Source organism: Eoetvoesiella sp., assembly GCF_035555955.1.
GTDB lineage: Bacteria > Pseudomonadota > Gammaproteobacteria > Burkholderiales > Burkholderiaceae_B > Eoetvoesia.
The window spans coordinates 1-57671 of the sequence record NZ_DATMGA010000062.1 but is presented as its reverse complement, the minus strand read 5'-3'; the positions used below and the strand labels follow the sequence as shown (position 1 = coordinate 57671).

The 57671-nt window shown below is 62.8% G+C and carries 55 protein-coding genes; 43 read left to right on the top strand and 12 right to left on the bottom strand.

Annotated features, from left to right (window positions below; all coding sequences use genetic code 11):
• The first annotated feature begins 174 nt into the window (after positions 1-174).
• From aceE to VNT00_RS14425, 9 genes are all read left to right on the top strand, one after another.
• Positions 175-2898 carry a pyruvate dehydrogenase (acetyl-transferring), homodimeric type gene (gene aceE / locus VNT00_RS14465; protein WP_325588673.1) on the top strand — a complete coding sequence of 908 codons (2724 nt, stop codon included), beginning with the start codon at positions 175-177 and terminating at the stop codon, positions 2896-2898.
• A gap of 12 nt (positions 2899-2910) precedes the next feature.
• Positions 2911-4599 carry a dihydrolipoyllysine-residue acetyltransferase gene (gene aceF, locus VNT00_RS14460; protein WP_325588671.1) on the top strand — a complete coding sequence of 563 codons (1689 nt, stop codon included), beginning with the start codon at positions 2911-2913 and terminating at the stop codon, positions 4597-4599.
• Between the two features lie 9 nt (positions 4600-4608).
• Positions 4609-6393 (top strand): dihydrolipoyl dehydrogenase, encoded by a 1785-nt coding sequence (gene lpdA, locus VNT00_RS14455; protein WP_325588669.1) that lies wholly within the window; start codon positions 4609-4611, stop codon positions 6391-6393.
• A gap of 178 nt (positions 6394-6571) precedes the next feature.
• Entirely contained in the window at positions 6572-7873 is a 1302-nt protein-coding gene (folC, locus tag VNT00_RS14450; protein ID WP_325588667.1) for a bifunctional tetrahydrofolate synthase/dihydrofolate synthase, read from the top strand.
• Positions 7874-7927: 54 nt separating this feature from the next.
• On the top strand, positions 7928-8749 hold the full coding sequence (locus tag VNT00_RS14445) for an SPOR domain-containing protein (protein ID WP_325588665.1): 822 nt from the start codon (positions 7928-7930) through the stop codon (positions 8747-8749).
• Complete coding sequence (locus VNT00_RS14440) at positions 8746-9234, top strand: CvpA family protein (RefSeq protein WP_325588663.1); 489 nt, start codon at positions 8746-8748, stop codon at positions 9232-9234. The genes VNT00_RS14445 and VNT00_RS14440 overlap by 4 nt, the downstream gene beginning before the upstream one ends.
• A 21-nt stretch (positions 9235-9255) precedes the next feature.
• Positions 9256-10743 (top strand): amidophosphoribosyltransferase, encoded by a 1488-nt coding sequence (gene purF / locus VNT00_RS14435; protein WP_325588661.1) that lies wholly within the window; start codon positions 9256-9258, stop codon positions 10741-10743.
• Positions 10744-11458: 715 nt separating this feature from the next.
• Positions 11459-12592: an FAD-dependent monooxygenase gene (locus VNT00_RS14430; protein ID WP_325588659.1), complete on the top strand. Its 1134-nt coding sequence runs from the start codon at positions 11459-11461 to the stop codon at positions 12590-12592.
• Positions 12593-12792: 200 nt separating this feature from the next.
• Positions 12793-13599, top strand: a complete 807-nt coding sequence (locus tag VNT00_RS14425) for an IclR family transcriptional regulator (RefSeq protein WP_325588657.1) — start codon at positions 12793-12795, stop codon at positions 13597-13599.
• Between the two features lie 91 nt (positions 13600-13690).
• Here VNT00_RS14425 and VNT00_RS14420 read toward each other — a convergent pair whose 3' ends face one another.
• The 5 genes from VNT00_RS14420 to VNT00_RS14400 all read right to left on the bottom strand — a co-directional run bounded on the left by VNT00_RS14420 (position 13691) and on the right by VNT00_RS14400 (position 16616).
• Positions 13691-14485: an IclR family transcriptional regulator gene (locus VNT00_RS14420; protein ID WP_325588655.1), complete on the bottom strand. Its 795-nt coding sequence runs from the start codon at positions 14483-14485 to the stop codon at positions 13691-13693.
• A gap of 116 nt (positions 14486-14601) precedes the next feature.
• On the bottom strand, positions 14602-15018 hold the full coding sequence (locus tag VNT00_RS14415) for a RidA family protein (RefSeq protein WP_325588653.1): 417 nt from the start codon (positions 15016-15018) through the stop codon (positions 14602-14604).
• An 11-nt stretch (positions 15019-15029) separates the two neighbouring features.
• Entirely contained in the window at positions 15030-16043 is a 1014-nt protein-coding gene (locus tag VNT00_RS14410) for an aromatic ring-hydroxylating dioxygenase subunit alpha (RefSeq protein ID WP_325588651.1), read from the bottom strand.
• A gap of 21 nt (positions 16044-16064) precedes the next feature.
• Positions 16065-16289 (bottom strand): recombinase-like helix-turn-helix domain-containing protein, encoded by a 225-nt coding sequence (locus VNT00_RS14405; RefSeq protein ID WP_325588649.1) that lies wholly within the window; start codon positions 16287-16289, stop codon positions 16065-16067.
• Positions 16290-16616, bottom strand: a complete 327-nt coding sequence (locus VNT00_RS14400) for a hypothetical protein (protein WP_325588647.1) — start codon at positions 16614-16616, stop codon at positions 16290-16292.
• 445 nt (positions 16617-17061) lie between these two features.
• Between VNT00_RS14400 and VNT00_RS14395 the strand changes: the two genes are divergently transcribed.
• The 14 genes from VNT00_RS14395 (at position 17062) to mazF (ending at position 29727) form a co-directional block, all read left to right on the top strand.
• A complete protein-coding gene (locus VNT00_RS14395; protein ID WP_325588645.1) occupies positions 17062-17850 on the top strand; it encodes an ABC transporter ATP-binding protein in 789 nt (262 codons plus the stop codon).
• A 78-nt stretch (positions 17851-17928) separates the two neighbouring features.
• Positions 17929-18918 (top strand): ABC transporter substrate-binding protein, encoded by a 990-nt coding sequence (locus VNT00_RS14390; protein WP_325588643.1) that lies wholly within the window; start codon positions 17929-17931, stop codon positions 18916-18918.
• 108 nt (positions 18919-19026) lie between these two features.
• The gene (locus VNT00_RS14385) at positions 19027-19806 is read left to right on the top strand and encodes an ABC transporter permease (RefSeq protein WP_325588641.1); all 780 of its coding nucleotides are present in this window, start codon (positions 19027-19029) and stop codon (positions 19804-19806) included.
• 14 nt (positions 19807-19820) lie between these two features.
• The gene (locus tag VNT00_RS14380) at positions 19821-20600 is read left to right on the top strand and encodes an SDR family oxidoreductase (protein WP_325588639.1); all 780 of its coding nucleotides are present in this window, start codon (positions 19821-19823) and stop codon (positions 20598-20600) included.
• A gap of 18 nt (positions 20601-20618) precedes the next feature.
• Complete coding sequence (locus VNT00_RS14375; RefSeq protein WP_325588637.1) at positions 20619-21149, top strand: cupin domain-containing protein; 531 nt, start codon at positions 20619-20621, stop codon at positions 21147-21149.
• 1 nt (position 21150) lies between these two features.
• Complete coding sequence (locus VNT00_RS14370) at positions 21151-22020, top strand: alpha/beta fold hydrolase (RefSeq protein ID WP_325588635.1); 870 nt, start codon at positions 21151-21153, stop codon at positions 22018-22020.
• A gap of 4 nt (positions 22021-22024) precedes the next feature.
• On the top strand, positions 22025-22867 hold the full coding sequence (locus tag VNT00_RS14365; protein WP_325588633.1) for an IclR family transcriptional regulator: 843 nt from the start codon (positions 22025-22027) through the stop codon (positions 22865-22867).
• The gene (locus tag VNT00_RS14360; protein WP_325588631.1) at positions 22864-23655 is read left to right on the top strand and encodes an SDR family oxidoreductase; all 792 of its coding nucleotides are present in this window, start codon (positions 22864-22866) and stop codon (positions 23653-23655) included. The genes VNT00_RS14365 and VNT00_RS14360 overlap by 4 nt, the downstream gene beginning before the upstream one ends.
• Positions 23648-25336: a thiamine pyrophosphate-binding protein gene (locus VNT00_RS14355; RefSeq protein ID WP_325588629.1), complete on the top strand. Its 1689-nt coding sequence runs from the start codon at positions 23648-23650 to the stop codon at positions 25334-25336. The genes VNT00_RS14360 and VNT00_RS14355 overlap by 8 nt, the downstream gene beginning before the upstream one ends.
• Positions 25337-25346: 10 nt before the next feature.
• Positions 25347-26168 (top strand): aspartate dehydrogenase, encoded by an 822-nt coding sequence (locus VNT00_RS14350; RefSeq protein WP_325588628.1) that lies wholly within the window; start codon positions 25347-25349, stop codon positions 26166-26168.
• 17 nt (positions 26169-26185) lie between these two features.
• The gene (locus VNT00_RS14345; RefSeq protein ID WP_325588626.1) at positions 26186-27661 is read left to right on the top strand and encodes an aldehyde dehydrogenase; all 1476 of its coding nucleotides are present in this window, start codon (positions 26186-26188) and stop codon (positions 27659-27661) included.
• A gap of 237 nt (positions 27662-27898) precedes the next feature.
• Entirely contained in the window at positions 27899-28858 is a 960-nt protein-coding gene (locus tag VNT00_RS14340) for a VOC family protein (RefSeq protein WP_325588624.1), read from the top strand.
• A 276-nt stretch (positions 28859-29134) separates the two neighbouring features.
• The gene (locus VNT00_RS14335) at positions 29135-29377 is read left to right on the top strand and encodes an AbrB/MazE/SpoVT family DNA-binding domain-containing protein (protein WP_325588622.1); all 243 of its coding nucleotides are present in this window, start codon (positions 29135-29137) and stop codon (positions 29375-29377) included.
• Positions 29377-29727, top strand: a complete 351-nt coding sequence (mazF, locus tag VNT00_RS14330; RefSeq protein WP_325588620.1) for an endoribonuclease MazF — start codon at positions 29377-29379, stop codon at positions 29725-29727. Before VNT00_RS14335 ends, mazF begins: the two co-directional genes overlap by 1 nt.
• On the opposite strand, the gene VNT00_RS14325 is transcribed toward mazF, so the two are convergent.
• From VNT00_RS14325 to map, 6 genes are all read right to left on the bottom strand, one after another.
• Positions 29720-30079: a type II toxin-antitoxin system HicB family antitoxin gene (locus VNT00_RS14325; protein ID WP_325588618.1), complete on the bottom strand. Its 360-nt coding sequence runs from the start codon at positions 30077-30079 to the stop codon at positions 29720-29722. The two genes, mazF and VNT00_RS14325, sit on opposite strands and share 8 nt — an antisense overlap.
• Complete coding sequence (locus VNT00_RS14320; protein ID WP_325588616.1) at positions 30076-30330, bottom strand: type II toxin-antitoxin system HicA family toxin; 255 nt, start codon at positions 30328-30330, stop codon at positions 30076-30078. Before VNT00_RS14320 ends, VNT00_RS14325 begins: the two co-directional genes overlap by 4 nt.
• Before the next feature lie 472 nt (positions 30331-30802).
• Positions 30803-31942: a porin gene (locus tag VNT00_RS14315; protein ID WP_325588614.1), complete on the bottom strand. Its 1140-nt coding sequence runs from the start codon at positions 31940-31942 to the stop codon at positions 30803-30805.
• A gap of 532 nt (positions 31943-32474) precedes the next feature.
• Positions 32475-32954, bottom strand: coding sequence for a disulfide bond formation protein B (locus VNT00_RS14310; protein ID WP_325588612.1), 480 nt, complete (start codon positions 32952-32954; stop codon positions 32475-32477).
• A gap of 95 nt (positions 32955-33049) precedes the next feature.
• Entirely contained in the window at positions 33050-35659 is a 2610-nt protein-coding gene (locus VNT00_RS14305) for a [protein-PII] uridylyltransferase (RefSeq protein WP_325588610.1), read from the bottom strand.
• 30 nt (positions 35660-35689) lie between these two features.
• Positions 35690-36502, bottom strand: coding sequence for a type I methionyl aminopeptidase (map, locus tag VNT00_RS14300; protein WP_325588608.1), 813 nt, complete (start codon positions 36500-36502; stop codon positions 35690-35692).
• A gap of 235 nt (positions 36503-36737) precedes the next feature.
• Here map and rpsB point away from each other — a divergent pair, with 235 nt between their 5' ends.
• The 16 genes from rpsB to VNT00_RS14220 all read left to right on the top strand — a co-directional run bounded on the left by rpsB (position 36738) and on the right by VNT00_RS14220 (position 52241).
• Positions 36738-37490 carry a 30S ribosomal protein S2 gene (rpsB, locus tag VNT00_RS14295; protein WP_325588606.1) on the top strand — a complete coding sequence of 251 codons (753 nt, stop codon included), beginning with the start codon at positions 36738-36740 and terminating at the stop codon, positions 37488-37490.
• Between the two features lie 124 nt (positions 37491-37614).
• Complete coding sequence (tsf, locus tag VNT00_RS14290; protein ID WP_325588604.1) at positions 37615-38493, top strand: translation elongation factor Ts; 879 nt, start codon at positions 37615-37617, stop codon at positions 38491-38493.
• Between the two features lie 96 nt (positions 38494-38589).
• Positions 38590-39306, top strand: a complete 717-nt coding sequence (pyrH, locus tag VNT00_RS14285) for a UMP kinase (protein WP_325588602.1) — start codon at positions 38590-38592, stop codon at positions 39304-39306.
• Positions 39307-39319: 13 nt separating this feature from the next.
• A complete protein-coding gene (gene frr, locus VNT00_RS14280) occupies positions 39320-39880 on the top strand; it encodes a ribosome recycling factor (protein ID WP_325588600.1) in 561 nt (186 codons plus the stop codon).
• A 28-nt stretch (positions 39881-39908) separates the two neighbouring features.
• Positions 39909-40676: a polyprenyl diphosphate synthase gene (gene uppS / locus VNT00_RS14275; protein WP_325588598.1), complete on the top strand. Its 768-nt coding sequence runs from the start codon at positions 39909-39911 to the stop codon at positions 40674-40676.
• 18 nt (positions 40677-40694) lie between these two features.
• Positions 40695-41558 carry a phosphatidate cytidylyltransferase gene (locus tag VNT00_RS14270; protein WP_325588596.1) on the top strand — a complete coding sequence of 288 codons (864 nt, stop codon included), beginning with the start codon at positions 40695-40697 and terminating at the stop codon, positions 41556-41558.
• Positions 41555-42757: a 1-deoxy-D-xylulose-5-phosphate reductoisomerase gene (locus VNT00_RS14265; RefSeq protein WP_325588594.1), complete on the top strand. Its 1203-nt coding sequence runs from the start codon at positions 41555-41557 to the stop codon at positions 42755-42757. The genes VNT00_RS14270 and VNT00_RS14265 overlap by 4 nt, the downstream gene beginning before the upstream one ends.
• Before the next feature lie 192 nt (positions 42758-42949).
• Positions 42950-44281: an RIP metalloprotease RseP gene (rseP, locus tag VNT00_RS14260; protein WP_325588592.1), complete on the top strand. Its 1332-nt coding sequence runs from the start codon at positions 42950-42952 to the stop codon at positions 44279-44281.
• Between the two features lie 53 nt (positions 44282-44334).
• Complete coding sequence (gene bamA / locus VNT00_RS14255; RefSeq protein WP_325588590.1) at positions 44335-46671, top strand: outer membrane protein assembly factor BamA; 2337 nt, start codon at positions 44335-44337, stop codon at positions 46669-46671.
• Between the two features lie 63 nt (positions 46672-46734).
• Positions 46735-47292 (top strand): OmpH/Skp family outer membrane protein, encoded by a 558-nt coding sequence (locus tag VNT00_RS14250; RefSeq protein WP_325588588.1) that lies wholly within the window; start codon positions 46735-46737, stop codon positions 47290-47292.
• 6 nt (positions 47293-47298) lie between these two features.
• Positions 47299-48390 carry a UDP-3-O-(3-hydroxymyristoyl)glucosamine N-acyltransferase gene (gene lpxD, locus VNT00_RS14245; RefSeq protein WP_325588586.1) on the top strand — a complete coding sequence of 364 codons (1092 nt, stop codon included), beginning with the start codon at positions 47299-47301 and terminating at the stop codon, positions 48388-48390.
• Between the two features lie 46 nt (positions 48391-48436).
• Positions 48437-48889: a 3-hydroxyacyl-ACP dehydratase FabZ gene (gene fabZ / locus VNT00_RS14240; protein WP_325588584.1), complete on the top strand. Its 453-nt coding sequence runs from the start codon at positions 48437-48439 to the stop codon at positions 48887-48889.
• Complete coding sequence (gene lpxA / locus VNT00_RS14235) at positions 48889-49683, top strand: acyl-ACP--UDP-N-acetylglucosamine O-acyltransferase (protein WP_325588582.1); 795 nt, start codon at positions 48889-48891, stop codon at positions 49681-49683. Before fabZ ends, lpxA begins: the two co-directional genes overlap by 1 nt.
• On the top strand, positions 49680-50861 hold the full coding sequence (lpxB, locus tag VNT00_RS14230; protein ID WP_325588580.1) for a lipid-A-disaccharide synthase: 1182 nt from the start codon (positions 49680-49682) through the stop codon (positions 50859-50861). The genes lpxA and lpxB overlap by 4 nt, the downstream gene beginning before the upstream one ends.
• Entirely contained in the window at positions 50848-51465 is a 618-nt protein-coding gene (gene rnhB, locus VNT00_RS14225; RefSeq protein WP_325588578.1) for a ribonuclease HII, read from the top strand. Before lpxB ends, rnhB begins: the two co-directional genes overlap by 14 nt.
• Positions 51462-52241, top strand: coding sequence for a TrmH family RNA methyltransferase (locus VNT00_RS14220; RefSeq protein ID WP_325588576.1), 780 nt, complete (start codon positions 51462-51464; stop codon positions 52239-52241). Before rnhB ends, VNT00_RS14220 begins: the two co-directional genes overlap by 4 nt.
• Here VNT00_RS14220 and ppsR read toward each other — a convergent pair.
• Entirely contained in the window at positions 52222-53055 is an 834-nt protein-coding gene (ppsR, locus tag VNT00_RS14215) for a posphoenolpyruvate synthetase regulatory kinase/phosphorylase PpsR (protein ID WP_325588575.1), read from the bottom strand. The two genes, VNT00_RS14220 and ppsR, sit on opposite strands and share 20 nt — an antisense overlap.
• Before the next feature lie 203 nt (positions 53056-53258).
• Here ppsR and ppsA point away from each other — a divergent pair, with 203 nt between their 5' ends.
• The 4 genes from ppsA to VNT00_RS14195 form a co-directional block, all read left to right on the top strand.
• Positions 53259-55628: a phosphoenolpyruvate synthase gene (gene ppsA / locus VNT00_RS14210; protein ID WP_325588574.1), complete on the top strand. Its 2370-nt coding sequence runs from the start codon at positions 53259-53261 to the stop codon at positions 55626-55628.
• 523 nt (positions 55629-56151) lie between these two features.
• The gene (locus VNT00_RS14205) at positions 56152-56535 is read left to right on the top strand and encodes a type II toxin-antitoxin system RelE/ParE family toxin (protein WP_325588572.1); all 384 of its coding nucleotides are present in this window, start codon (positions 56152-56154) and stop codon (positions 56533-56535) included.
• Positions 56519-56821, top strand: coding sequence for a helix-turn-helix domain-containing protein (locus VNT00_RS14200; protein WP_325588570.1), 303 nt, complete (start codon positions 56519-56521; stop codon positions 56819-56821). The genes VNT00_RS14205 and VNT00_RS14200 overlap by 17 nt, the downstream gene beginning before the upstream one ends.
• A gap of 166 nt (positions 56822-56987) precedes the next feature.
• Positions 56988-57671 (top strand): NAD(P)/FAD-dependent oxidoreductase (locus VNT00_RS14195; RefSeq protein WP_325588568.1); only part of this gene is annotated, 684 nt, incomplete at its 3' end.

The following is a 57671-nucleotide window of genomic DNA, read 5'->3' as shown; positions in this document are numbered from 1 at the left end:
TTCGCTTGCCCAAATCTAGGGTCTTTCTTAGAATGGCCCTAACCACATCGGCTGGGAGGTAGGTTCTCGACCGGACGCCGCTGTCGTTGTGCGAGTGCGAGCCAGTTACGTGATACAACCTTCTTACAAAGGGGTTGGATCTGCTTCGATATATATCCTAAAAGGAGACAGCGAATGTCCTCTCTTGACCAACTACCAGTTACCGCAATGGCGAACGCGGCTGACGAAGATGCGCTCGAAACCCAGGAATGGCTCGAAGCGCTAGCCGCCGTCCTGGATCGAGAAGGGCCGGAACGCGCTCATTTCCTGCTGGAACGCCTCATCGACCTGGCGCGCCGTTCGGGCGCCCACATTCCGTTCTCGCCGAACACGGCCTACGTCAATACCATCCCTCCCGGCCTGGAGCCCGCGCATCCGGGCAACCTGGCGCTCGAAGAGCGCATCCGTTCGTACATCCGCTGGAACGCCATGGCCATGGTGGTCAAGGCCAACAGCCACCATCCCGAAGACGGCGGCGACCTGGGCGGGCACATTGCCTCGTTCGCTTCGCTGGCCACCATGATAGGCTGCGGCCAGAATCACTTCTGGCACGGCGAAACGCCCGAGCATGGCGGCGACCTCGTCTACTTCCAGGGCCATACCTCGCCCGGCATGTACGGCCGCGCCTTTCTCGAGGGCCGGCTCACCGAAGAGCAGCTCGACAATTTCCGCCAGGAGGTCGGCGGCAAGGGGCTTTCGTCGTATCCGCACCCCAAGCTCATGCCCGAGTTCTGGCAGTTTCCCACGGTTTCCATGGGCCTGGGGCCCATCATGGCCATCTACCAGGCCCGCTTCCTCAAGTACCTGCATGCCCGCGGCATCGCCGACACCAGCAAACGCAAGGTCTGGGTGTTCTGCGGCGACGGCGAAATGGACGAGCCCGAATCCCTGGGCGCCATCAGTCTTGCTGCGCGTGAAAAACTCGACAACCTCATCTTCGTCATCAACTGCAATCTGCAGCGGCTCGACGGCCCGGTGCGCGGCAACGGCAAAATCATCCAGGAACTCGAAGGCGATTTCCGCGGCAGCGGCTGGAACGTCATCAAGCTGATCTGGGGCGGCTACTGGGACCCTCTCCTGGCCCACGACAAAGAAGGCATTCTGCGCCGCATCATGGAAGAATCGGTCGACGGCGAATACCAGGCCTACAAGGCGCATGACGGCGCCTTCGTGCGCGAGCACTTCTTCGGCAAGCACCCCAAGCTGCTCGAAATGGTCAGCCGCATGAGCGACGAAGCCATCTGGCGCCTGAACCGCGGCGGCCACGACCCCAACAAGGTGTATGCGGCGTTCGACGCGGCCAGCAAGCACACCGGCCAGCCCACGGTCATCCTGGCCAAGACCATCAAGGGCTACGGCATGGGGCAGGTGGGCCAGGCCAAGAACCCCACCCACCAGCAGAAGAAACTCGACATGGATTCGGTGCGCGAATTCCGCGACCGCTTCAACATCCCCATTCCGGACGACAAGATCGACGAGCTGCCGTACTTCAAGCCGGCCGAAGACTCGCCCGAAATGAAGTACCTGCACGAACGCCGCAAGGCGCTGGGCGGCTACCTGCCCAAGCGCCGCACCAAGGCCGACGAGCATCTTCCCGTGCCGGATCTCGAGGTATTCAAGGCTGTGCTGGAACCCACCGCCGAAGGGCGCGAAATTTCCACCACGCAGGCTTTCGTGCGCATTCTCAATCAAATCCTGCGCGACAAGCAGCTCAGCCCGCGCGTGGTTCCCATCCTGGCCGACGAGTCGCGCACCTTCGGCATGGAAGGCCTGTTCCGCCAGATCGGCATCTATGCGCCCGAAGGCCAGAAGTACGTGCCGGTCGATAAAGACCAGGTCATGTATTACCGTGAATCGGCCGACGGCCAGTTGCTGCAAGAAGGCATCAACGAGGCTGGCGCGTTCAGTTCCTGGATCGCGGCGTCCACGTCCTATTCCAGCAACAACCGCATCATGATTCCGTTCTACATCTATTACTCGATGTTCGGATTCCAGCGCATCGGCGACCTAGCCTGGGCGGCCGGCGACATGCAGGCCCGCGGCTTCCTGCTGGGCGGCACGGCGGGGCGCACCACGCTCAACGGCGAAGGCCTGCAGCACGAAGACGGACACAGCCACATCCAGTCGGCGTTGATCCCCAACTGCGTGTCCTACGATCCCACGTTTGCGCACGAGCTGGCCGTCATCATCCAGAACGGCCTCAAGCGCATGATCGAAAACCAGGAAAACGTTTTCTACTACATCACCGTGATGAACGAAAACTATCCTCAGCCCGGCCTCACCAAGGGCGACGAAGAGGGCATCGTGCGCGGCATGTACAAGCTCAAGTCCACGGGCAAGCCCAAGGACAAGCTGCGCGTGCAGCTCATGGGTTCGGGCACCATTCTGTATCGCGAAGTGCTCGAGGCCCAGAAACTCCTGGAAGCCGACTGGGGCGTCAGTTCGGACGTCTGGAGCGTGACCAGCTTCACCGAATTGCGCCGCGACGGCCTGGATTGCGACCGCCACCGCCTTCTGCATCCCGAAGACACCAAGGCGCCGGTGCCCTACATTACGCAGAAGCTGGCCGAAACCACCGGCCCCATCGTGGTGTCCAGCGACTACGTCAAGCTGTTCGGCGACCAGATCCGCCCGTACGTGCCGCAGGGGCGCCGGCTGTCGGTGCTGGGCACCGACGGATTCGGCCGCTCGGATTTCCGCTACAAGCTGCGCGAGCACTTCGAGATCAACAAGCACTTCGTGGTGCTTGCTGCGCTGCGCGCCTTGGCCGACGATGGGCTGGTGCCTGCCTCCAAGGTGACTGAAGCCATTAAAAAGTACGATATCGACGTCAATAAAGCGAATCCGCATCACGCCTAAGAGGGGAGACACATGAGCAATACCGTCGAGATTAAAGTTCCCGATATTGGCGACTTTAGCGAAGTGGATGTCATTGAAATACTGGTCGCCGTGGGCGACGCCGTCAAGGCCGAGCAAAGCCTCATCACGGTCGAGTCCGACAAGGCATCCATGGAGATTCCTTCGTCGGCCGCTGGGGTGGTCAAGGCGCTGAAGGTCAAGGTGGGCGACAAGGTCAAAGAGGGTTCGGTCATCCTCGAGCTCGAGGCGGAATCCGCTTCGGCAGAGGCCCCCAAGGCGCCCGAGGCCCCGGCCGCCAAGCCGGAAGCCGCCTCCGCCGCGCCGGCTCCGGCCGCTGCGGCGCCGGCCCCGGCCCCGGCCCCGGCCGCGAGTTCGGGCCCGGTCACTGTCGAAGTGCCCGATATCGGCGACTTCAGCGAAGTGGACGTCATCGAGGTCCTGGTTGCCGTGGGCGACACCGTCAAGGCCGAGCAAAGCCTCATCACGGTCGAGTCCGACAAGGCCTCCATGGAAATCCCGTCCTCGGCCGCCGGCGTGGTCAAGGCTATCCGGGTCAAGGTGGGCGACAAGGTCAAGCAGGGTTCGCCGGTCGTCGACCTCGAAGCCACGGGGGCCGCCCAGGCCGCTCCGGCCTCCGCGCCTGCCAGCGCCCCGGCGCCGGCGCAAAGTGCGCCCGCTCAGGCCGCAGCGCAGGCTGCGCCCGCGGCGCCTGCCTCTACCAGTGCGCTGGCTTCCGAGCCGGTTTCCCATCCGTCGCCCACCGCTGAAATCGCCGAGGCGCCCAAGCGCAACCTGGCTCACGCTTCGCCTTCGGTGCGCAAGTTCGCGCGCGAGCTGGGCGTCGACCTGGCCCGTGTTACCGGCAGCGGCAAGAACGGCCGCATCTCCGCCGACGACGTGCGTGGTTTCGTCAAGCAGGTCGTGGCCGGCGGCGCCGCGCCCGCCGGCGCGGTTGCGTCGGGCGGCGGTTTGTCGGTGCTGGATTGGCCCAAGGTCGATTTCGCCAAGTTCGGCCCCATCGAGGAAAAGCCGCTGTCGCGCATCAAGAAAATATCGGGCGCCAATCTGCATCGCAACTGGGTCATGATTCCCCACGTCACCAATAACGATCAGGCCGACATCACCGACCTGGAAGCACTGCGCGTGACGCTCAACAAGGAAAACCAGAAATCCGGCATCAAGGTCACCATGCTGGCCTTCCTGATCAAGGCCGTGGTGGCCGCGCTCAAGAAATTCCCCGAGTTCAATGCCTCGCTCGACGGCGACAAGCTGGTGCTCAAGCAGTACTACCATATCGGATTTGCAGCCGATACGCCCACGGGCCTGGTGGTGCCGGTCATTCGCGATGCCGACAAAAAAGGCATTTTCGAGCTGGCCGCCGAAACCTCCGAACTGGCCAAGCAGGCGCGCGACGGCAAGCTGTCGCCGTCCCAGATGCAGGGCGGGTGCTTCTCCATTTCGTCGCTGGGCGGAATCGGCGGCACCTCGTTCACGCCCATCATCAATGCGCCTGAAGTCGCCATTCTCGGGGTTTCGCGTTCGGCCCACCAGCCGGTGTGGGATGGCCAGGCTTTCCAGCCGCGCCTCATGCTGCCGCTGTCGCTGTCGTACGACCACCGGGTCATCGACGGCGCTTCTGCTGCCCGCTTCAATGCCTATCTGTCGGCTCTGCTGGCCGATTTCCGGCGCATTGCGCTATAAGGAAGCCCTATGAGCACGATTGAATTGCAAGTCCCCGACATCGGCGATTTCGCCGAGGTCGAAGTCATTGAAATCCTGGTTGCCGTAGGCGACACCATCAAGGCCGAGCAAAGCCTCATCACGGTCGAATCCGACAAGGCCTCCATGGAAATTCCCGCCAAGCAGGGCGGGGTGGTCAAGGCCTTGCTGGTCAAGCTGGGCGACAAGGTCGCCGAAGGCAGCGCCATCGTCCAGATCGAGGCGGCCGAGCAGCCCGCCGCCAAGGCCGCCGCGCCCGCGGCAGGCGCCGCGGCGCCGGCAAGCTCCGCTCCGGCTTCCAAGCCGCAAAGCCCCGCCGCTCCGGCCGCGGCGCCCGCGCCCGCGCAGTTCTCGGGTTCGGCCGACGCCCAGTGCGACGTTCTGGTTCTGGGCGCCGGGCCCGGCGGCTATTCGGCCGCGTTCCGCGCCGCCGACCTGGGCTTGAGCGTGGTGCTGGTCGAACGCTATTCCACTCTGGGCGGAGTCTGCCTGAACGTCGGCTGCATTCCTTCCAAGGCGCTGCTGCACACGGCGGCCGTGGCCGAGGAAGCCCAGGCTCTTGCCGCCCACGGCATTTCGTTCGGGGCGCCCTCCATCAACCTGGATGCCTTGCGCGGCTACAAAGACAGCGTGGTCGGCAAGCTTACCGGCGGGCTGGCGGGCATGGCCAAGGCGCGCAAGGTCGCCGTCCTGCAGGGGGTCGGGCAGTTCGCCGACCCCCATCATTTATCGGTCCAGACGCCCGACGGCAAAACGCAGACCGTGCAGTTCAAGTCGGCCATCATCGCGGCCGGCAGCCAGTCGGTCAAGCTGCCGTTCCTGCCCGACGATCCCCGCATCGTCGATTCCACAGGCGCGCTGCAGCTGGCATCTGTTCCACAAAAAATGCTGATCGTGGGCGGCGGCATCATCGGCCTCGAAATGGGTACGGTGTATTCGGCGCTGGGCGCCAGGCTCGACGTGGTCGAAATGCTCAGCGGGCTGATGCAGGGTGCCGACCGCGACCTGGTCAAGGTCTGGCAAAAAATGAACGCGCGCCGTTTCGATCACATCATGCTCGAGACCAAGACGGTGGGCGCCGAAGCCCGCGACGACGGCATCTGGGTCAGCTTTGAGGGCCAGAACGCGCCCAAGGAAGCGCAGCGCTACGACCTGGTCCTGCAGGCCGTGGGCCGCAGCCCCAATGGCAAGAAACTGGCCGCCGAGAAAGCGGGGGTTGCCGTGAGCGACCGCGGCTTCATCGCCGTCGACAAGCAGATGCGCACCAATGTGCCGCATATCTTCGCCATCGGCGATATCGTCGGCCAGCCCATGCTGGCGCACAAAGCCGTGCACGAAGCGCACGTGGCCGCCGAGGTCATCGCCGGCCAGAAAAGCTATTTCGATGCGCGCGTCATTCCTTCGGTGGCCTACACCGATCCGGAAGTCGCGTGGGTGGGCCTGACCGAAGACGATGCCAAGAAAGAGGGCATCGCCGTCGAGAAGGGGCTGTTCCCGTGGGCGGCTTCGGGCCGCGCCATTGCCAACGGCCGTGACGAGGGCTTCACCAAGCTGCTGTTCGACGCCCAGACCCATCGCATCGTCGGCGGCGGCATCGTCGGCACCCATGCGGGCGACCTCATCAGCGAAGTCGCGCTGGCCATCGAAATGGGCGCCGACGCGGTGGACATCGGCAAGACCATCCATCCGCATCCCACCCTGGGCGAGTCGGTGGGCATGGCGGCCGAAGTGGCCGAAGGCAGTTGCACCGACATTCCTCCGGCGCGGCGCAAATAACCCCAAACCGCCAGAGGTGTCTGGCGGCGGCGGGGCGGATAGGGTCTAAAATAACGCCCGGAAGCCGGCGCGGAATGCGCCGGCTCATGACTCCCGTTCGGTCGGCGGCGGCCCGGTTCGCTTCCTCCGAAGCCTGCGCGGCATGCTTTTGACGCCGCGCTTTTTTCTGCCGCTTACTATGCCTCTTTCAAAACTCGATCAATCCTGCAGCCTGGATCAGTGGCTGAGCCATCTTGAAACCCTGCATCCCAAGGCCATCGACCTGGGGCTCGATCGAATACGGACCGTTGCCGGCAAGCTGGGCCTGGCATTTCCCTTCATTGCCATCACGGTCGGCGGCACCAACGGCAAGGGTTCGACCTGCGCCATGCTCGAGGCCATACTGCTGGCGGCGGGCTATCGCGTGGGCATGTACACATCGCCGCATCTCATCGACTACAACGAGCGCATCCGCCTCAATGGCGAGATCGCCGGCGATGCGCAGATCGTCGAACAATTCCACGCCATCGACCAGGCGCGCGGCGATGTATCGCTCAGCTATTTCGAATTCTCGACCCTGGCGGCGCTGCGCATGTTCGAGCAGCAAAAGGTGGACATCGCCATCCTCGAGGTCGGGCTGGGCGGCCGGCTGGACGCCGTCAATATCGTTGACGCCGATTGCGCCGTGGTAACCAGCATCGATATCGACCACGCCGAATGGCTGGGCGATACACGCGAAAAAATCGCCTTCGAGAAAGCGCACATCTATCGCCCGGGGCGTCCGGCCATATGCGCCGATCCGTTGCCGCCTCAAACCCTGATCGACTACGCCCACGAGATCGGCGCCGATTTATGGCTGGCCGGCAAGGACTTCAATTTTTCCGGCGACCGCCAGCAATGGGGCTACGGCGGGCGCAACAGGCGCCGCGCAGGGCTGGCGTATCCGGCGCTCAGGGGAGCCAACCAACTGCTCAACGCCAGCGCGGTGCTCGCGGCGCTGGAAGCCCTGGAAGATCGCCTGGTCGTGCCACAGCAAGCCATTCGCATCGGCCTGTCCCACGTGACCTTGCCGGGCCGCCTGCAAATCGTGCCCGGCCAGCCCGCGCTGGTGCTCGACGTGGCGCATAATCCGCATGCCAGCGCCGCCCTGGCGCAAAACCTGGACGGCATGGGGTTTTATCCCTACACCTATGCCGTGCTGGGCATGCTGAGCGACAAAGACGTCAAGGGCGTGGTGTCCAAGCTGCTTACCCGAGTCGATCATTGGTATTGCGCGGGAACCCAGGGGCCGCGCGGCCTCAGCGGCGAGGCCCTGGCCGAGATCGTCCGCGGCCTGCTTCCGCCGCAAGGCAAAGACCCCATAACTGTTGCAAGTTTTGAGAATCCGGTTCAAGCCTTTACCGAGGCGCAAAAAGACGCGGCCGACAATGATAGAATTCTCGTATTCGGCTCGTTTTCCACGGTGGGTCCCATTTTGAAGGAAATCGGGCGCAAAGGCTGATGGATATTTCTCAAGACGGCTTTGGCCGTCCTTCAGGCAAGCAAGGGTTACCGCATGGGGTTATTTTCTCGTAAAGAGTCCGCAAACGGGGCTGGTCAATCGCGCTCCCGCGCACGCACCTCCAGCGAAGCGCAGGCCGAAGACATGCGCAGCCGCGCACGCCGCCGGCTCATCGGCGCCCTGGTGCTGGTTGTTGCCGCGGTCATCATCGTGCCCATGCTCGTCAACACGTCGCAGCCCGAAAACCAGGCCACCCCGGTCGTGGTTCCCGCCGTTCCCCCGGTGCCCGCGCCCAACGTGGCTGCCGCGCCCGACAGCTCCGCGGCTCCTCCGGTAAGCACCGATTCCCAGCTGCCCGTGCCCGAATCCGCAGCGCCTGCCAACCCCACGCCCGAAGCCCCCGTGCTCAACATGCCGCAGCCCGAGGCCGAGCCGCCGCGCACCAAGCCCGCCGCGCCGCCCGAGGCTGCCCATCCGAAAAACACGGCCGAGCACAAAGAGCCCGAACGCAAGGAAGCCGAACGCAAAGAGCCCCGTAAAACCACCGAGCGCACCGACGACGGTTCGGTGGCCATTGCCTTGCTCGAAGGCCGCAAGCCCGCCAAGGCCGCTGCGAATTCAAATTCGGCCAGTACGGCCCATGGCAATTTCGTGCTGCAGATCGCCGCCTACACCACCGACAAAGACGCACAGGCCCGCCGCGAAAAACTGCTGGCAGCCGGCGTCACCAACGCCTACGTCGAAACCGCTACCTCGGGCGGCAAGCCGACCTACCGCCTGCGGGTCGGCCCATTCCCCACGCGCGACGCCGCCCAGGCGGCCCAAACACGCTTGCGCGCCCTGGGCTATGAAAACGGCTTCATCTCCAGCAAGTGACCAGCTTCGACTACATTGTGCTGGCCATTCTGGGTGTGTCGGCATTCCTGGGCCTGCTGCGCGGGCTGGTCAAAGAGCTTCTGTCCCTTGTCGCCTATATGGCGGCCTTCGTGGCCGCCATATGGTGGGGGCCAAGAGTTTCCATCTGGCTTGCCGCCTTCATTGAAAATGGTTTGCTCCGCACCGCCGCCGCTTATGCGGCGGTATTCATTGTGGTGCTGCTTTTGGTCGGACTCGTCAACATCACCCTGGCGACCCTCATCCAGAAAACCGGGCTGACGCCGGCAGATCACGGCCTGGGCGCGCTGTTCGGTTTGCTGAGGGGCTTGCTGATAGTATTGGTTCTCGTGGCCCTGGCCGGCTACACCGAATTACCCAAGGAGCCCTGGTGGTCCGACGCCCGTTTGTCGCCCGCCGCCGTCAAGGGAGTGCAGCAGATAAAGCAACTGCTGCCGCCGTCCCTGGCATCCTGGCTGCCGTACTGATTGCTTTAACAGGAAAATAGAATGTGTGGAATCGTTGGGGTCGCCGCGCGCAGCCCCGCCAACCAGGTAATTTACGATAGCCTGCTGCTGCTTCAGCACCGTGGACAAGATGCCGCCGGCATCGCCACCTCGCACGAACAGCGTTTCAATATGTACAAGGCCCACGGCCTGGTGCGCGACGTCTTCCGCACCCGCAACATGCGGGCCTTGCCCGGCAACAGCGGCCTGGGGCAGGTGCGCTATCCCACGGCCGGCTCCAGCGATAGCGTCGACGAGGCTCAGCCTTTTTACGTCAACGCGCCTTTCGGCATCACCTTCGTGCACAACGGCAACCTGACGAACTGGCGCGAACTGCGCGAAGAGCTGTTCCGCATCGATCGCCGCCATATCAATACCAATTCCGATTCCGAAGTCCTGCTCAACGTCTTCGCCCACGAACTGCAACTGGCCTCCAGCGGCGTGTCCCTGGACGAGAACGCCGTGTTCGCCGCCGTCTCGGCCGTGCACCGCCGCACCAAGGGCGCGTACGCCGTCATCGCCCAGATAGCCGGCTTCGGCATGGTGGCCTTCCGTGATCCCTACGGCATCCGGCCACTGTGCCTGGGCTCCCTGGCCACCGACAACGGCACCGAATGGATGGTCGCCTCCGAATCCGTCGCGCTTACCGGCTGCGGCTTCACCTTCGTGCGCGATATCGCGCCCGGCGAGGCCCTGCTCATCGACCTGGACGGCAACGTCTCCAGCCGCCAATGCGCCGAAAGCTCCGTGTTCACGCCCTGCGTATTCGAATACGTGTATTTCGCCCGCCCTGATTCCCTCATGGACGGCGTCTCCATCTACGACGCCCGCCTCAACATGGGTGAATACCTGGCCGACAACGTCGCCAAGACCCTGCGCCTGGGCGATATCGACGTCGTCATGCCCATCCCCGATTCCTCACGGCCCTCCGCCATGCAGTTGGCCTCGCACCTGGGCCTCAACTACCGCGAAGGCTTCATCAAGAACCGCTACATCGGCCGCACCTTCATCATGCCTGGCCAGGCCGTGCGCAAGAAATCCGTGCGCCAGAAACTCAGCGCCATCGACATGGAATTCCGCGGCAAGAACGTCCTGCTCGTGGACGACTCCATCGTGCGCGGCACCACCAGCCGCCAAATCGTAGACATGGCCCGCGAAGCCGGCGCCAACAAAGTCTTCTTCGCCTCCGCCGCCCCGGCCGTGCGCTTCCCCAACGTCTACGGCATCGACATGCCCACCCAGGCCGAACTCATCGCCACCGGACGCGACACCGCCGAAGTCGCCCGCGAAATCGGCGCAGACGGTCTGGTCTACCAGGACCTGGGCGACCTCGAAAAATCCATCCGCGACCTCAACCCCTCCATCACCCAGTTCGAGTCCTCCTGCTTCAACGGCCGCTACGTCACCGGCGACATCGACGACGCCTACCTCGAACGCCTCAGCAACAGCCGCGGTAAACAGGCCGTCGCCACGGTCGACGACGATGCTTGAGCCGGGGTAGGGTGGGGCGGGTAGGACACGGCCTGGCCCCGCTGCGAAACGAGCTATTCGCGGCGGCTTTTCCGTGGTTGATGGCAGGGCAACGTCCTGCAGGCAAGGTGCAATGCCCGAGCAGACGCCCACCCGAGCAAACCCAAAGGCAAGGCAGGCCCGCAGGGGCCGGCCGGCGCCCAGGCGCGGCGATGCGTCATCCAACAGCCGAAAAACGCACAGCGCGATCCCTGTGCCATAAACAAAAACGCAAAACTGCGTTGACTTCCCAATAACCAGCATCCGTACATCAATCCCCACCGCAGGGGAGCGGGGCCGGACAGGCTGGCGTCCGACTTTCGGGGCCGAGCGAGGCGCCCGCGAATGGAGCGCGAAGGCGCGGAAGAGCGGGACGATGCGGTGTTCGGCGCGGGGGCGCCGAACCGGCACCGAGGAGGGCGCCAACCTGTCCGGCCCCGTTCCCCGTGTCAAGAAGGACACCCTCACTATGCGAGATAACTCTTTCCGAATCCGAGCGCTTCGCCTCGTCTCGAATCACGGTTGCAGATATTTTGCACTCCGGCCAGCCGGGAAAACAGGGAATCTCTCCCAAAAGACAATCTGCCAAGCTTAAAAAACTCCTTGACGCTCAAACCACCATAAGTTAAATTATTAACACTACGTTCAAAAATGAACTAATAAGCAACCCACCAAACCAGGCCACGGAGGCACCACCATGAAAGAGAAAACCATCGGCATATCCGGTGCCGGCATCGGCGGCCTGGCCGCCGCCATCGCCTTGCGCAAGCTTGGCCGCCAAGTCCTCGTCTTCGAACAGGCCAAACAATTCGCCCGAGTCGGCGCCGACATCAATCTCACCCCCAACGCCGTGCGCGCCCTCGACGGCCTTGGCGTCGGCGACGCCCTGCGCGAAACCGCCGCACGCCCCGGCTACCGCATCAGCCGCGACGGCTTCACCGGCGAAGAAACCTCCCGCCTCGAACTCTCCGCCGCCGCCGAAAGACGCTACGGCGCTCCCCAGCTCACCATGCACCGCGCCGACCTCATGACCGCCCTCGAGGCTGCCGTGCCCGCCGAATCCATCCGGCTCGGCAAACGCACTATCCAGGTCGAAGACCAGGGCGACGGCGTCACCGTGCATTTCGAAGACGGCAGCCAGGAAAAAGTCGACGTCCTCGTCGGCGCCGACGGCATCCACTCCATGGTGCGCACCGCCATGCTCGGTAAAGAACAGCCCCAGTTCACTGGCGTCGTCGCCTACCGGGCCGTGGTGCCCGTCGAAAGACTGGCCGGCCTGCCAAATATGGACAACTTCACCAAATGGTGGGGCCCCAATCCCGACGTCCAGATCGTCAGCTTCCCGCTCAATCGCGGCAAGGACCTCTTTATTTTCGCCACCACCCCCCAGGAAGGCTGGGAACTCGAGTCCTGGACCGCACCCGGCGAAGTCAGCGAACTGCGCGACATCTATAAAGACTTCCACCCCGAGGCCCGGGCACTGCTCGACGCCTGCGACTCCGTCCTGAAATCCGCCCTGTACATCCGCGACCCGCTGCCCACCTGGCACAAAGGCCGCATGGTGTTGCTGGGCGACGCCTGCCACCCCATGATGCCCTTCATGGCCCAGGGCGCCGGCCAAGCCATCGAAGACGCCGTGGTTCTGGCACGCTGCCTGGCCGATCCTCGCCTGGAAGACGAACCCTCCGCCTTCGCGGTCTACCAAAACGCCAGGCTCGAGCGCGCCAGCCGCATCCAGATCGGTTCGCGCGGCAACGCCTGGCTCAAGGACGGCAACAATGGCGACTGGGTTTACGAATACGACGCCTGGAACGTGCCCCTGGCCCAATAGCGCGTCACGCAGTCCGTGCATCGCGCATCGGTGCGCCCCGGGGCAGCCGGACTGTGCGAGGCCCGGGCGCCCGCCAAGGCCTTGTCCGCCCGGAAGGAAGGGCGCAAGCTGGCGGGTCGGCTGCGTTTGAGGCTATCATGCATGGCGCGGGCCCGATCGCCCCGATCCCCGGCGCCGATAATCCCCGTCTTTGAATACCCATGACCGAATCGTCCTCCGCTGAATCCGCCGCCGAGTCCTCCGCCCAACTGGTTTCTCCCGTGGTGCGGGGCCTGCGGCTGCTGCGCTATATCGCCGAGGGCGGCAGCACCGCCAATCTCTCCGAGGTAGGTAGGCTGATCGACGTCAATCGGGTCACCGTGATGCGCTTGCTGGCAACGCTGGAACACGAAGGCGTCATAGAGCGGCTGCCTCAGGGCGGCCATCGGATCGGGTTGGGCTTCCTGACCATGGCCGCGGCGGGCCTGGGGGCTTGCGACCTGGTGGAAACCGGCCGCCGTTTCCTGGAGCGCTTGTGCGGCGAGCTGGGCCTGTCGGCCTATCTGGTCCTGATGGACGGCAACGACGTTGTCTATGTGGCGCGCGAAATGCCGGCATCCGGCCTGGTCAGCAACATCCGCGTCGGCAGCCGCGTTCCCGCCTACCTGACGGCGCCGGGAAGAGCCATGCTGGCGGCTTTGCCGCCCGACGATCTGCAGCAGCAGTTCGGCGCGGTCGAGCTGGTTCGGCACGTCGATAAAACCCCCGCCACGCTGGCACAATTGCAGGCCGTCCTGGAGCAGGACCGCCAGGCGGGATGCGCCTGGAGTTTTTCAGGCTACGAGGAGGGCATCAATGCCTGCGCCGCGGCCGTCCTGGGCCGCTCGGGCGAGCCGCTGGCCGCCCTGAGCGTGGTGGGCGCCGACCACGTATTCAGCCGCGACGAGGCGTTTGCCGAAAAAGTGCAGACGGCCGTCAAGCAGGCGGCCGGCGAACTGGCTTGCATTGCGGGCCGCCAGCCCGGCTAGCCGAATTCATGGGTGGACAGGCCGGTGCCGATGGCGCGGCCAGGCAAGGCAGGCTGTTGAATCCGCCCGGCCAGCAAGGCCCAGGCGCTCGTCAGCCCGCCCTGGTTTGCGGAGCGTGATTCAGGCACAGCGAAAGATCGTGAGCCGTGGCGCGCACCTTGTCGATCAGCGCCTGCTTGTCGCCGGGCGGAATGTGTATATGCGGCACGGTCAGCCCGAGCGCGGCGGCCACGCGGCCGCTTTCATCATAGACGGGAGCGGCTATCGTGGAAATATTGTTCTCGAAGAATCCTTCTTCCAGCACGTAGCCGTGTTCCTTGTCGGTGCGCAACAGCTTGTACAGTTCTTTGACCGTGGGCGGTGTATGCGGCCCGTAGGACTGAAGCTGCTCTTCGGGATAGAGGTCCTCGAGTTCCTGGAAGCTATGGTTGCTTAGCAGCACGCGGCCCAGCACGGTGGCGTGCGCGGGCAGGCGCGTGCCGATGTGCACCGAGCTGGTGAACAGCGAACTGGATGCGACTTTTTGTATGTAGACGATGTCGCGTCCGTCGCGGATGACCAGGTTGGAGGAATAGCTGGTTTCATCGCGCAGGCGTTCGAGCAGCGGGCGGCTCAGTTCGGTAAGGCTCAGCGAAGCCAGGTATTCGAACCCCAGCTTCAGCACGGCGGTGCCCAGCGAGTAGTCGCGCCCGTTCCGGGCGCGTTCGACGAAGCCCAGGTTCTCAAGAGTGACCAGCAGGCGAAATACCGTGGTGCGGGGGACGTCCAGCCGCTTGGCCAGTTCGGGTGCCGTAAGGGTGGGGGTGTGGCGCGAAAATTCGGAAAGTATCCGCAAACCGCGCTCCAGCCCTGGTACGGAATACTTTTCGGTATCCCTGGTGCTCATGCCTGCTTTTCCTGTTTCGATGATCAAAGGGCCCGCAAGCGGGCCATCACGTAAAAAGCGGTATTGCCCAAGTCAGTGCCGGACAATACCGCCGCCATTGTAGTAGCAATTGCCGCCTACTGATATAAATCGCAATCGAGCCGCGCGAAGGCGTCGATCTCGATGGTCAGCGCCGGAAAGGCAAGGGCCCGGATCTCCACCAGGGTGGAGCATGGATAGGGCTCTTTGAAGAACTCCCGCCGGATTTCCGAGACCACGCCTTTGTCGTTGATGTCGGTGAGGTAGACGACAAGCTTGTAGATGCCGCCGACCGTTCCCCCCGCGGCTTCCACCATGCTGACGATGCGTCCCAGTATGCGCTGCGCCTGGGCCCGCGTGGTCAGGGGGTAGCCGTTTTCATCGGGCTCGAGGCCGGCCGTCACGCCCGACATGACGATGTCGTTGCCCACCACCAGGCAGTTGGACCAGGTGGCGTTGGGCGGCTCGGCCATGCCGGGCGCGCAGATACGGCGCGCGGTGGCGGAAGATGCCATGGGCGTCCGCCTTACTTGCCCGCGAGCTGATCGATGGCCAGCTTGCGCAGCTGGCGGCGGGCCCGCATGACGCCGACGTCATGCTGGTACAGGTGCTCGCGCTGGTTGGCGTCGGGTTCCATGACTTCCAGCACGGCGCGATCCTGTTCCAGCACGGCCCAGTGGCGGGCTTCCAGGCGGTTCTTGTACAGGAAGCGCCAGACGTCGCGCTGCCAGCCCGAGACCTTGCGGGTGCGCCAGAAAAATACGGCGGAGGCATTAGGCGAGATGGGGGTGCAACTGCCTGCAATGCCGAAGCTGCCGCCAGGCCCGCCGCTTTTCGGGTAGGGGATGTCCAGGCGCTGCCACTGATAATTGGTATCGGCGAACTCACTCCAGTCGAAGTTGACGTCGCGCTGGCCGGCCTTGGCGAACAGGAAGCCGTGCTCGGTGTCTTCGAGCTTGAATTCCGCCGAGCGGGCGCCGGCCGACATGGCGTGCGACTGCTTGTGCAGGAAAGTGCCGTGCATGGGATCCATGACGTTGTCGATGACGTAGCGGTAGTCGGCGCCCCATTCGACGTAGCACAGGAAGCTTTCGTATTCGTCGGAGGTAAGCTGCTCGGGCAGAATGAGGGGAGGCGGCTCGTCGATATTGACCTGCGACTTATACATGAAGATGGCGCCGCGCGCTTCCTTTAGGTGAAAGGATAACGTGGGGCGCGAACCTTCGAGCTTGCAGCCGGGGCTGCCGGGTACGGAAAGCACTGTGCCGTCGCAGCGGATCTGCACACCGTGGTAGCCGCAGGCGATTTTATCGCCAAGCGGGATGCCCACGGACAGGGGAGCGCCGCGGTGCGGGCAGTGGTCTTCCAGCGCGTAGGGCGTGCCGTCGCTGTCGCGCCACAGCGCGAGCTTGAAGCCCAGGCGGCGCAAGGAGATGGGAGTGTCTTTAAGAAAGCTGGAAGGACAGATCGCGTACCAGCGGTTGTCCAGGCCGTTGACCAGAACCTGTTCGATTTCGGCATCGGTGGGGTTTGTGCTCATGAGTATTTCCTCTTTGATCCGTTAGTCGTTGCCCAGGCGCTTGAGTTCGGCGCCCAGCGATTCCACAGTCCACTCGGTCTTGGCATCCTGGGGCTGGGGGCCGTGCTCGTTCAGATACTCGACAAGCCCTTCAAGCGTGACGATATCGGAACTGAAGGCACGTTCGATGGTGTCTCCGAGCAGGTTTTCATAAACAGTCGGCTCGGTTTTCCGCGCCTGATGAGGTTGCAGGTAAAGATCTGGCATTTATTGGCCTCCGTTTTTGACGCGCTCCTTGATGCGTTCGCGTACAGGGATGAAATCGTAAGTGGGAAAACATTCGGTGGTGAAGACGCCCCAGGCGGAACGCTCGAGTTCGACATTGACGAGCGGGATCAGGTGAGGGGCGAGACGCAATGTGACGATTTGCCCAAAACCCATGGCCACGGTCCACGACACGAGCTCCACGCCTTCCGGAGGAAAGCGGTCCCACCATTCGCTGGCCTTGAGCCGCGACTGGATGGCGTCCAGGTTGTTGGACTGATCGTGCTTCAGAAAAATGGTCAACAAGACCTTGTCTGCTTGTGACGTCATGGATGCATGGGCTCTGGAAAAATTTCACCGGCTCGAAGCATATCCGGCGAGGGAACATTTACTAGAGCGTCATGATGAATTATCATTTGACCCCATAAGTTTTGTTCCATATATTAAACAACGTTTTATTTTTTGCAAGTTTAGACGTATCGTTTCGCATGATCTATCCGTAAAAACCCGTAATTTTTTTCTCCTCGGAATTTACCTTATATTTAACAACAGGTTAGAGCTTTCGTATTCGCTTTGGCACGGCTTGTGAATCTAATTCTACAAAGAGAGAGGGGGAATGTCCGATGCCGGGCACAGGGATATCCCTAATTCTCTTATCGCCGGTGTGGATATAAAGTTTGTTTAATTCACAAAACATCAGTTCATATATAAAACATTCTGCTTGTGTTTTGTGCCGACAGAATCGACACACATAGTCTCAAGGAGCCAGGCCATTATGGTTGAGATCGAATTCAGGGATGTAGGCAAGTCCTTTATCGACAAACAGACTGGTGAGCCGCGGGCCGCGGTTACCAATATATCCCTGTCCATCGCCAAGGGCGAGGTCGTCTCGTTGATCGGCCCTTCGGGCTGTGGCAAGAGCACGCTGCTCAACATGGGCTCTGGTCTGTATGCGCCGACCTCGGGAAAAGTGTTCGTGGCCGGGCAGGAAGTTACCAAACCGGTGCGCGAAGTCGCCTTCATGCTGCAAAAAGATTTGCTCATGCAATGGCGCACCATCGAAGACAACGTGGCGCTGGGCCTGGAAATCGCCGGCGTCGATAAAAGCGAGCGCAAGCGCATCGCCAACGAGCTGCTTATCAAGTGCCATTTGCGCGGGTTCGAAAAACACTATCCCTACCAGTTGTCCGGCGGCATGCGCCAGCGCGCCGCGCTGGCCCGCACCCTGGCGGTCGACCCGCAGGTCATGCTGCTCGACGAGCCTTTCTCGGCCCTGGATGCACAGACAAAAATGATTCTTCAACAGGATCTGGCCAAGATGCTGTACGAAAAAAAGAAGACTGCGCTTTTCATTACCCATGATCTGGTGGAAGGCATTGCGTTGTCCGATCGTCTGCTTGTCATGAGCGAGCGGCCCGGCACCATCATCGAGGAAATCGTGATCGATCTGCCTCTGCGCGAGAACCCTCTCGAACGCCGCAAGCTGCCGGAAATCGGCCCCTTGCAAGGGCGTTTGATGGACTTGCTGAAAATCGGCAAAGAAGAAGACGCCGTACTGCATTAACCAGCAACAACACAGCAACAAAGCAACAAGAAGAACTCCTGTCAACGAACTGCGAATCCCCTAACTTTGGAGAGCACAATGAAAAAACTGATTACCGCCCTGATGCTCGGAGCGTGCGTATCGATGGCTTCGGCCTCGGCTCTGGCCGCGGATGCCAAGCTCGAGCCCATCACCTACCTGCTGCCGGCGCCCAAGACGCTGCCCGCCTTCGCGCCGTGGCTCATCGCCCAGGAAGAAGGCTACTTCAAGGATGCCGGCCTGGACGTCACCTTCGTGACCGGCAAGGGCGGTGTGGATGTGGCCAAGCAGGTTGGCGCGGGCAATGCGCCGATCGGCGGCGCCATCGGTGACACTCCCGTCATCGTTCGCGCCAACGGCATTCCCGTGAAATCGGTCGCGCTGCTGGGCGCGGGCTCGCTGACGCTTATCGCCTCCCACGATAAAGACCCCATCGACAAGCCTGCGCAGCTCAAGGGCAAGACCATTACCGTCATGGCGTATACCGATACGACGTATTATTCCTTGCTGGGCACTATGAAGAAAGCCGGATTGACGCGCAATGACGCCGACATCCAGGCAGCGGGCCCGGCAGGTGTATGGCAGTTGTTTGCCGCGGGCAAGGCTCAAGCCATGGCCGGCGTACCGGAATGGGTGGTCAGTGCCCGTAATGGCGGCGCCAAGGTGCACATCATGGATCCGGCCCAGGGCTTCGACAGCATGGCGCAGGCCATTCTGGCTTCGGACGAGCTCATCAAGCAGAATCCTCAGCTCATCCAGAAAATCGTCTCTGCAACGCTCAAAGGCATGGCTTTGATCATGAAGGATCCCGATGCCGCCGTCGCCGCCTACGTCAAGGCCGTGCCGTCGCACAAAGGACAGGAAGCCACCATCAGGCAGGTCTTCGATCTGTACAACAAGTACGTGTATGCCAACCAGAAGGTATTGGGCGAGATGAACGCCGATCGCCTTTCCAAGGTTCAGGATTTCTACGTGTCGGAAGGCATCGTCAGCAAGGCGGCTCCGCTTGACGAACTGTACACGAACCAATTCGTCGGAACTGGAAAATAAATGAGTGTGGATTCGTCCACTGTTGAGCTTGGCCTTGCCGACGGAGCGTCTTCCGCCGGCAAGGCGGCGCAACAAAAATCAAGCTCGACCCAAGCAGGAGAACCCAGCGTGTCTAAACATCAATTCGTTACCGCGGTAAGCAGCGTTGCCGTCCTAATCGTGTTTCTGGCGGCATGGCAGTGGCTGCCGGGCTGGTTCGGCACGCCGGAATTCATACTGCCCAAATTCACGACCACCGTGCACGAGGCCGTGCATATGTGGCAAAACGGCGGCTTCATGGAGCACTTCTGGATCACCGCCCTGGAGGTCATCGTCGGTTTCGCGCTGGGCGCACTGATGGGCCTGTTCGTGGGCGTGCTGCTGGGCCTGTCGCCCACCGCCGAGTCCGTGCTTTCGCCCTACATCCTGGCTTTGCAGATCGCGCCCAAGGTGGCGTTCGCACCTCTGTTCGTCATGTGGCTGGGCTACACGGTCTATCCCAAGATCCTGGTCGCCATCCTCATCGTGTTCTTCCCCATCATGATCAACGTGCTGTCCGCGATCCGCACCGTGGATCCCGACATGGTCAACCTGGTGCGCACGCTCAATGCCTCGCGCTGGCAAATCTTCAGGCTGGTCGAGTTCCCCTCGTCGCTGCCTGCGCTGTTTTCGGGATTGCGCATCGGCGCGACCCTGGCGGTGGTCGGCGTGACCGTCGGCGAATTGGTCGGCGGCAACATGGGCCTGGGCTTCCTGCTGGTCGATGCCGAAGGGCAGGGCAATACAGCGGGCGTGTTCGTCGCCATCATCGGCCTGACCGTCATCGGCATCGTGGCTTATGCAGCCGTAGTCTGGGCCGAGCGCCGCTGCCTGCATTACATCCCCCGCGCCACGACCACAACCATTTAACGAGAAGGTAGTTCATGAGCTCAACGGCTACATCGTCCACGTCCGGGATCCTGCAGGGTCGCAAGGTGCTGGTTACCGGCGCATCGCGCGGGCTGGGCCTGGAATTCGCAACCCGCATCGTGCAGGCAGGCGGCCAGGTCGTCCTGGCGGACATCCTCGAAGATCAGGTCGAGCAGGCGGCGGCGCAGTTGGCCGGGCAGGGCTTTGTCGCCCATGCCCTGGCGTTCGACCAGGGCGATCCCGATTCCGTCGTCCGGTGCGCCGAGCGCGCGGCCTCCTTGCTGGGCGGGCTCGACGGCCTGGTCAACAACGCGGCCATGACTCACTCGGGCGGCAAATCGATGGAGCAGCTCGATATCGATGTCTGGGACCAGGTCATGCGCATCAATGTGCGTGGCAACTGGCTCATGAGCCGGGCCTGCCTGGCCGCGCTGCGGGCGTCGGGCCGCGGCAGCATCGTCAACCTGGCTTCCGACACGCCCATGTGGGGCGCGCCCAACCTGCTGGCCTACGTGGCCAGCAAGGGAGCCATCATGTCCATGACCCGATCCATGGCGCGCGAGCTGGGCGGCGACAACATCACCGTCAATGCGGTTGCGCCGGGCCTTACCCTGGTCGAGGCCACCGAATACGTGCCGAAAGAAAGGCACGACCTGTACGAAAACCAGCGCGCCCTCAAGCGGGCCCAGCATCCCGACGATGTCAGCGGCGCCGTCACGTTTTTATTGTCCGGTCTTTCACGTTTCGTGACAGGCCAAGTGTTGGCCGTCAACGGCGGCTTTGTCATGCATTAATCTTTATAGGTGATTCTAATGAGCGAGCAAGCAGTCAGCGAAAAACCTTCCTGGGAACAACCAGAAGGCGCAAGCTTCAACGAGTGGATGGAAACCCGTGTCGCGCGCTATTCCACGCGCAAGTACGATTGGGACGCGCTCAAATTCCAGGCCGATTTCGACCCTAAATACCGCCGCGCGCAAATGCGCTACATCGGCACGGGCGCGACCGGCGTGGCCAGCGACGTCAACACGGTGCCCTCCGAGCATTTCACGTTCTCGACCATGGTCATCCCGGCCGGCGGCGTAGGTCCTTCGCACATCCACTACGACGTCGAGGAAGTCTTCTTCGTCATCCGCGGCAAGATGAAGCTGATCCTCGAAAAAGACGGTCAGCGCTACGAAACCATCCTGTCCGATCGCGACCTGGTTTCCGTGCCTCCCGGCGTCTACCGCGAAGAAATCAACATCGGCGAGGAAGACGCCCTGATGTGTGTGCTTCTGGGCGCCAAAAAGCCGCAGATCCCCACGTATCCGCCCGAGCACCCCTTGTCCAAGATCAAGCGCTGACATGAACCGAGCCGCAACAGCAGCCTCTGAAAATGCCTGCGCCGGCGAAGGGCCTGTGTTCGAAGAGCACAGGCTCGAAGCCGGGCACGGCATCATCAGCTACCGCGAGTGCGGCCACGGCCCGCAAACGGTGGTGCTGCTGCACGGCATCAGCTCGGGCGCGGCATCCTGGTCGCAGTGCGCCGGCATACTGGGCCGGCATGCGCGCGTCATAGCCTGGAATGCGCCGGGCTACGCCGATTCTTCGCCTCTGCCGATGCCGGTACCCTCGGCCCTGGATTACGCCAGGCAACTGGCGGCCTTGCTGGCCGGCCTGAACGTCGAAAGCTGCCTGCTGGTGGGGCATTCGCTGGGCGCCCTGATGGCCGCCGCCTACGGCAGCGCCACGGGGCATCTGGCGTCACGCATTGTGCTGATGAGCCCGGCGCTGGGCTATCAGTCCGAAGAAAAAAAACCGCTTGCCGATTCGGTTCGCGCCAAGCGGTTTCAAGCGCTGGAACAAGACGGCCTGGAAGCCATCGCGAAGCGGCTGCCCGACAGGCTGCTGACCGCTTCCGCCAGCCCCGCCCAGCGCGCAAGCGTCACGCAGAACGCCTTGCGCCTGAATCCTGCCGGTTATCGGCAGGCCGTTGAAATGCTGTGCTCCGAGGACATCGAACGCTATGTTCTGGATGCCGGGAGCGCACAGGTGTTTTGCGGCGACCGCGATGTCGTGACGACTCCTGAGCAATCGGCGGCGTTCGCGCAGCGCGCCGGGCTGCCGTTCGCGCTTATCGAAAATGCCGGCCATGCTTGCTATGTGGAGCAGCCGGCCGTAGTCGCCAATCTATTAAGCGGCCTGCTGGCCCGCCTGGGCAGCGAGGCGGGCTAACGCCATGGATAACGTCCTTAAAATCGATACGTCGGATAAATACATCGTGCCGGGCCTGGATCGGGGCCTGCGCATTCTGTGTGAATTCAGCCGGCGCGAGCCGGTGCTGTCTTCGCCCGAGCTGGCACGGCGCCTGGGGATTCCGCGCTCCACCGTGTTCCGGCTTCTGACCACGCTCGAGCGGCTGGGTTTTGTCGAGCGCGATGCAGGCGGGCGCGACTATTGCCTGGGCCTGGGCGTTCTGCGCCTGGGGTTCGAGTGTCTGGCTTCCAAAGAGCTTGCCGAGCTCGGCAAGCCCATACTCGAGAAACTGCGCGACGAAATCAACTACACCTGCAACCTGGTGGTGCGCGACGGCCGTTCCGTGGTGTACGTGGTGCGTTCCGTGGTGTCGTCGCCTTATTCCAATACCGTGCAGTTGGGCACACGCCTGCCCGCCCACGCCACGCTGCTGGGTCGGGTGTTGCTGAGCGACCTGTCGTTTGCCCAGCTGCAAGAGCTTTACCCCGAAGAACAATTGCAGGCCGCCACGGCCAAGACTCCCGCCACCGTCGCCGAATTGTACCGGCGCATCCAGGCCGACAAGGCCTCGGAGTGCGTGTGGGAATCGGCCTATTTCGAGCCCAGCATCGCAACCCTGGCCGTGCCGGTCAGGGGCGGCGAGAGCGGGGCGGTGGTCAGCGCGCTGGGCATCACTTTGCCCAGTTCGCACGCCGGCGACAGCAGCCTGGTCGCCAGGCTTTCGAAAATCGCCTGCGCGGCGGCCGGCGAGCTGTCCCAGCTGCTGGATCACGTCGTGGCGCTGCCCAGTCCGGATATTTCACGAATGCACGAGAGGAAACAATGATAGACCTTAATGGAAAGGTAGCCGTGGTCACGGGGGGATCCTCCGGCATCGGCCTGGCTACGGTGCGGCTGTTGCTGCAGCAGGGCGCCGCCGTGGCGTTCTGCGGGCGCGACGCCGCCAAGCTGCAGGCCGCCCAGGCGCAATTGCAGGGCGAATTTCCGCAAGCCAGCCTGTATGCGCAGGTTTGCGACGTGCTGCGCGCCGAAGACGTGCAGAGGTTCGCGCTGGCGGTGCGCCAGGAGCTGGGCGTGGTTTCCATGCTCATCAACAACGCGGGGCAAGGCCGGGTTTCCACGTTCGCTGACACCACCGACGCCGAATGGGAAGCCGAGCTCAAGCTCAAGTTCTTTTCGATCATCAATCCTACGCGCGCCTTTTTGCCCGATCTGGAGCAAAGCCCCGACGCGGCCATCGTCTGTGTCAATTCCCTGCTGGCCGCCCAGCCCGAGCCGCATATGGTGGCTACGTCGGCCGCGCGCGCCGGCATCAAGAACCTGGTGAGGTCGATGGCTACCGAATTCAGCGCCAAAGGCGTGCGCGTCAACGGAATTCTCATCGGCCTGGTCGATTCCGGCCAATGGCGCCGCCGCTACGAGGCGCGCGAAGAGCGCCACCAGAGCTGGGAAGAATGGTCGTCCAATCTGGCGCAGCGTAAAAAGATTCAGCTGGGGCGCCTCGGCCGCCCCGAAGAGGCCGCTACGGCCATCGTATTTCTAGCATCCCCGTTGTCGTCCTATACCACGGGCAGCCATATTGATGTTTCCGGAGGAGTATCCCGCCATGCATGACAAGAACGTTGAAGTAACAGTTGGCGCGGCCATAGCCGCATTCCTGGAAAATTGCGGCGTGCGTACTGCGTTCGGCGTGATTTCCATCCATAACATGCCCATACTCGACGCGTTCGGCGAACGCGGCGTGGTGCGCTTCGTGCCCGCGCGGGGCGAAGCAGGCGGCGCCAATATGGCCGATTCCTATGCGCGCACCACCGGCAAGCTGGGCGTTTGCCTGACCAGCACCGGAACCGCGGCGGGCAACGCCTCCGGCGCCATGGTCGAGGCCTTGACGGCCGGCACGCCCTTGCTGCACATCACCGGCCAGATCGAAAGCCAGTATCTCGACCAAGGCATGTCCTACATTCACGAAGCCCCCGACCAACTGACGATGCTGCACGCCGTTTCCAAGGCGGCCTTCCGCGTGCGCAGCGCCGAAACCGCCATCAGCACCATCAAGCATGCCGTGCAGATCGCGCTGACGGCGCCCACCGGCCCGGTCAGCGTGGAGATCCCCATCGACATCCAGGCCGCGCTTATCGCCATGCCCGACGACCTGGCTCCCCTGGAAGTGCCTGTCTATCAACCGTCGGCCGCGGCGCTGGACCGCCTGGCAGAGCGCCTGTCCAAGGCCCGCCGCCCCATGCTGTGGCTGGGCGGCGGCGCCCGCCATGCCGGCGATGCCGTGCGCCGCCTCATGAAAATGGGCTTTGGCGTGGTCACCAGCACCCAGGGGCGCGGCATTGTGCCCGAAACCGATCCCCAAACCCTGGGTGCCTTCAATCTGCACAAGCCGGTCGAAGCCTTCTACCAGACTTGCGACGCCATGCTGGTGGTCGGTTCCCGCCTACGCGGCAACGAAACACTCAAGTACCAGCTCAAACTGCCCCGTCCGCTGTATCGCGTCGATGTCGATCCAGGCAATGAAGGGCGTTGCTACGAAACCCAAAGCTTCGTCCAGGGCGATTCGCGCCTGGTGCTGGAAGGCCTGGCCGACAGGCTGGAAGGCAAGATGTCGGTGGACGGCAAGTTCCTGGGCGATCTGCAGGCGGCGCGCAAGGCGGCCGTGGACAGCCTGGTCGACGGGCTTGGCCCTTACTCGGCCCTGGTCAGCGCACTGCAGGCCGCGGTGGGCGAGAACTTCAACTGGGTGCGCGACGTCACCGTGTCCAACAGCACCTGGGGCAATCGCTACCTCTACCTGTCCCAGCCCCTTTCGGGCGTGCATGCCCTGGGCGGCGGCATCGGCCAGGGTTTGGCCATGGGCATCGGCGCGGCCGTGGGCGCCGCCCAGAACGCGCCCGGCAAGAAAACCTTCTGCCTGGCCGGCGACGGCGGCTTCATTCTGAACCTGGGCGAAATGGCCACGGCGGTTCAGGAAGAGGCCGATATGGTCATCGTGCTGATGAACGACAAAGGCTACGGCGTAATCAAGAACATCCAGGATGCCCAGTACGGCGGCCGCCGCCACTATGTCGAACTGCATACGCCGGACTACGCGCAACTGTGCCAGTCGCTGGGCATGCGCCACACCCGGGTATCCAGCCTGGATCAGATCGAAGACGCCCTGAAGCAGGCCGTGGCGCAGAAAGGGCCGTTCATGCTCGAGGTCGACATGCTGTCCATCGGCAAGTTCAAGACGGCTTTCGCCGGCCCTCCGGTCAACAAGCCCGAACCCGCAACGCTCGAATCGTCATAAGGGGCTGTTCATGCTGCAACAACGTATTGCCCTGGTCGGTTTCGGCGCGATAGGGCACGCCATCTTCGATATGCTCAAGCACGAACCGCGGCTGAGCATCGGGCAGATCATCGTTTCCGAGGAAAACCGCGACGCGGTGCAGGCCGAGCTCGAGGGCCTGGCCGCCGGAGCCCCGGTGGCGGCGCTGTCGGCCGTTCCCACCGAAGGCGCCGGCAGGCCCGACCTGCTTGTCGAGTGCGCAGGGCATAGCGCCATCCAGGAGCATGTATTGCCGGCCCTGGCGGCGGGCATTCCCTGCCTGGTCGTGTCGATAGGCGCGCTGTCGGCGCCGGGACTGGCCGAACAGCTCGAAGCCGCTGCCGACAAGGGGCGCACCCAGGTGCACCTGCTGTCGGGCGCCATAGGCGGCATCGACGCGCTGGCCGCCGCCAAGGTGGCGGGGCTGTCGTCGGTAGTCTACACGGGCCGCAAGCCGCCCCTGGGCTGGCTGGGCACGCCCGCCGAAGAAACCCTGGACTTGAAGAACCTCAAGGAAAGCACCATGTTCTTCTCGGGCTCGGCCCGTGAAGCGGCGCGGCTGTTTCCCAAGAACGCCAATGTGGCGGCCACGCTGTCGCTGGCCGGCATCGGCCTGGACAACACACGGGTCGAGCTTTATGCCGATCCGGGCGTCACCGAAAACATTCACTACTACGAGGCGCGGGGCGCTTTCGGCTTCATGGCGGTCACCGTCAAGAACCAGCCTTTGCCCAGCAACCCCAAAACGTCGGCACTGACGGTATACAGCGTGGTACGCGCGCTGCAGAACCGTGTTCTGCCGGTCGCCATCTAAGGCGTAAAGGACACATCATGAACACCACACAACCCTGGCCGATTTGCATTGCGGGCGACTGGCGCCTGGGCGGCGGCGCGCAATACACCACCTGCTATCCTGCCACCGGCGAGGTCGTGGGCACGCTCAACGCCGCCAGCGCCGAAGACGTCGAAGAAGCCATCCAGGGCGCGCACAAGGCCTTCCTGGAAAGCGGCTGGGCGCAGCGCAAGCCGCAGGATCGCGCCTCGGTGCTGTACCGCATTGCCCACCTCATTCGTGAACAAGCCGAAGAGCTCGCTCAGCTGCAGCGCCGCGACAACGGCAAGCCCATTGCCGAAACGCGGGCGCTGGTGGCCAGCGCCGCCGGTACGTTCCAGTTCTTCGCCTCGGCCTGCGAAACCCTGGAAGAAACCATTACGCCGCCGCGCGGCGATTACATGTCCATGAGCGTCTACGAGGCCATGGGCGTGGTGGCCGCCATCACGCCCTGGAATTCCCCGATTGCCAGCGAAGCACAAAAAATCGCGCCGGCGTTGGCCGGCGGCAATGCCGTGGTGGTCAAGCCGGCCGAGATCACGCCTCTATTGGCCCTGGAACTGGCCCGCATCTGCGAGGCAGCCGGTCTGCCCAAGGGCCTGATCAGCGTGCTGCCCGGCAAGGGCTCGGTCATTGGCGACCTCATCACCCGCCATCCCCTGGTGCGGCGCGTATCGTTCACCGGCGGCACCTCGGTGGGCAAGCACATCGCCCAGATCGCGGCCGACAAGCTCATGCCGGTATCGCTGGAGCTGGGCGGCAAGTCGCCTACCATCGTCCTGGAAGACGCCGATCTGGACCATGCCGTGGCCGGCGTGTTGTACGGTATATTCAGTTCCTCGGGCGAATCGTGCATCGCGGGCTCGCGCCTGTTCGTGGCGCGTCCCTTGTACGAAGAGTTCATGAATCGCCTGGTCAAGGGCGCCGAGAAGCTGCGCGTGGGGGACCCCTCCGATCCGGCCACGCAAATGGGCCCGCTCATCAGCGAAAGCCATCGCGCCTCGGTCGAGCGCTACGTTAAAATAGGCCTGGACGAAGGCGGCGTATTGCGCACCGGCGGCGTGCGTCCCACCGGGCCGCTCTACGACAAAGGCAGCTATTTCCTGCCTACCATCATAGAAGGCCTCAAGAACACCGACACCATCTGCCAGGAAGAGATTTTCGGGCCGGTGCTGGTGGCCATGCCTTTCGACGACATCGACGACCTCATCGCCCAGGCCAACGACAGCGTGTATGCTCTGGCCGCCGGCATCTGGACGCGCGACTACAAGAAGGCCTGGCACTTGGCCAAGGTGCTCAAGGCCGGCAACGTGTGGATAAACACCTACAAGCAGTTTTCCATTTCCACGCCTTTCGGCGGCTGGCGCGACAGCGGGCTAGGCCGCGAGAAGGGCCGGCAGGGCATCTTGCAGTACATGGAACAGAAAGCCGTTTACTGGGGCATGAACGAAGCGCCTTTGCCCTGGGCCTCATAGGCGGCCTTGTGCCGAACCCGCCGCAACGGCCATGCCGTTGCGGTTTTCTTTCAATCACAAATTCAATCAAATCCATATTTCATCCGGTTTCTATCGGCTGATCATCTCTCAGGTTTGCGTGGCCATTTGCGGTATCGTGCTTACGGTACGCCTGTCCTCGCGGCGAGAGCAACTATTGCGTCCGCAGCCATCCGCCGCGGCATCCGAGTTTCAAAATACGGCTACAAGGGGAACACAATGAGCGTATTGGGTATCGACGAAATCACATACGGCGCCGACGATTTCGAGCAATGCAAGAAGTTTTTCCTGGATTGGGGCCTGGAACTCCGCTCCGAAAGCGACGGCAAGCAGGTTTATGCCACGCTTAATGGCTGTCTAGTCAACCTGGTCAAGCAGGATGCGCCCGGCCTGCCGGCTCCTATCGAACAGGGGCCCACGTTGCGCGAAGTCGTGTGGGGCGTTGACAGCCAGCAAGCGCTGGACGCGCTGGCCGAAGGCGCGCAGGACCTGCCCGGCTACCGCTATGCCGACGGTCGTCTGCACTGTGTGGATCCCATCGGGCTTTCCGTGGTCTTCCAGGTTACGCGCAAGAAGCCGCTGGATCTGGAATGCGGCCAAATGAACACCTGGGCCGAAAAGCCGCGCATCAACGCGCGCAGTCCCATTTACGAACGCGCCCAGCCCATCGAGGTGGGCCATGTGGTGTTCTTCGTCAAGGACGTCAAGACCACCGAGGCTTTCTACGTGGATAACTTCGGCTTCGTGCCGTCCGACCGCTATCCGGGCCGGGGCGTGTTCCTGCGCTGCGACGCCGACGGCGGCCATCACGATCTGTTCCTGCTGCAAACGCCCGATGCCAAGCTTGGCCTGAACCACGTGGCCTTTGCCGTGCGCGACATCCACGAAGTGTTCGGCGGCGGCCTGCACATCGACCGCTGCGGCTGGAAAACCCAGCTCGGCCCAGGCCGGCACCCGATCTCCTCCGCGTATTTCTGGTACTTCCAGAATCCAGCCGGCGGCCTCATCGAGTACTACGCCGACGAAGACCAGCTCAACGAGGAATGGGTGGCACGCGAATTCGAACCCGCTCCTACGCGCTTTGCGGAATGGGCGGTGGACGGCGGCCTGGATGGCAACACTCGCCGCCAGAAAAACGCCAAGGCCCCCGAAGGCAAGTTCCTGACCGACCGCAAGTAAACCATTCCGGCGCCGCCCCGCGCCCCAAAACCCGAAAAGCCGCGCTTTACCTCCGTAAAGTGCGGCTTTTTCGCATGGTTGTTTGCATTCACCAGGTAGCCTCAGTGAATCCTATTTCGGTCAATATCCCTGGATGAAATGCCGCTAAATGGAGTCTCAGGGGCAGCGTGTGCCGAAATAGCGCTTTTCCGGCGCAGGCGTATATACATAGTTGATACATCTAATCGGGCATGTTAATGTATCTACATTGTAGATACGCCAACTGTGGAGGGCAGTATGCAAACGGTTATCAAAAAATGGGGTAACAGCGCGTCGGTTCGTATTCCGGCTGTTGTGCTGGAGGCTGCCAGGTTGCAAGTGGATGTGGCGGTGGATGTGCGCGAAGAGGACGGACGGATCATCATCGAAGCAGTGAGTCCGGAAAAATACAATCTGGATGCCTTGATCGCGGGCATTACGTCCACCAATTTGCACGAGGAAACGGATTTTGGCCATGCCGTCGGCAATGAGGCCTTCTGATGGCTCGACCCGAAAAGCCCTATGTACCCGATGCTGGACATATTGTCTGGTTGCAGTTCAATCCGCAAGCCGGGCATGAGCAGGCCGGCCATAGGCCAGCCGTCGTGCTGAGTCCGGCCAGCTATAACGGACGCACAAGCTTGATGTTGTGCTGCCCGATGACAACTCAGATCAAAGGTTATCCCTTCGAGGTACAGATATCAGGCAAGCTACCCAGCGCGGTTCTGGCTGATCAGATCAAAAGTCTGGACTGGCAAGTTCGCCAGGCAATCTATAAAGGAACCATCACTCAGGCCGAACTGAAAGAAATACGCCGCAAAGCCGTCGCGCTTGTGGGCGAGGCTATTTAGCATGCGATAAGCCTGCCGCGTCTCGGGCCTGCTTCATGATAGCGTCTGAGACCCATTGATTCAGGCTTTCGCCGCAGGCTGCCGCTGCAATGGCTGCCGTCTCGTGGATTTCGGGTGCAACGCGCAGCAGGAATTTGCCTGAAAAATTCTTGCGGGGCTCGATACCCCGTCTCGTGCATTCTTGAAGATATACGCTCAAGGACAATTGTCCTTCCCGCTGCAATCCAGCAACATCCGCTGCATAAAAATCAGCACCGCCATTCAAATCAAGAAATTCTCCGCGGAACATGCCAATATCGGGATCATAAGAAATAACGGCTTGATGACCATTGATGAGCATGATGTTTTTCATGGGTGTATCCCGTTTGCTTCCAGCCATTTGCGAATTGAGGTTATCGCGCCTTTATCCAGATCGGGGGACGGATGCGGCCTATGCATGACTTTGACCTGATCGAACAGGAAAACAGCCGTGCGTGAACCTTCGCGTTCGGTGATTTGCGCGCCAAGCTCTACGAAAAGAGCGATGACGTCGACCCATTTCACCCCCGCCGGTGTTGGATGAGAGAAGATGTGCCGTAATGTCTTTTCGTGCCTGGCTTTCATATTATTTTAGTATCATTTATTGGTATCGTAAAGAGGGTGTATAGCGCAAGAATTACGAGTAAAAGGCGGCAAACCAGCCGTTCCAAGATTATGGGGATGGGAGGAGCAATAAGGAGGGTAGTGGCTATACCTGATCTATCTCATGGTATAGATTCTGGCTGGAAGCAAAAGCTCGTGTGGCAACGAATGGCACAGAGTAATAATACGCACGAGTAGTAGTGCTTCAGATGTTGGCTGCTTCGCTGATTGTGGCGGGGTGGCGTGGATGGCGTGGATGGCGTGTGGATGGACTTGATGTCTGGCAGGGTTTTCCGAGGCCCCAAAATAAAAAAATCGGGTTAGGCACAAAGGCCAACCCGATAAACTCAAATCTACGGAAAAGAACGAATACTACGGTACTGCCTGCCCTTGCCGGGGGGAGGCCATGTTTATGGCATGGCTCCCGATCCGGTTAGAGCATTTCTAAGCTAGCTTAGAAGTTGTGGCGCAGGCCGACCATGACGGCGGTCTGGTTGCCGCCAGCGGTGGTGGGAGGAACAGTGGTGCCACCAGCAGCCGAGATGTTGCTGTCGCCCTTGTTCTTGATGTAACCGGCCGAAGCGTACATCGAAGTGCGCTTGGACAGGCTGTAGCGAACGCGAGCCACGTAGTACCAGGCGTTGGAGCTGTTGGCGGCGTTGTTGAACTTGAGGTAGTTCACGCTGCCGTCCAGGGTAACGGCCGGGGTGATGTTGTAGGCGCCGTTCAAGGACCACAGATCGCTGCGATCGCCAAGTGCCGCTCTGTAGCCACCCAGGTTGGTAGCGTCGGTCTTGCGGTTGATGTAGATCAAGCTGACCTTCAGGTCATTGAACTTGGCCCAGCCGTTCAGCATCCAGCGGCGATCTTTTTGGCCATCGGTCAAGCCTTGGTAGTTGGTACCGGCTTGATTGCCCGTGATGACGTCATAAGCACCGGCAACACCCCAGTTGGCGGCGTCGTAGCCCAGCATGGCGGAATAGGCCTTGCAAGCGTTTTGGTCGGTGTAGTCCACGCCGCAGTTGCCGGCAGCGGGGCCGCCAGATGTTTGGTTGTCGCGGCCCATGGCGTAAGCCAGACCAACCTTGATACCCGAGAAGTTGCCCATGTATGTAACGGCATTGTCCATACGGGTGTTGGGGATGTAGTTATCCAGCGTGCCCAGACCATAGGCGTTGGGGCCCATGAAGTCGGCGCGGAGCGAAGCGCGCATCAGCATGTTGTATTGACGGCCGAAAGCCACTTGGCCCCAGTCGCCATTCAGGCCGACGAAGGCTTGGCGACCGAACAGGCGGCCGCCCTGGCCCGAGGTGCCGGTACCGGGGTTGAAGCCGGATTCCAGAGTGAAGACAGCGCTGAGGTTGTCGCTGATTTTTTCAGTTCCGCGCAGACCCCAGTAGGAAGGCCAGGAGGAAGTGAGGTTGGTGAAGTGCACGGAGCTGTGCTTGCCGCCGGTGGAGTCGGGAATATTGTTGACGTATTCGATGGCGGTATCGACAACACCGTACAGGGTGACGCTGGTGTCGCTAGGAGCAGCGCTGGCCAGCAACGGGAAAGACATGGCTAGCCCGAGGGTTAGTGCTTTTAATTTCATTGGTTTCTTCTCCAACGTTGATGAAAAAAATCAGTTTTATATATTTGCTTGCAACCTGGCAGCACCGTGATGCATGCGCTGCCATTATTACAAGGGCACTACAAAATGTATATATTTGAGATTATTTACAACAAGGCGGTTTGACACTGTTGTGTGCGATACCGAAACGTTGCTAGATAAATCCCCAACCAGTTACTTGTGGCTACCGCTGATTCTTTGCGTAACTGCCCGTACTTAGTTAGAAATGAGTTTATAGACGGCAGTTATAGGGGACGATAAGGGTTATCCCGTTTTGGCGGGGTATGCGGCAAAAAAACAACAGCGCGTGTGTTTAAAAACAACATATCAAGCGTCCGGAGATACAAACTTGCCGTAATCAAGTGCCGATTGGCCCTTTGTCGGCTCAGGTTTTCACGCTAGTGTCACACAAGCGGGTTCTCGGGCGGCCTGACGCGGACCCGTCGGCGCGGTTGTGGTTTTCGTGCCACATGGCAGCCCGGCCGAAGGGGACGGGCATGCCGTATGGCCAGCGTCAGCGCCGCTTGGCCAGGGCGATCAGGCTCATGAGGGCCAGCACTGCGAACAGCATCAGACTCCATATGGAATACTCCACGCCCAGCACATGCACCCGGGCATCCATGCAGCTGGCGAAAATGCCGAACAGCCAGGGCAGATGGGCGTCCAGCCCGGAATGAACCATGAAGCGGTCGGCAAAGGTCTGGTCGCAAGAGAACATCTTGGCCGCTACGTTGTATTGGTACCAGGCGGCCATCATGCCGCCGATGCCCAGCGCGGCCGCGACCGCGCTGGCCAACTGGCGCAGGGCGGAAAAGCGCGCCAGCAGTACGCCCAGCCAGCACACCACGGCGATTGCCAGGTAAATCAGGCGCTGCAGCACGCACCAGGCGCAGGGCCGCAGGCCGAATACATGCTGCGAGACGAGCGCGACGGCGACGGCGGCGACGCAGAGCAGGGCGATGAGGTTCAGGAGGCGGGTAGAGGCGAGAGGCATATGGCGGCTTAGCGATGAAGGTGGCTGTTGCGGGTGATGGTCGATTGGTCTGTGCGGTCTGTGCGTTCACTCAATATGGATACCGCCATGCTGTTCTAAATACCGGTTTCGTCCAGCTTGGCCAGGACGGCGCGTTCGAACTGCAATTGGGTGCGGGGGTGTTCCAGCGCTTCGCCTTCCACGATGAAGACATCTTCGACCCGGTCGCCCAGGGTCATGATCTTGGCCATTTTGAGGTTGATGGCGTGCTGCTCGAAAACCTGGGCCAGACTATACAGCAATCCCGGGCGGTCGGACGCGGCGATGGCCAGGCGCCAGGAGCGGCCGTTTTCGTCCGGCTGCAGCTCGACGTTGGGCACGACGGGAAAAACGCGCGAGCGGCGCGACGCCTGGCTGCGTATATTGGCATAGCGGGGAGGCGAGGCTTCGGGCGGGGCGGGGCGGGCCAGATACTGGACCAGGTCGTGCTCGAGCAGCGAGGCCTGCGTACGGTAGTCCTTGTCGTGCGCCGGCAGCAGCACGATGAAGCTGTCCAGCGCCCAGCCGTGGCGGGTGGTATGGATACGCGCGTCCTGGATGCTTAACGAGCGCTGTCCCAGATAGCGGCAGATGGTCACGAACAGATCGTTGCGGTCGGGAACGTAGACCATGATCTGCAGGCCTTCGTTCTGGCCCAGGACGCGCGCCTTGACGACCGGCTCGGTGGTATTGACCCGGTAGTACAGGTGGCGGGTGTGCCAGGCGATTTCGGACGCCTCGTGGCGCAGGAAATACGCCACGTCCAGTTGCGACCAGAATGCATCCCGGCTTTCGTCGCGCAGGCCCAGGCGGCGTATTTCGGCGGCGGCCGCCGCCTTGCGCTGCGCCAGCACCGTGCCGGTGTCGGGCCTGGAGCCGCCCAGCGCCTCCAGGGCCAGGCGGTACAGATCTTCCAGCAGCTTGCCCTTCCAGGAGTTCCACACCTTGGGGCTGGTGCCGCGAATGTCGGCCACGGTCAGCAGGTATAGCGCGGTCAGCCTGCGCTCGCTCTGCACGATCTGGGCGAATTCGTGGATGACGGCCGGGTCGCTGAGATCGCGCTTCTGGGCGTATTGCGACATGGTCAGATGCTGGCGCACCAGGAACTCGACCAGGTCGGCGTCGGCGGGATCCATGTTGTGGTTCTTGCAGAAGCGGCGGGCGTCGCGCGCGCCAAGCTCCGAATGGTCGCCGCCGCGGCCTTTGGCAATATCATGGTAAAGCGCGGCGACATAAAGCACCCAGTGCCGGTCCATGTCGGCGACGAGCTGGCTGGCCAGGGGGAATTCCTGGGCGTGTTCGGGCATGGTGAAGCGGCGCAGATTGCGTATGACGCGCAATGTGTGCTGGTCTACCGTGTAGGCATGGAACAGATCGTGCTGCATTTGGCCCACGATCTTGCGGAACTCGGGCAGATAGCGCGGCAGGATGTTCAGCATGGTCATGCGCCGCAGGGCGTGGACGATGCCGCGCGGCTGCTGCAGTATCTGCATGAACAGATAGCGGTTGACCGGGTTCCGGCGGAACTGCGCGTCGATGAGCTTGCGGGCGTGCCACATGGCCCGCATGACGCGCGCCGACATGCCGGTCAGCGAGGGCCTTTCCTGCATGACCAGGAAGGCGCGCAGCAGCAGGGTAGGCTTGCGCTCGAAGGCGTCGTCGCGGGTGATGTCCAGGCGTCCGTGCACGACGCAGAAGTCGTCGTCGATGTTTTCGGCTTCGTCGTCGGGCCGCGGAAACAGCTTTTCCTCGACCGCCTGCATCAATATGGTATTGAGCTGGCTGACCACGCGCGCGGCCCAGTAGTAGCGCTGCATCAGCAGCTCGCTGGGCCGGCGGGTCCTGGTGGCTTCGAAGCCGTACAGCGCGGCCAGCGCGGGTTGCAGGTCGAACAGCAGGCGATCCTCGCGCCGCCCGGTAAGCAGGTGCAGCTCGATGCGCAGGCGCTTGAAGGCCAGCTCGGCGCGCCGCAGGGCACGGTATTCGGTGGCGGTCAGCAATTGCGTCTTGCCGATTTCACTCCAGGACCGGCCTATGCCGGCCGCCTGGCAAACCCACAGCAGCACCATCAGGTCGCGCAGCCCGCCCGGGGATTCCTTGCAGTTGGGTTCCAGCGCGTAGGGGGTTTCTCCCTGGCGGGTATGGCGCTGCTGCATCTCTGCGCGCTTGGCCTGGAAGAAGGTCTGGGCATCCTGCTGGGTATGCATGATGTCCGCCAGTTCCTGCAGTTGGAGCTTGTCGCCCGCCAGCCAGCGCACTTCCATCAGGGCGGTTTCAACCGTGATGTCGTTGGCGGCTTCGCGCCGGCAGTCGGCGATGGTGCGCACGCTGTGGCCCAGATCCAGCCCCAGGTCCCATAGTGCGGCAACCAGGGTTTCCAGCTTCTCGGCGTCGGCGGGAGAGGGTTCGTGCGGCAGCAGGATCAGGACGTCGATGTCCGAATAGGGATAGAGCTCGCCCCGGCCATAGCCGCCCACCGCCGCCAGGGTGGCGCCTTCGGGTAAAGGGTGGAGCCGGATGGCGTCGCGCAGCGCCTGGTCGGCGGCGCGCCGCAGCGCGGCCAGCAGGGCTTCGGGCCGCAGCTGCCGGCGATAGCTGTCTATGGCTTCCTGACGCCGCTGCTGGAATCGGGCTTTGAGCTCGGTTGCGGCGAGGGGCGCCTTGCGTTCAGCCAGTTCCAGCCCCAACGCGATCTCCTTGGCAGTGTGTTGGCGGCCCTAGGCTGCTGCGGCCTGGATGAATGCCGGAGCGGCAGGCATGCCCGGGGAAATGGTCAGCACTTCGTAGCCGGTGTCGGTAACCAGGATGCTGTGCTCCCACTGCGCCGACAGGCTGTGGTCGCGGGTGACGATGGTCCAGCCGTCGGCCAGTTGGCGGATTTCCTTGCGGCCGGCGTTGAGCATGGGTTCGATGGTAAAGATCATGCCGGGCTGCAGCTTGACGCCGGTGCCGGGCTTGCCGTAGTGCAGCACCTGGGGATCCTGGTGGAACTTGCGGCCCACGCCGTGGCCGCAGTATTCGCGCACGACGGAAAAGCCCTGGCCTTCGGCGTGCTTCTGGATGACGTGGCCGATGTCGCCCAGGGTTGCGCCCGGCCGTACCTTTTCGATGCCCATCCACATGCAGTCGTAGGTGGTCTGCACCAGGCGCTTGGCCAGGATGGAGGGTTCGCCGATGCAGTACATGCGGCTGGTGTCGCCGAACCAGCCGTCCTTGATGACGGTGACGTCGATGTTCATGATGTCGCCGTTCTTGAGGACCTTGTCGCCCGGGATGCCGTGGCAGATGACGTGGTTGATGGAGGTGCAGATGGAGGCCGGGAAAGGCGGGTAGCCTGGAGGGGCGTAGCCCACGGTGGCGGACTTGACGTTGAGCTCGTTGGTGATGAAGTCCATGCACAGCCGGTCGAGTTCGCCGGTGGTAATGCCGGCCTTGACGTGCGGTTCGAGGAAGTCCAGGGTTTGGGCCGCGGCCTGGCAGGCGGCGCGCATTTTGTCCAGGTCTGCGGGATCGGTGACGAGGTTGCTCATTTCGACTTGAATAGTATGGGATAAAGATAGTAGAATTATAGGCTTTCCTGAATTTCGGCAAGAAAATTTCGGCAAGAAACAAGAAAAGCCAAAAAACAGGAAAAGCCAAATCGCGCGCCAGCCACCTATAGGGTGTTCGGGGCGGGGCGTCACGTTGCTGGGTTCATTGTAAGCCCATCGTGCCGCCTTTTCCCGGATGCAGGCCTGGCGCAAGACCCAACCCTTGGAGAATACTATGTCTTTAATGCGTGAAATGCTGGAAGCCGGTGTGCACTTTGGCCACCAAACCCGTTACTGGAACCCCAAGATGTCGCAATACATCTTCGGCCAGCGCAACAAGATTCACATCGTCAACCTCGAGCAAACCGTTGCCAAATACCAGGAAGCCGCCAAGTTCGTGCGCCAGGTTGCCGCGCGCGGAGGCTCGGTCCTGTTCGTCGGCACCAAGCGCGCGGCGCGCGAGCTGGTCGCCCAGGAAGCCGCACGCTGCGGCATGCCTTACGTCGACAGCCGCTGGCTGGGCGGCATGATGACCAACTTCAAGACGGTCAAGAGCTCGGTCAAGCGCCTCAAGGAAATGGAAGCCCAGCAAGCCGAAGGCGCCACCGAAAGCATGAGCAAGAAAGAAGCGCTCATGTTCGAACGCGAACTGGCCAAGCTCAACAAGTCCATCGGCGGCATCAAAGACATGAACACTCTGCCTGACGCACTGTTCATCATCGATGTCGGCTATCACAAGATTGCGGTTGCCGAAGCCAACACGCTGGGCATCCCCGTCGTGGCCGTGGTCGATACCAACCACTCGCCCGATGGCGTCGAATACGTCATCCCCGGCAACGACGACTCGGCCAAGGCCATTGCGCTGTATGCGCGCGGCATGGCCGACGCCGTTCTGGAAGGCCGCGAGCAAAACCTTAACGGCCTGGTCGAAGAAATCGCCGAAGGCGGCGAAGAGTTCGTCGAGGTCGACGAAGAGCGCGGCGAGTAAGCGCATCAAGCCGGGCGCGCGCCCGGCCGCGGGTTGACGCGCCGCTGTTGCGGGCGCGCCTGCTCTGTTTAGCTTGCCCCAGCCCCGGCCCGACCGGGGCGTGTTTTACATACTGGAGAAAACTGTGGCTCAAATTACTGCTGCGATGGTCAAGGAACTGCGCGAAAAGACCGACGCGCCCATGATGGAATGCAAGAAAGCGCTTACCGAAGCCGACGGCGACATGGCTCGCGCTGAAGAACTGCTGCGCGTCAAGCTGGGCAACAAGGCCAGCAAGGCGGCCAGCCGCGTTACCGCCGAAGGTCTGGTCGGCCTGTACATCGCTGCCGACTCCCAGACGGGCGCCGTGGTCGAAGTCAATTGCGAAACCGACTTCGTGGCCAAGAACGACGATTTCGTCTCGTTCATCAATCAACTGGCCCAACTGATCGCCGAAAAGAACCCCGCCGACGTGGCTGCCCTGAACGAGCTGCCCTTCGGTGAAGGCACCGTCGAAACGACGCGCTCCGCCCTGGTCGGCAAGATCGGCGAAAACATCGCCGTGCGCCGCTTCGAGCGCATGCAAACCGCCAACAAGCTTGCCAGCTACGTGCACGGCGGGCGCATCGGCGTGCTGGTCGAGTTCAGCGGTCCCGACGAAATCGGCAAGGACCTGGCCATGCATATCGCCGCCACCAAGCCGCGCGCCATCGACGCCGCGGGCGTGGATGCCGCCGCCATCGCCACCGAGCGTTCCGTGGCCGAGCAAAAGGCCGCCGAATCCGGCAAGCCCGCCGAGATCGTCGCCAAGATGGTCGAAGGCTCCGTGCAGAAGTTCCTGAAGGAAGTCACGTTGCTGTCCCAGCCTTTCGTCAAGAACGACAAGCAAAGCGTTGAACAGATGCTCAAGGAAAAGGGCGCCGCCATTCAGCGTTTCGCGCTGTATGTCGTGGGTGAAGGCATCGAGAAGAAGTCCGAAGACTTCGCCGCCGAAGTGGCCGCCGCAGCCGCCGGCAACGCCTAAAACCTCGTTTCGGGCAAAATACAGGGCCGGGTGGGCAGTGCGCTCAACCCGGCCTTGGCTTACACTTTCGTTGGTTTATCACTCGGGATGCTATCCATGACCTCCAGATCGTACAAACGCGTTCTTCTCAAGCTTTCCGGCGAAGCGCTGATGGGCGAAGACGCATTTGGGATCAACCGTTCCACAATTCTACGCATGACCGAAGACATCGCGGAAGTCTCTGCGCAAGGTGTCGAGCTGGCTATCGTGATCGGCGGCGGCAATATTTTCCGGGGCGTGGCGCCGGGCGCCCAGGGCATGGACCGCGCCACGGCCGATTACATGGGCATGATGGCCACCATCATGAACGCGCTGGCCCTGCAGGACGCTCTAAAGCATCGCGGCGTCGATACCCGGGTGCAGTCGGCCCTGAACATCGATCAGGTCGTCGAGCCCTATATCCGGCCCAAGGCGCTGCGCTACCTCGAAGAGGGCAAGGTCGTGGTGTTCGCGGCGGGCACCGGCAACCCGTTCTTCACGACGGATACGGCGGCCGCCTTGCGCGGGGCCGAAATCGGCGCCGAAATCGTGCTCAAGGCCACCAAGGTCGACGGCATCTACAGCGCGGATCCCAACAAGGATCCCTCCGCCACCCGTTACGCTCGCATCAGTTTCGACGAGGCCATCGTGCGGCGCCTCGAAGTCATGGACGCCACGGCGTTTGCGCTGTGCCGCGACCAGAAATTGCCGATCAAGGTGTTTTCCATCAACAAGCCCGGCGCGCTCAAGCGCGTGGTGTCGGGCGAAGACGAAGGCACCCTGGTTCACGTTTGATAAAGGAATAACAATGAGTCTTTCAGAGGTCAAGAAATCCGCTGAAGAGCGCATGGCGAAAAGCATCGACGCGCTCAAGACCAATCTGGCCAAAATCCGTACCGGCCGCGCCCATGGCGGCATCCTCGATCACGTGCTGGTCGAGTACTATGGTTCGCCCGTGCCCGTAGGGCAGGTCGCCAACGTCAACGTCGTCGACGCGCGCACGCTCAGCGTGCAGCCCTACGAAAAGAACATGGTGGGTCCGGTCGAAAAGGCGATCCGCGATTCCGACCTGGGCCTGAACCCAGTTTCCATGGGCGACAACATTCGCGTCCCCATGCCTGCCCTTACCGAAGAGCGCCGCCGCGATCTCACCAAGGTGGTGCGCAGCGAGGGCGAGGACACCAAAGTGGCGGTACGCAACCTGCGCCGGGACGCCAACGACGCGCTTAAAAAACTGGTCAAGGACAAGGAAATTTCCGAGGACGACGAGCGCCGCGCCCAGGACGACGTGCAAAAGCTCACCGACAAAAGCGTGCTCGAAATCGACAAGCTGGTGGCCCAGAAAGAAGCCGAGATCATGACGGTATAGGCCACGCGCCCGTTCCGACACCACTGCTATGGCCACTTCAACCAGCTCGACCCTAGGCATCCCCCAAAGCGCCGACGTGCCCAGGCACCTCGCCGTCATCATGGACGGCAACGGACGCTGGGCGACCAAGCGCTTCCTGCCGCGCGCGGCAGGGCACGCCCGGGGCGTGCAGGCGGTGCGCCGGGTGGTCGAGGCCTGCGGCAAGCGGGGGGTTCAATACCTGACGCTGTTTGCCTTCAGTTCCGAAAACTGGCGCCGGCCCGAGGACGAGGTCTCGCTGCTCATGCGGCTGTTCGTCCAGACCCTTGAAAAAGAGGTCGACAAGCTCGACGAGCAGGGCGTGCGCCTGAGGGTCGTGGGCGATCTGTCGGCATTCGAGCCCAAGCTGCAGGACCTCATCCGAGCCGCCGAACAGCGCACCGAGCGCAACAGCGCGCTCAACCTGACCATCGCCGCCAATTACGGCGGGCGCTGGGACATTCTGCAGGCCATGCGCAGCCTGCTCGCCGCCAATCCCGAGCTCGCCGCGACGCCCCAGAAGATCGACGAAAAGGCGCTCAGCGCTCACCTTTCCATGTCGTGGGCGCCCGAGCCCGACCTGTTCATCCGCACCGGCGGCGAACAGCGCGTCTCCAATTTTTTGATCTGGCAGCTTGCCTACACCGAGCTGTATTTCACCGACGGCTACTGGCCCGATTTCGGCGCCCGCGAAATCGACGAGGCCTTCGAGTGGTATCGTGGCCGCGAGCGCCGGTTCGGCCGCACCAGCGCCCAATTGGCCCAGTCCAAGCAATAACCACCAACGGAGCTTCCTATGCTGGCTCAGCGCGTCGTTACCGCGATTATCCTGCTTGCGGTGCTGCTCGGGGCGCTGCTTGCGCCGTCCCCGTGGCCTCTGGTGTTGTTGCTGACTCTGGCCGCCGCCTGCGCCTTGTGGGAGTGGCTGCGGCTTACCTGGCCCGGCAAATCCGTTGTGGGCCCGGCACTGGCGGGCCTGCTGTTTTTTGTGTTCGCGCTGGCGCTGGCCGTGCCGTGGCTGGACGAAACCTCGTCTTCGCTGGTGCTGAGCCTGTCCGGCTGGCTGGGAAGCTGGCTCGTGCCGGCCGTCGCGGCAGTCTGGGTGGTCGGCGCCACAGCCCTGGTCATGCGCGGTGACGCGCAGGGCCGCGCGGGCAGCACATGGCTCAGCCTGTTCGGGGTGCTGGCCGTTGTGGCGGCCTGGGTGGCCCTGGTTCAGCTTTATCTTGCGCAGGGCTCGTGGTTCCTGGTGTCGCTGCTGGCTCTTATCTGGTGCGCCGATATCGCTGCCTACTTCACCGGCAGGGCGTTTGGCCGCCGCAAGCTGGCGCCGCGCGTCAGCCCCGGCAAGACCTGGGAAGGCGCGGTGGGAGGCGTCGTGGCGGCCGTGGCGTGGGTGCTGGCCAGCGCCTGGTGGCCGGGCAGCTTCGGCGCCGTCCTGGCGGACCGCTGGCCCTGGTGGGCGGTTGCCGCCATCTCCGTTTTGCTGGCAGCGCTGTCGATCGTCGGCGATCTGTTCGAATCGCTGCTCAAGCGCCGGGCCGGCGTCAAAGACTCCAGCCAGCTGTTGCCCGGGCACGGCGGGGTGTACGATCGTATCGATGCCTTGCTGCCGGTGGCGCCGGTGGCCTTGCTGCTGTCCGGAATATTCATGTCATGAAGCATCAACGAATTTGCGTGCTGGGAGCCACCGGCTCCATCGGCGAAAACACACTGGACGTCATCGCCCGCCATCCTGAACGCATGTCGGTGTACGCGCTCAGCGCGTTCAGCCGCATCGAAAAACTGGCCGCGCAGGCGTGGGAGTCGGGTGCGCCGGTGGTGGTCGTGCCCGATGACGAAGCCGCCCGGCGTTTCGCCCAGGCCTGGCCCGCGGGACGGCCCGCGCCGGAGCTGCGGGTGGGGGCCAGGGCGCTGGAGCAGACTGCCGCCGATCCGGAAGTGACGACGGTCATGGCCGCCATCGTCGGCGCGGCTGGCCTGCCCGCGGCGCTGGCGGCGGCGCGCGCCGGCAAGCGCATATTGCTGGCCAACAAGGAAGCCCTGGTGGCGGCCGGCAGCCTGTTCATGCGCACGGTCCGCGAGAACGGCGCCGAGCTCCTGCCCATCGACAGCGAGCACAATGCCATTTTCCAATGCCTGCCCCAGACCGGGCGGGCCGAAGCCCTGGCGAAGCCCGCCAAAGGTGTGCGGCGCCTGCTGCTGACGGCCTCGGGCGGGCCGTTCCGCACGGTGGGTCTCGATACCTTGCCCAACGTTACCCCGGACCAGGCCTGCGCCCATCCCAACTGGCGCATGGGGCGAAAAATCTCGGTGGATTCGGCAACCATGCTCAACAAAGGCCTGGAAGTCATCGAGGCCCACTGGCTGTTCGCCATGCCCCTGCAGCGCATCCAGGTCGTCATCCACCCGCAAAGCATGGTGCATTCCATGGTCGAGTACGAAGACGGCTCCATCCTGGCCCAGCTCGGCCAGCCCGACATGCGCACGCCCATCGCCTATGGCCTGGGCTTTCCCGAAAGAATCGAAAGCGGCGTCGGCCTGCTGGGGCTGGCGGCCCTGGGCCGGCTCGATTTCGAAGAGCCCGACCTGCGGCGTTTTCCCTGTCTCAAGCTGTCGTTCGATGCGCTGGAGGCGGGGCAGCCCGCCTGCATCGCCTTGAACGCCGCCAACGAAATCGCGGTCGCCCGTTTCCTGGATGAACGCATCCGCTTCACCCAGATCGCCCGAGTCATCGAGGGCTGCCTCGACCGCCTGGTGGGCCAGGCCGTGCCGGAGCTCGCCTCGCTGGGCGACGTGCTCGATCTCGATGCGCGCGCGCGCCGCGTCGCCGAGGAGTTCTGCCAGGCCGCGCTCTGATCGTATCGGCCGGTTCGTGCCGTGGCTCGCGGTGCATGGCGGGGCCCCTGAATCCTTGACTGCGGACAGGGCGTTTTTCTTCGCCCGTGTCTCCGGTGCTAGTACAATATGCGGCGAGCATCCACCCGCCTGCTTGCGGGTTTTTGTCACAGGGTTTTATAGCGGCTGCGCGGGGCCGTGTCCGGGAGTTTCATGCTTTACACCTTGCTTGCCTTTGCGGTGGCCCTCGGGCTGCTCATCACGTTCCACGAACTGGGCCATTACTGGGTGGCCCGGCGATGTGGCGTCAAGGTTCTGCGTTTCTCGGTCGGCTTCGGCAAGGTCATTGCGCGCCGCGTCGACCGGCAGGGCACCGAATGGGCGCTTTCCGCCATCCCCCTGGGCGGTTACGTCAAGATGCTGGACGACCCCATGCCGGGGGCCAGCCAGGCCGAGGCGGCGCAGGCGTTCAACCGCAAAAGCGTAGGCCGCAGGTTCCTGATCGTCGCCGCCGGCCCCATCGCCAATTTCGTGCTGGCCGCCTTGCTTTACACCTTGCTCAATCTGGCCGGCACGCAAGAGCCGGCGGCCGTCATCGCCGCGCCGGCGCCCAGCACCGCGGCAGCCCAGGCGGGCTTCCAGCAAGGCGAACGCATCATCCGCATCGGCGGCACCGATATCCGCTCGTGGGGCGATGCCCGCTGGAACCTCCTGGATGCGCTGACATCGGGCGGCAAGGTGGCCGTGCAGGTCCAAGGGCCCGGCGGCGCGGTGCACACCCGAACCCTGGTGCTGCAAGCGGTGGCGCCCGAACCCGACGGGGCCGATCCCATGGCCAAGGCGGGCCTGGTCCTGGCTTCGCCTCGGCCGCGGGTCGAGCAAGTCGTCCCCGATGGCGCCGGCGCCCGGGCCGGCCTGACCGTGGGCGATGTCATCGTCGCGGCCGACACGCTGCAAAACCCCGGCGCCGGCGCCCTGGTCAAGGAAATCCAGGCGCACGCCGGCCAGCCCGTCGCGCTGACCGTCCTGCGCCAGGGGGCGCCCATTACGCTGACCGTGGTGCCGCAGGCCGAAATCTCGGGCAACGAAAAGGTGGGGCGCATTGGCGTCATGCTGGGCGCGGATTTTCCTATGGTAACGGTGCGTTACGGAATATTCGACAGCCTGTGGCGCGGCGTTTCCCGCACCTTCGAAACGGCATGGTTCTCTCTGAAAATGATGGGCCGCATGGCCACGGGCTCGGTTTCGGTGCGCAATATCAGCGGCCCGGTCACCATCGCGGACTACGCCGGGCAAACCGCCCGCATCGGCCTTGCCGCCTACATAGGCTTTTTGGCCTTGATCAGTGTTAGTATCGGAGTCTTGAATTTATTGCCCATTCCCATGCTCGACGGCGGCCATCTCATGTACTACGTTCTGGAAATCGCAAGGGGCAAACCCGTGCCGGAACAATGGCTCGAAACCGGCCAGCGGGTGGGGCTTGGCTTGTTGGCGGCACTCATGGGGCTTGCGTTCTTCAATGACTTCACCCGCCTTTTCAGTTAATGGCTTTCTGCCTTACAATCCCTCACCATTTGATCGACTAAGGATCCTCTAGGATGTCGCTGCGCCGGAAACTCCCTTTTTTGAAGCGTGCTTTGCCCATGGTTTTGGCGGCGCTGCTTGCGCCGGGCATCGCCAGCGCATTTTCTCCCTTCGTGGTGAAGGACATCCGTGTCGACGGCATCCAGCGTGTGGACGCCGGTACGGTGTTCAACTACTTGCCGGTCAAGGTGGGCGAGCAGTTCACCGACGCGCAGGCGGCCGAGGCCATCCAGCGCCTTTACGCCACGGGCTTTTTCAGCGACGTCAAGATCGACACGACCAACGACGTGCTGGTGGTCACCGTGAAAGAGCGTCCCACCATCGCCTCGGTCTCGTTCAACGGCATGCGCGCGTTCGACGCCACGGCGCTCAACAAATCCCTTAGCGGCGTGGGTTTCGGCCCGGGCCGGGTGTTCGACCAGGCCATGCTCGAACAGGCGGTGTTCCAGCTTAAACAGCAGTACTTGTCCAAGGGCAAGTACGGGGTCGAAATCAACCCCATCATTACGCCGCTGCCGCGCAACCGGGTCGGGGTCAGCTTCGACATCTTCGAAGGCGAAGTCTCCACCATCAAGCAAATCAACTTCGTGGGCAACAAGGCGTTCTCGCAAAGCACCCTCGAAGACGAGCTCGAGCTGACCACCTCGGGCATGATGACCTGGTATACGGGCACCGACAAATATTCGCGCGAAAAGCTCGAAGGCGATGTCGAGCGCATCCGCTCGTTCTACCTCGACCGCGGCTACCTCGAGTTCTCGTCCGAACCTCCCCAGGTGTCCATTTCGCCCGACCGCGAAAGCATCTACATTACCTTCACCATCCACGAAGGCCAGCCCTACAAGGTGCGCAGCGTCAAGCTGGCGGGCGACCTGCTGGGGCTGGACGATAAAATCCAGAAGCTCATCCAGGTCAAGGCCGGCGAAACCTTCTCGGCGGCGAAAAGCAACGCCACGGTCAAAGCCATCACCGATTACCTGGGCGGCCTGGGCTATGCGTTCGCCAACGTCAACCCCAACCCGGTGCTCGACCGTGAAAAGCACGAAACCGACCTGACCTTCTACGTGGATCCGGGCCGCCGGGTCTATGTGCGCCGCATCCAGATCGGCGGCAACACGCGTACGCGCGACCAGGTCGTGCGCCGCGAAATGCTGCAGAACGAATCGGCCTGGTACGATGCCGGCAGCATCAAGAAATCGCGCGACCGCATCGACCGCCTCGGCTACTTTACCGACGTCAACGTCACCACCGAGCCCGTGCCTGGCTCCAGCGACCAAATCGACGTCAACGTCGACGTCAAGGAAAAGCCCACCGGCCTCATCAACCTGGGCGTGGGCTACGGCTCCACCGACAAGGTCATCCTGTCGGCCGGCATCAGCCAGGACAACATCTTCGGCAGCGGCCAAAGCCTGTCGCTGCAGGTCAACACCAGCAAGACCAACCGCGCCGCGGTGCTGGCGCACACCGATCCGTACTGGACCAAAGACGGCATCAGCAAGACCACCTCGCTGTACTACCGCCGCACGACGCCTTACCAGACCAGCAGCGACGACCAGGGCGACTACCGCGTCACGGCCCTGGGCGGCGGGCTGAACTTCGGCGTGCCCATTTCCGAGTACGACCGCGTGTTCACGGGCGTCAGCTACGAGCACAACACCATCGACCTGTATACGCCGCCGCAGGCCTATACCGACTTCGTCAACGAATACGGACGCACTACCAACGCCGTCATCTTCAATGTGGGCTGGTCCAAGGACACCCGCGACAGCGCGCTGGCGCCCACCAAGGGCAGCTATACGCGTCTTTCGGGCGATATCTCCACCATGGATCTGCGCTACTACAAGCTCAGCGGGCAGCAGCAGTTCTTCGTGCCGCTGGGCCGCAATTTCACGCTGGCCCTGAACGGCACGGTCGATTGGGCGCGCTCGTACGGCGGCAAGCCTTTCCCCATCATCAAGAACGTCTACGGCGGCGGTATCGGATCGGTGCGCGGCTACGAAGGCGCTTCGCTGGGCCCGCGCGACACGGCCACCGGCGACTACCTGGGCGGCGCGCGGCGCATCGTCGGCACCGTGCAGCTGTATCTGCCTTTCCCCGGCACCTCGCGCGACAAGACCCTGCGCTGGTTCGTGTTCGGCGATATCGGCCAGGTCGCGGCCGGCAACGGCCTGAGCTGCATGGACGGCATCAACCATGCGGTCGTCGATCCTTGCGGCTGGCGCTATTCGGCCGGTATCGGCCTGTCGTGGCAGTCGCCCATGGGGCCGCTCGAGCTGTCCTTCGGCCGCGCGCTCAATGCCAAGGAAGGCGACGACAAGCAGGCGTTCCAGTTCCAGATCGGCACCGGTTTCTGATGTTGGGCATTTAGTGGCACAATAGCTTTTTTTATCTCTGCTTATTTGCAAGGTAGATTTTTCATGAAGTCTCAAATCGCATTAAAACTTTCAGCTTTAAGCCGTAGCGTCGCCCGTGGCAATCGTGCCGTGGTATTGGCTGCGGCGTTGGGGGCAATGTCTGTCGTGGCGGCTCCCGCCGTCCAGGCCCAGGCCACCAAAATCGGCTTCGTGAGCACAGAACGCATCCTGCGCGATTCCAAACCCGCCAAGGCTGCCCAAGCCAAGATCGAAGCCGAATTCAAGCGCCGCGACGAAGAACTTCAAACCCTGTCCAACAACTTGCGCGCCCAGGCCCAGAAGTTCGACAAAGACGCGCCCGTGCTGTCCGAGTCCGAACGCGTCAAGCGCCAGCGCAAGCTTGCCGACATGGATTCCGATTTGCAGCGCAAGCGCCGCGAATTCCAGGAAGACTTCAACCGCCGCCGCAACGAAGAGTTCTCGGGCATCGTCGAAAAGGCCGACGCGGCCATCAAGAAGATCGCCGAGCAGCAAGGCTACGACCTCATCATCCAGGACGCCGTCACGGTAAGCCCGCGGGTCGATATCACCGACCAAGTGATGAAAGCCCTGGGCGGCTAACTGCATATGCCGGTGTTGTTAGCGCCCGATCAGGCACCCACGCTGCAAGATTTGCTGCGGGATGCCAATACGGCGGGTCTGGACAACCGGCTTGTTACAGAGTCGAACGAGCCCGAACCCCGGATCCGGGGGCTGGGCTCTTTGCTTCTGGCGGGCCCGGATGAAATCAGTTTCTTGTCCAATCCCCGGCTGGCCGGCCAGTTGGCCCAGTGCCGGGCGGCCGCCGTCATCCTGACGCCCGAAGCGTATCAGCCCCTGCAAGGCCAGCCGGTCGCTTTCCGGGCGGTGCTGTGCAGCCAGCCGTATCTTATGTATGCCTTGCTGGCGCAGTGGTTCGACCAGCACCGGATCAACAGCCTCGAACCCGGCATCCATCCCAGCGCGGTCGTCTCCGCCGATGCCGAACTGGCGGCGGGCGTAAGCATAGGCCCGCATTGCGTCATCGAGGCCGGTGTGCGCATAGGCGAGGGTACGCGGCTTGGAGCCGGCTGCATCGTTGGCGCAAATTCCGTGCTCGGGCGCGATTGCCTGCTGCATGCCCGGGTCACGCTTTACCATGGCGTTTCCGTGGGCGACCGGGCCATCCTGCATAGCGGATGCGTCTTGGGAGCCGATGGCTTCGGCTTCGCCCCCGACCCGCGTCCGAACGGCGGCTGGGCTAAAATCGCCCAGTTGGGCGGTGTTGCCCTGGGCGACGACGTCGAGGTGGGCGCCAACACCACCATAGACCGGGGCGCGCTCGACGACACCTGCATCGGCAACGGGGTAAAGCTCGACAACCAGATCATGGTGGCCCACAACGTCCAGATAGGCGATCACACGGCAATCGCCGCGTGTGTGGGCATAGCGGGTTCGACCGCCATCGGCAAGCGCTGCACCATAGGCGGCGCGTCCATGATCTCCGGCCACCTGGTGCTGGGCGATGACGTCCACGTTTCGGGGGGAACCGCCATTACTTCGAATGTTGAAGCACCGGGCAGGTATACCGGCGTGTATCCGTATGCCGAGCACGTGCAATGGCAGCGCAACGCGGCAGTGATCTCGCAGCTGGCGCAGTTGCGCAAGCGGCTGAGGGCGCTCGAGCAGCCAAAAGACTAATTTGAAATCAATCATTGCACGCATAGGTGCTCGTAGGATATAGAACATGGAACTCGACATAAAAGAAATCATGGCGCGCCTGCCTCATCGCTATCCGATGCTGCTGGTGGATCGAGTCCTCGAAATGGTGCCCGGCAAAAGCATCGTGGCCCTGAAAAACGTATCAATGAACGAGCCTTTCTTCGAGGGGCACTTCCCGCATCATCCGGTCATGCCGGGCGTTCTCATCATCGAGGCCATGGCCCAGGCGGCCGCGCTGTTTTCGTTCGAAGGCAATCCCGAGGTCAATCCGGCCGACAAAAAAATCGCCTACTACCTGGTCGGCGTCGACGACGCGCGCTTCCGCCGCCCGGTGGTGCCGGGCGACCAGCTGCGCCTCGAAGTCACGGCCGACCGCATAAGCCGCAGCATCTGCAAGTACACGGGCACGGCCCTCGTCGATGGCAAAGAGGTGGCGGCCGCCAAATTAATGTGCGCGATTCGCGTCATGGAAGACTGATGCCAGGATCCATCCACGCCACGGCCATCGTGGCGCCCGGGGCCAAGCTGGCGGCGGGCGTAACGGTGGGCCCCTACAGCATCATCGGTGAAAACGTCAGCATCGGCGATGACACCGTGGTCGGGCCCCATTGCGTCATCGACGGCCATACCACTATAGGCCGCGGCAATACCTTCTACCGCTTTTGCTCCATCGGCGGCATGCCGCAGGACAAAAAATACGGCGGCGAGCCTACCCGCCTGGAAATCGGCGACGGCAACATGGTGCGCGAATACGTCACCATCAATACCGGCACCGCGCAGGACGTGGGCGTGACCCGGGTGCGCGACGACAACTGGATCATGGCCTATGTGCACATCGCCCACGATTGCCAGGTCGCCAGCCACACCGTCATTGCCAATAACGTGCAGCTGGCCGGCCATATCCATATCGACGACTACGCCATCATCGGCGGCTCCACCGCGGTTCATCAGTTCGTGCGCATTGGCGCCCACACCATGGTGGGCGGCACCAGCTCCATCCGGCAGGACATTCCGCCGTACGTCATCGGCGCCGGCGACCCCTTCCGGCCCGTTGGCATCAATTCCGAAGGCCTGGGCCGGCGCGGCTTCGATGCGGACGTCGTGGCCGCGCTCAAGGAAGCCTACAAGCTCATCTATCGCCGCAAGCTCACCGTCGAACAGGCCTGCCAGGAAATCATCACGCTGCAGGCTCAGCAGCCGGCCGCGCGCGATGCGCTGCAGGTCTACGTCGATTTCCTCGCCGCCTCGACCCGGGGTATTTCCCGGCCATGAGCCTGCGCATCGGCATGGTCGCCGGCGAGCCCTCGGGCGACCTGCTGGCGGCGCGGGTCATCAAGGGCATCGCCGAGCGCAGCGAAGCGGCCGGTTGCCAGGGGATAGGGGGGCCGGCCATGCAGGAGCAGGGCTTCCAGATCTGGCATCCCATGAACGCTCTGACGGTATTCGGCTATGTCGATGCGCTGAAAAGCCTGCCCAGGCTCGTCCATACCTATCTCGACGTAAAAAGGCGCTGGCTCCGCAATCCGCCCAACGTGTTCGTGGGCGTGGACGCCCCCGACTTCAATCTGCGGCTGGAACTGCAGCTACGGCAGGCCGGCATTCCCACCGTGCATTTCGTGGGCCCCTCCATCTGGGCCTGGCGCTACGAGCGCATCCACAAGATACGGGCGGCGGTGTCGCACATGCTGGTGCTGTTCCCTTTCGAGGAAGCCATCTACCAGAAGGAAGGCGTGCCGGTCACCTACGTAGGCCATCCTTTGGCGCAGGTCATCCCCATGCAGCCCGACCGCAAGGCGGTGCGGCGCCGGCTGGGGCTGGACGCCTCGGCGCGCATCCTGGCCCTGATGCCGGGCAGCCGCGCTTCGGAGATCAAGCTGCTGGCGCCGCGTTTTTTGCAGGCCGTGCAGCGCCTGCAGAAGCAGGACCCCGGCTTGCAGGTGCTGGCGCCCATGGTCAGCGCCGCGCGCCGCAACGAATTCCAGGCGTGGCTGCAACAGTATCCGGTGGCGAACCTGCGCATTCTCGAACAGTCTTCCGCGGCGAACCGTCCCGCCGCCTGGGACGCCATGGAGGCCGCCGACGCGGTGCTGGTGGCCAGCGGCACGGCCACGCTGGAAGCCGCGCTGTTCAAGCGGCCCATGGTCATTTCCTATGTGCTTTCGCCGGCCATGCGCCGCCTGATGGCCTGGAAGTCCGGCCAGGAAAAGCCCACCTTGCCCTGGGTGGGATTGCCCAATATTTTGTTGAGCGACTTTGCCGTGCCCGAGCTGCTGCAGGACGAGGCCACCCCCGAAAAACTGGCCGAAGCCTCATGGCGGGCGCTGACCGACGCCGATCATGCGGCCGACGTCGAGCAGCGCTTTACCCAATTGCACCAGACATTGCTGCGCGATACGCCGGCGTTGGCGGCCGAGGCCATCATCAGGCAGGCGGAACATGGAGCAGGCTGACCTTTTCGAAGCCGCAAGCGCGTCCACGCCCTTCGTGGCGGGGGTCGACGAGGCTGGCCGGGGTCCCCTGGCGGGGCCTGTCTTTACGGCGGCCGTCATTTTGAACCCCGAGCGGCCCATTGCCGGGCTGGCGGATTCCAAGACCCTTACAGCGGCACGCCGCGAGCGCTTGGCCGTGGAAATCCGCGAGCATGCCCTGGCGTGGTGCATAGCCAGCGCCAGCGTCGAGGAAATCGACAGCCTCAACATATTGCAGGCCACCATGCTGGCCATGCGCCGCGCCTGCGAGGGGCTGTCGACGGTTCCCGTCCAGGCCCTCATCGACGGCAACCGCATTCCCAAGGGGCTGGCCTGCCCGGCTCAGGCCATCGTCAAGGGCGACTCCAAGGTCGCGGCGATTTCCGCCGCCTCCATCCTGGCCAAGACGGCGCGCGACGCCGACTGCGGCGTTCTGCATGGTCTGTATCCCCAATACGCCTTCGACCAGCACAAAGGCTATGGCACGGTCCTGCATATGGAGCGCTTGCGTCTGTACGGGCCTTGCCCCGCGCATCGGCGCAGCTTCGCCCCGGTGCGCCGGCTGCTGGAGAGGGAGGGTTCGTGAAGCACATCAGCTCGCGCGACAATCCGGCCTACAGGCATCTGCAGCGGCTTGCGCGCGGCCCGCGCGACGGCCAGGCCCTTCTGGAGGGCGTCCATCTTTGCCAGGAATGGCTGCGGCATAAAGGCCAGCCCGAGCTGGCGCTGTTCGACGCCCGCAGGCTGGAGCAGGGCGGCGAGCTGGCCGATCTGGCTCGTGCCGTACCGCCGGAGGACTGCGTATCGTGCGAGCCGGCGCTGGCGGGCGGCCTGTCCCAGGTGGGCCACGGCCAGGGCGTCTACTTTGTCGTGCGCGTGCCCGAAACCGATATGCCGGCGCGTATTGCCGCCAACTGCCTGTGGCTCGACCGTGTCCAGGATCCGGGCAATATGGGCACCTTGCTGCGCACAGCGGCCGCGGCAGGCATTGCCGAGGCTTATCTTTCCACAGGCTGCGCTTCGGCCTGGTCGCCCAAGGTCTTGCGCAGCGCCCAGGGCGCGCATTTCGCCATGACCCTGCACGAGCACGCCGACCTTTCCGGCCTTGGCAGCCGGCTGGACGTGCCCCTGGTGGCCACCGCGCTTGAACGGGCAGTGCCGCTGTACGAGGCCGATCTGCCCGCGCGTTGCGCCTGGCTGATCGGCAACGAGGGGCAAGGTGTGGCCCCCGAGTTGCTGGCGCTGGCGGACATGCGCGTGTACATTCCGCAAGAGCCCGGCGTGGAGTCGCTGAACGCCGCGGTGGCCGCGGCGATCTGCCTGTTCGAACAGCGGCGCCGCTTCAGTAAGCCTGGCGGTTGAGCCCGACTTCCTCCAGCACCTTGGTGGAGATTTCCTCGATGGAGCGGGTGGTGGTGGAGAGCCACGGTATGCCCTCCATGCGCATCAGGCGTTCGGCTTCGGCCACTTCGTAGCGGCATTGCTTGAGTGACGAGTATTCGCTGTTGGGGCGGCGTTCGTTGCGGACCTCGGCCAGGCGCGTGGGCTGGATGGATAGGCCGAACAATTTGTTGCGGTAGGGGGCCAGCGTGGCGGGCAGGGTGCCGCGCTGGAAGTCTTCGGGAATGAGGGGGAAATTGGCGGCCTTGATGGCGTACTGCATGGCCAGGTACAGGCTGGTGGGTGTCTTGCCGCAGCGCGATACTCCCACCAGGATGACGTCGGCCTGGCGCAGGCCGTGCACGAACTGCCCGTCGTCGTGCGACAGGCTGAAATTGATGGCCTCGATGCGGTTGTTGTATTGCTTGGACAAGCCCACCGAATGCGAGCGGCCGATGGAGTGGTTGGATTTCATGCCCAGGGCTTCTTCGACGGGCTTGATGAAGGTGCCGAACAGGTCCAGGAAGGTGCAGTTGGCATGGCGCACGCGCAGCGCGATCGCCGGGTCGACCAGGGTGCTGAATACCAGGGGCGGCTGTTTTTCCTCGAGGGCGCAGCGGTTGATCCGATTGACGACTTCATCGGCTTTTTCGGTGCTGTCGATGAACGGCACGCGTATGGATCTGAATTTGGCTTCGTCGAACTGCGAGAGGACCGAGTGGCTGAAGGTTTCGGCGGTGATGCCGGTGCTGTCGGAGACGACGAATACGGTACGTTCAAGCGGGGAAGATGTCATGGGCGGTAGTGGCGCAGAAAGAGGCCGGAAACGGTACAATTAACAATTGGCGGTCGCCTTTTATGGCAGACAAGGCTGGTTTGGTTAGTGCGTAGATTGTAGGGCAAATGCATGATGCCCGGCGTGTGGCAGGCGTATGGCGCCCGTGCAAACCGCTATGCGATAAGCAAACAAGCTTTCTTCTATAGTGTTAAAGGTGACTTATGTCTTATGTAGTATCTTTCGAGCAGCTCCGCATGACGGACGTTGACTCGGTAGGAGGGAAAAATGCGTCACTCGGTGAAATGATCAGCCAGCTGGCTGGGGCCGGAGTCCGGGTTCCAGGCGGCTTTGCTACCACAGCCGAGGCTTTTCGCGATTTTCTCAGTGTCACGGGGCTCGACAAGCGCATCGACGAGCGTCTCAGCCGCCTCGACCCCGACGACGTGCGCGAACTGGCGGTCGCCGGCGCCGAAATCCGCCAATGGATGATCGACACGCCGTTCCCCGCCGAGTTCGAGCAGGCCATCCGCAAGGCGTTCGCCGAGCTCGACGCCGACGGCAAGGGCTCGTTCGCCGTGCGCTCGTCGGCTACTGCCGAAGACCTGCCCGACGCCTCCTTCGCGGGCCAGCAGGAAACCTTTCTCAACGTCGTCGGCATCGACGACGTGCTGGACAAGGTTCGCCACGTGTTCGCCTCGCTGTACAACGACCGGGCCATCTCGTATCGCGTGCACAAAGGCTTTGCGCACGCTGAAGTCGCCTTATCGGCGGGCATCCAGCGCATGGTTCGCTCCGACAAGGGCAGCGCCGGCGTCATGTTCACGCTGGACACCGAATCGGGCTTCGACGACGTCGTGTTCATCACGTCGTCGTACGGCCTGGGCGAAACCGTGGTGCAGGGCGCGGTCAATCCCGACGAGTTCTACGTCTTTAAGCCCACGCTCGCAGCCGGCCACTATCCCATCATCAGCCGCCGCATCGGCTCCAAGCTCATCAAGATGGAATTCGACCCCGCCCGCACGGGCGGCGTGGCGGTGCGCACCGTGGACGTTCCCGTGTCCGAGCGCAACCGCTATTCGCTGACCGACGAAGAGGTCATCGAGCTGGCCCGCTACGCGGTCATCATCGAAAAGCACTACCAGCGTCCCATGGACATCGAATGGGGCCGCGATGGCGTCGACGGCAAGATCTACATCCTTCAGGCCCGCCCCGAAACGGTCAAATCGCAGGCCGCGCAGAGCGACGTGCAGGAACGCTACCGCCTCAAGGCCACCGGCGAAGTCCTGGTCACGGGCCGCGCCATCGGGCAAAAAATCGGCTCGGGCACGGTTCGCGTCGTGGCCGATATCTCCGAAATGGATCAGGTCAAGGCCGGCGACATCCTGGTCACCGACATGACCGACCCCAATTGGGAACCCGTCATGAAGCTGGCTTCGGCCATCGTCACCAACCGCGGCGGGCGTACCTGCCACGCGGCCATCATCGCGCGCGAGTTGGGCATTCCCGCTGTCGTGGGCTGCGCCAGCGCCACCGACGTCCTGGCCGATGGCCGCGAGGTCACGGTGTCGTGCGCCGAGGGCGACGAAGGCCGCATCTACGACGGTCTCATCGAAACCGAGATCGAGGAAGTGCACTGGGGCGAAATGCCCGAGATCGGCCTGAAGGTCATGATGAACGTGGGCAACCCGCAGCTGGCTTTCGACTTTTCGCAGATCCCCAACGCCGGCGTCGGCCTGGCCCGCCTCGAGTTCATCATCAACAACAACATCAACGTGCACCCCAAGGCCGTTCTCGACTATCCCAATGTCGACAGCGAGCTCAAGAAGGCGGTCGAGTCGGCTGCGCGCGGCTATGCCAGCCCGCGCGCCTTCTTCGTCGAGAAGCTGGCCGAGGGCATTGCCACCATCGCCGCGGCTTTCTATCCCAAGCCCGTCATCGTGCGCATGTCCGACTTCAAGTCCAACGAATACCGCAAGCTGGTGGGCGGTTCGCGCTACGAGCCTGAAGAAGAAAACCCCATGCTGGGCTTCCGCGGCGCGTCGCGCTACATTTCCAGCGAATTCGAAGAATGCTTCCGCATGGAATGCGAGGCGCTCAAGAAGGTTCGCGATGAAATGGGCCTGACCAACGTCGAAATCATGATCCCGTTCGTGCGCACCTTGCCGCAAGCGTCCCGGGTTGTGGCGCTGCTGGCCAAGCATGGCCTGGCGCGCGGCGAAAACGGCCTGCGCCTTATCATGATGTGCGAGGTGCCTTCCAACGCCATCCTGGCCGAGCAGTTCCTGGAGTATTTCGACGGCTTCTCCATCGGCTCGAACGACATGACCCAGCTTACCCTGGGCCTGGACCGGGACTCGGGCATGGAACTTTTGGCCGCCGATTTCGACGAGCGCGACGACGCGGTCAAGTTCATGCTGAACCGCGCCATCAAGGCGTGCCTGGTCGCCGGCAAGTATGTCGGCATCTGCGGCCAGGGCCCCAGCGACCATCCCGATCTGGCCGAATGGCTGCGCGACCAGGGCATCCTGTCCATGTCGCTCAACCCGGACACGGTGGTCGACACCTGGCAGCGCCTGGCCAAGGCGAACTAAGCCTGCTCATCGACGCACAAGCGCATAAACGCCCCCGGGGGATATTCCCCGGGGGCGTTTTTTTTGCCGCCGGGCCGCCCCAAGGCAAAAAAGTACCCCCACGGGGGGCAGCAAGCCGCGTCAGCGGCGCAGCGTGGGGGCTTTTCCCTGCCGCCGGGCCGCCCCAAGGCAAAAAGCGCCCCCTTGGGGGGCAGCAAGCCACGTAGTGGCGAAGCGTGGGGGCTTTTTTTGTTTCACGATGACCCCAGTACTGCACTTAGAGCATTTTCGACTCAAGTGTTTACACTGGCTTCGACCTGGAAGGCGAGCTCAACATATAGCCCGAGGGGCTGGAGAACTACGTCATTCCGCTGGCGATCCGCCTGCAATTCAAGGTGGACATGAAGCTCACAGGCCACAAGACTGTGGCGATGTTTATGCACTATGTTCATACACGACAATCGGGCGTACTGCCCTTTCCGAGGCCGCTCCACGGCGAGGGATTGAAAAATGTACCCGATACGGGTATAGTTTGGAGGTCGATATGACGCGCATCCTCAAGCGCAAGGACTTTGCGCGATGGCAGGCGACTGAGAAGCTGCCCGAAGCTGCCTTGTGCAAGGCGGTTCAGGAGATGGAAAGCGGTCTGATCGACGCGGACTTGGGTGGCTCCCTATACAAGAAGCGGGTAGCCCGTCCCGGCGGTGGCAAAAGCGGCGGCTATCGCACGTTGCTTTCGGCCAGAATAGGTAGCCGTTATGTGTTCCTGCATGGGTTCCCCAAGAGCGACAAGGCGAACATCACGCAGAATGAGAAGAAGGCGCTGCAATTCGCCGGCAAGGTGTTCTTGGAACTGTCCGCCGAAGCCTTGTCGAAAGCATTGCAGGCTGCCGTTTTACTGGAGGTGCATTGTGAGCAAGATCATTGAATCACTGCGCGGCGACCTGGCGGCGCTCCACGGGGCAGGAGCCATCGGCAAGGTGACGATGCGCGAGTTTGACGCAATTTGTCCGCCGCCAGTTCGGGAGTTCGACGCGGCCGACATCAAGCGGCTGCGGGAAGACTTGAAGTTCAGCCAGCCGGTGTTTGCGCTTCATCTGCATACCACGGCATCGACCGTGCGCAAATGGGAGCAAGGCGAAACCCATCCCACCGGCCCGGCGCTCAAGCTGCTGAACGTCATTGCCGACAAGGGCATACAGGCCATTATCTGATGCCTGCCGAGGAAGATAGACATTGGCTACGCGCATCGACCCTTTCAGCTCATAACACCTTGAAGCCGCCAGCCGCGTTTTTGCCCTTATACTGCCAGGAACAAGGGCGGCCGACGCCCGGAATGGCGGTTCTCGCGGTTTCAACGAATACGGGGATGTGCGTCATATGTCTAGCGAAACCCATCGTATTGTCATTGCCGGCGGCGGCGCGGGCGGGCTCGAACTGGCCGCCAAGCTGGGCCGCAAGTTCGGCCCTAGCAGAATATTCCTGATCGACAAGGCGGGCTCCCATATCTGGAAGCCGTCGCTGCACGAAGTGGCCGCCGGCACGCTGGACATCCACCGCGAGGGCCTGTCCTATCCGATGCTGGCCAAGGACTGCGGCTTTACCTTCGTTCTAGGGGAGGTTCGGCAGGTGGATCGCGCGGCGCGCACCGTGCATCTTGCTCCGGTGCTGTTCGAGGACCGCGAGATCTTTCCCGCCCGGGACATTCCCTACGACACGCTGGTGCTGGCCCTGGGCAGCAAGTCCAATTTTTTTGATACTCCCGGCACGCAGGAATACGCCATTGCGCTGGATTCCACCGAGCAGGCCGAGCGCTTTCGCCAGCAGTTGCTGCGGGCGCTGGTCATGGTGCATCGGGATCAGCCTTCGGGTTCCGCCCGTGTCGTGCATATCGCCATCGTGGGCGGCGGCGCAACCGGCGTCGAGCTGGCCGCGGAGCTGGTCGAGTCATGCAAGAACGTGGCTTACTACGGCTTGACGCATCTTGATCCGGCAACGGACGTGCGTATAACCCTGCTGGAAGGCGCCCCCCGCATTTTGGCGGCCTTGCCTGAAAAGGTCTCG

Coding starts and splice junctions, on each gene's coding strand:
- aceE (WP_325588673.1), top strand. CDS start 175: ATGTCCTCTCTTGACCAACTACCAGTTACCGCAATGGCGAACGCGGCT.
- aceF (WP_325588671.1), top strand. CDS start 2,911: ATGAGCAATACCGTCGAGATTAAAGTTCCCGATATTGGCGACTTTAGC.
- lpdA (WP_325588669.1), top strand. CDS start 4,609: ATGAGCACGATTGAATTGCAAGTCCCCGACATCGGCGATTTCGCCGAG.
- folC (WP_325588667.1), top strand. CDS start 6,572: ATGCCTCTTTCAAAACTCGATCAATCCTGCAGCCTGGATCAGTGGCTG.
- VNT00_RS14445 (WP_325588665.1), top strand. CDS start 7,928: ATGGGGTTATTTTCTCGTAAAGAGTCCGCAAACGGGGCTGGTCAATCG.
- purF (WP_325588661.1), top strand. CDS start 9,256: ATGTGTGGAATCGTTGGGGTCGCCGCGCGCAGCCCCGCCAACCAGGTA.
- VNT00_RS14430 (WP_325588659.1), top strand. CDS start 11,459: ATGAAAGAGAAAACCATCGGCATATCCGGTGCCGGCATCGGCGGCCTG.
- VNT00_RS14425 (WP_325588657.1), top strand. CDS start 12,793: ATGACCGAATCGTCCTCCGCTGAATCCGCCGCCGAGTCCTCCGCCCAA.
- VNT00_RS14420 (WP_325588655.1), bottom strand. CDS start 14,485: ATGAGCACCAGGGATACCGAAAAGTATTCCGTACCAGGGCTGGAGCGC.
- VNT00_RS14415 (WP_325588653.1), bottom strand. CDS start 15,018: ATGGCATCTTCCGCCACCGCGCGCCGTATCTGCGCGCCCGGCATGGCC.
- VNT00_RS14410 (WP_325588651.1), bottom strand. CDS start 16,043: ATGAGCACAAACCCCACCGATGCCGAAATCGAACAGGTTCTGGTCAAC.
- VNT00_RS14405 (WP_325588649.1), bottom strand. CDS start 16,289: ATGCCAGATCTTTACCTGCAACCTCATCAGGCGCGGAAAACCGAGCCG.
- VNT00_RS14400 (WP_325588647.1), bottom strand. CDS start 16,616: ATGACGTCACAAGCAGACAAGGTCTTGTTGACCATTTTTCTGAAGCAC.
- VNT00_RS14395 (WP_325588645.1), top strand. CDS start 17,062: ATGGTTGAGATCGAATTCAGGGATGTAGGCAAGTCCTTTATCGACAAA.
- VNT00_RS14390 (WP_325588643.1), top strand. CDS start 17,929: ATGAAAAAACTGATTACCGCCCTGATGCTCGGAGCGTGCGTATCGATG.
- VNT00_RS14380 (WP_325588639.1), top strand. CDS start 19,821: ATGAGCTCAACGGCTACATCGTCCACGTCCGGGATCCTGCAGGGTCGC.
- VNT00_RS14375 (WP_325588637.1), top strand. CDS start 20,619: ATGAGCGAGCAAGCAGTCAGCGAAAAACCTTCCTGGGAACAACCAGAA.
- VNT00_RS14370 (WP_325588635.1), top strand. CDS start 21,151: ATGAACCGAGCCGCAACAGCAGCCTCTGAAAATGCCTGCGCCGGCGAA.
- VNT00_RS14365 (WP_325588633.1), top strand. CDS start 22,025: ATGGATAACGTCCTTAAAATCGATACGTCGGATAAATACATCGTGCCG.
- VNT00_RS14360 (WP_325588631.1), top strand. CDS start 22,864: ATGATAGACCTTAATGGAAAGGTAGCCGTGGTCACGGGGGGATCCTCC.
- VNT00_RS14355 (WP_325588629.1), top strand. CDS start 23,648: ATGCATGACAAGAACGTTGAAGTAACAGTTGGCGCGGCCATAGCCGCA.
- VNT00_RS14350 (WP_325588628.1), top strand. CDS start 25,347: ATGCTGCAACAACGTATTGCCCTGGTCGGTTTCGGCGCGATAGGGCAC.
- VNT00_RS14345 (WP_325588626.1), top strand. CDS start 26,186: ATGAACACCACACAACCCTGGCCGATTTGCATTGCGGGCGACTGGCGC.
- VNT00_RS14340 (WP_325588624.1), top strand. CDS start 27,899: ATGAGCGTATTGGGTATCGACGAAATCACATACGGCGCCGACGATTTC.
- VNT00_RS14335 (WP_325588622.1), top strand. CDS start 29,135: ATGCAAACGGTTATCAAAAAATGGGGTAACAGCGCGTCGGTTCGTATT.
- mazF (WP_325588620.1), top strand. CDS start 29,377: ATGGCTCGACCCGAAAAGCCCTATGTACCCGATGCTGGACATATTGTC.
- VNT00_RS14325 (WP_325588618.1), bottom strand. CDS start 30,079: ATGAAAAACATCATGCTCATCAATGGTCATCAAGCCGTTATTTCTTAT.
- VNT00_RS14320 (WP_325588616.1), bottom strand. CDS start 30,330: ATGAAAGCCAGGCACGAAAAGACATTACGGCACATCTTCTCTCATCCA.
- VNT00_RS14315 (WP_325588614.1), bottom strand. CDS start 31,942: ATGAAATTAAAAGCACTAACCCTCGGGCTAGCCATGTCTTTCCCGTTG.
- VNT00_RS14310 (WP_325588612.1), bottom strand. CDS start 32,954: ATGCCTCTCGCCTCTACCCGCCTCCTGAACCTCATCGCCCTGCTCTGC.
- map (WP_325588608.1), bottom strand. CDS start 36,502: ATGAGCAACCTCGTCACCGATCCCGCAGACCTGGACAAAATGCGCGCC.
- rpsB (WP_325588606.1), top strand. CDS start 36,738: ATGTCTTTAATGCGTGAAATGCTGGAAGCCGGTGTGCACTTTGGCCAC.
- pyrH (WP_325588602.1), top strand. CDS start 38,590: ATGACCTCCAGATCGTACAAACGCGTTCTTCTCAAGCTTTCCGGCGAA.
- frr (WP_325588600.1), top strand. CDS start 39,320: ATGAGTCTTTCAGAGGTCAAGAAATCCGCTGAAGAGCGCATGGCGAAA.
- uppS (WP_325588598.1), top strand. CDS start 39,909: ATGGCCACTTCAACCAGCTCGACCCTAGGCATCCCCCAAAGCGCCGAC.
- VNT00_RS14270 (WP_325588596.1), top strand. CDS start 40,695: ATGCTGGCTCAGCGCGTCGTTACCGCGATTATCCTGCTTGCGGTGCTG.
- VNT00_RS14265 (WP_325588594.1), top strand. CDS start 41,555: ATGAAGCATCAACGAATTTGCGTGCTGGGAGCCACCGGCTCCATCGGC.
- rseP (WP_325588592.1), top strand. CDS start 42,950: ATGCTTTACACCTTGCTTGCCTTTGCGGTGGCCCTCGGGCTGCTCATC.
- bamA (WP_325588590.1), top strand. CDS start 44,335: ATGTCGCTGCGCCGGAAACTCCCTTTTTTGAAGCGTGCTTTGCCCATG.
- VNT00_RS14250 (WP_325588588.1), top strand. CDS start 46,735: ATGAAGTCTCAAATCGCATTAAAACTTTCAGCTTTAAGCCGTAGCGTC.
- lpxD (WP_325588586.1), top strand. CDS start 47,299: ATGCCGGTGTTGTTAGCGCCCGATCAGGCACCCACGCTGCAAGATTTG.
- fabZ (WP_325588584.1), top strand. CDS start 48,437: ATGGAACTCGACATAAAAGAAATCATGGCGCGCCTGCCTCATCGCTAT.
- lpxA (WP_325588582.1), top strand. CDS start 48,889: ATGCCAGGATCCATCCACGCCACGGCCATCGTGGCGCCCGGGGCCAAG.
- lpxB (WP_325588580.1), top strand. CDS start 49,680: ATGAGCCTGCGCATCGGCATGGTCGCCGGCGAGCCCTCGGGCGACCTG.
- rnhB (WP_325588578.1), top strand. CDS start 50,848: ATGGAGCAGGCTGACCTTTTCGAAGCCGCAAGCGCGTCCACGCCCTTC.
- ppsR (WP_325588575.1), bottom strand. CDS start 53,055: ATGACATCTTCCCCGCTTGAACGTACCGTATTCGTCGTCTCCGACAGC.
- ppsA (WP_325588574.1), top strand. CDS start 53,259: ATGTCTTATGTAGTATCTTTCGAGCAGCTCCGCATGACGGACGTTGAC.
- VNT00_RS14205 (WP_325588572.1), top strand. CDS start 56,152: ATGACGCGCATCCTCAAGCGCAAGGACTTTGCGCGATGGCAGGCGACT.